Source organism: Sphingobacterium sp. SGL-16 (assembly GCF_011043515.1).
In the GTDB taxonomy this organism is placed as follows: domain Bacteria; phylum Bacteroidota; class Bacteroidia; order Sphingobacteriales; family Sphingobacteriaceae; genus Sphingobacterium; species Sphingobacterium litopenaei.
The window spans coordinates 1-57,671 of sequence record NZ_JAAKGQ010000011.1; the positions used below are offsets into that span (position 1 = coordinate 1).

Annotated in this window: 55 protein-coding genes, 4 tRNA genes and 1 pseudogene (1 of these 60 running past the window's edge); 38 read left to right on the forward strand and 22 right to left on the reverse strand. The window is 35.4% G+C overall.

Annotated elements, in window-relative coordinates; translation table 11 throughout:
* Positions 1–49 precede the first annotated feature (49 nt).
* The 3 genes from G5B32_RS17545 to G5B32_RS05775 all read left to right on the forward strand — a co-directional run bounded on the left by G5B32_RS17545 (position 50) and on the right by G5B32_RS05775 (position 1,991).
* The gene (locus G5B32_RS17545) at positions 50–889 is read left to right on the forward strand and encodes a toprim domain-containing protein (RefSeq protein ID WP_165290603.1); all 840 of its coding nucleotides are present in this window, start codon (positions 50–52) and stop codon (positions 887–889) included.
* A gap of 102 nt (positions 890–991) precedes the next feature.
* Positions 992–1,324, forward strand: a complete 333-nt coding sequence (locus tag G5B32_RS05770) for a plasmid mobilization protein (protein WP_165290604.1) — start codon at positions 992–994, stop codon at positions 1,322–1,324.
* Positions 1,314–1,991 (forward strand): relaxase/mobilization nuclease domain-containing protein, encoded by a 678-nt coding sequence (locus tag G5B32_RS05775; protein ID WP_165290605.1) that lies wholly within the window; start codon positions 1,314–1,316, stop codon positions 1,989–1,991. The genes G5B32_RS05770 and G5B32_RS05775 overlap by 11 nt, the downstream gene beginning before the upstream one ends.
* Here the strand turns inward: G5B32_RS05775 and G5B32_RS17275 are convergent.
* On the reverse strand, positions 1,984–2,733 hold the full coding sequence (locus tag G5B32_RS17275; RefSeq protein ID WP_317166092.1) for a phage integrase SAM-like domain-containing protein: 750 nt from the start codon (positions 2,731–2,733) through the stop codon (positions 1,984–1,986). The genes G5B32_RS05775 and G5B32_RS17275 overlap by 8 nt on opposite strands.
* A 3-nt stretch (positions 2,734–2,736) precedes the next feature.
* On the reverse strand, positions 2,737–2,928 hold the full coding sequence (locus G5B32_RS17280; protein ID WP_240899011.1) for a hypothetical protein: 192 nt from the start codon (positions 2,926–2,928) through the stop codon (positions 2,737–2,739).
* A gap of 458 nt (positions 2,929–3,386) precedes the next feature.
* Between G5B32_RS17280 and G5B32_RS05785 the strand changes: the two genes are divergently transcribed.
* Positions 3,387–4,628 (forward strand): site-specific integrase, encoded by a 1,242-nt coding sequence (locus tag G5B32_RS05785; RefSeq protein ID WP_165290606.1) that lies wholly within the window; start codon positions 3,387–3,389, stop codon positions 4,626–4,628.
* Between the two features lie 230 nt (positions 4,629–4,858).
* A complete protein-coding gene (locus G5B32_RS05790) occupies positions 4,859–5,950 on the forward strand; it encodes a PIN domain-containing protein (protein ID WP_165290607.1) in 1,092 nt (363 codons plus the stop codon).
* Between the two features lie 506 nt (positions 5,951–6,456).
* Here the strand turns inward: G5B32_RS05790 and G5B32_RS05795 are convergent.
* Positions 6,457–7,167 (reverse strand): hypothetical protein, encoded by a 711-nt coding sequence (locus G5B32_RS05795; RefSeq protein WP_165290608.1) that lies wholly within the window; start codon positions 7,165–7,167, stop codon positions 6,457–6,459.
* 396 nt (positions 7,168–7,563) lie between these two features.
* Between G5B32_RS05795 and G5B32_RS05800 the strand changes: the two genes are divergently transcribed.
* The 12 genes from G5B32_RS05800 to G5B32_RS05855 all read left to right on the forward strand — a co-directional run bounded on the left by G5B32_RS05800 (position 7,564) and on the right by G5B32_RS05855 (position 23,162).
* Positions 7,564–8,022: a JAB domain-containing protein gene (locus G5B32_RS05800; protein WP_165290609.1), complete on the forward strand. Its 459-nt coding sequence runs from the start codon at positions 7,564–7,566 to the stop codon at positions 8,020–8,022.
* 527 nt (positions 8,023–8,549) lie between these two features.
* Entirely contained in the window at positions 8,550–9,572 is a 1,023-nt protein-coding gene (locus G5B32_RS05805; RefSeq protein WP_165290610.1) for a ComEC/Rec2 family competence protein, read from the forward strand.
* Between the two features lie 2 nt (positions 9,573–9,574).
* Positions 9,575–10,267 carry a hypothetical protein gene (locus G5B32_RS05810; protein ID WP_165290611.1) on the forward strand — a complete coding sequence of 231 codons (693 nt, stop codon included), beginning with the start codon at positions 9,575–9,577 and terminating at the stop codon, positions 10,265–10,267.
* 177 nt (positions 10,268–10,444) lie between these two features.
* Complete coding sequence (locus G5B32_RS05815) at positions 10,445–11,002, forward strand: hypothetical protein (RefSeq protein ID WP_165290612.1); 558 nt, start codon at positions 10,445–10,447, stop codon at positions 11,000–11,002.
* Positions 11,003–11,663: 661 nt separating this feature from the next.
* Complete coding sequence (locus G5B32_RS05820; protein WP_165290613.1) at positions 11,664–14,876, forward strand: SusC/RagA family TonB-linked outer membrane protein; 3,213 nt, start codon at positions 11,664–11,666, stop codon at positions 14,874–14,876.
* Positions 14,877–14,878: 2 nt separating this feature from the next.
* Positions 14,879–16,813: a RagB/SusD family nutrient uptake outer membrane protein gene (locus G5B32_RS05825; protein ID WP_165290614.1), complete on the forward strand. Its 1,935-nt coding sequence runs from the start codon at positions 14,879–14,881 to the stop codon at positions 16,811–16,813.
* A gap of 16 nt (positions 16,814–16,829) precedes the next feature.
* Positions 16,830–18,026, forward strand: coding sequence for a DUF5000 domain-containing lipoprotein (locus tag G5B32_RS05830; protein WP_165290615.1), 1,197 nt, complete (start codon positions 16,830–16,832; stop codon positions 18,024–18,026).
* Between the two features lie 14 nt (positions 18,027–18,040).
* The gene (locus G5B32_RS05835) at positions 18,041–19,249 is read left to right on the forward strand and encodes a DUF4998 domain-containing protein (protein WP_165290616.1); all 1,209 of its coding nucleotides are present in this window, start codon (positions 18,041–18,043) and stop codon (positions 19,247–19,249) included.
* Positions 19,250–19,336: 87 nt separating this feature from the next.
* Complete coding sequence (locus G5B32_RS05840) at positions 19,337–20,545, forward strand: hypothetical protein (RefSeq protein WP_165290617.1); 1,209 nt, start codon at positions 19,337–19,339, stop codon at positions 20,543–20,545.
* 799 nt (positions 20,546–21,344) lie between these two features.
* Entirely contained in the window at positions 21,345–21,779 is a 435-nt protein-coding gene (locus G5B32_RS05845) for a DUF4345 domain-containing protein (protein ID WP_165290618.1), read from the forward strand.
* Between the two features lie 223 nt (positions 21,780–22,002).
* Positions 22,003–22,839 carry a family 16 glycosylhydrolase gene (locus tag G5B32_RS05850; RefSeq protein ID WP_165290619.1) on the forward strand — a complete coding sequence of 279 codons (837 nt, stop codon included), beginning with the start codon at positions 22,003–22,005 and terminating at the stop codon, positions 22,837–22,839.
* 86 nt (positions 22,840–22,925) lie between these two features.
* Positions 22,926–23,162, forward strand: coding sequence for a quinol oxidase subunit 4 (locus G5B32_RS05855; RefSeq protein WP_206366800.1), 237 nt, complete (start codon positions 22,926–22,928; stop codon positions 23,160–23,162).
* 59 nt (positions 23,163–23,221) lie between these two features.
* On the opposite strand, the gene G5B32_RS05860 is transcribed toward G5B32_RS05855, so the two are convergent.
* The 4 genes from G5B32_RS05860 to G5B32_RS05875 form a co-directional block, all read right to left on the reverse strand.
* The gene (locus tag G5B32_RS05860) at positions 23,222–23,632 is read right to left on the reverse strand and encodes a BrxA/BrxB family bacilliredoxin (RefSeq protein ID WP_165290620.1); all 411 of its coding nucleotides are present in this window, start codon (positions 23,630–23,632) and stop codon (positions 23,222–23,224) included.
* Positions 23,633–24,229: 597 nt separating this feature from the next.
* Complete coding sequence (locus G5B32_RS05865; protein ID WP_165290621.1) at positions 24,230–25,354, reverse strand: clostripain-related cysteine peptidase; 1,125 nt, start codon at positions 25,352–25,354, stop codon at positions 24,230–24,232.
* Positions 25,355–25,508: 154 nt separating this feature from the next.
* Positions 25,509–28,346: a collagen-like protein gene (locus G5B32_RS05870; RefSeq protein WP_165290622.1), complete on the reverse strand. Its 2,838-nt coding sequence runs from the start codon at positions 28,344–28,346 to the stop codon at positions 25,509–25,511.
* Between the two features lie 116 nt (positions 28,347–28,462).
* Positions 28,463–28,705 carry a hypothetical protein gene (locus G5B32_RS05875; protein WP_165290623.1) on the reverse strand — a complete coding sequence of 81 codons (243 nt, stop codon included), beginning with the start codon at positions 28,703–28,705 and terminating at the stop codon, positions 28,463–28,465.
* Positions 28,706–28,903: 198 nt separating this feature from the next.
* Here G5B32_RS05875 and G5B32_RS05880 point away from each other — a divergent pair, with 198 nt between their 5' ends.
* A complete protein-coding gene (locus tag G5B32_RS05880; RefSeq protein ID WP_165290624.1) occupies positions 28,904–29,518 on the forward strand; it encodes a helix-turn-helix transcriptional regulator in 615 nt (204 codons plus the stop codon).
* A gap of 580 nt (positions 29,519–30,098) precedes the next feature.
* On the opposite strand, the gene G5B32_RS05885 is transcribed toward G5B32_RS05880, so the two are convergent.
* The 3 genes from G5B32_RS05885 to upp form a co-directional block, all read right to left on the reverse strand.
* Positions 30,099–30,638, reverse strand: a complete 540-nt coding sequence (locus tag G5B32_RS05885) for an AAA family ATPase (RefSeq protein WP_165290625.1) — start codon at positions 30,636–30,638, stop codon at positions 30,099–30,101.
* A gap of 146 nt (positions 30,639–30,784) precedes the next feature.
* Entirely contained in the window at positions 30,785–31,258 is a 474-nt protein-coding gene (locus G5B32_RS05890) for a ribonuclease H-like YkuK family protein (RefSeq protein WP_165290626.1), read from the reverse strand.
* Between the two features lie 70 nt (positions 31,259–31,328).
* Positions 31,329–31,979 (reverse strand): uracil phosphoribosyltransferase, encoded by a 651-nt coding sequence (upp, locus tag G5B32_RS05895; RefSeq protein WP_165290627.1) that lies wholly within the window; start codon positions 31,977–31,979, stop codon positions 31,329–31,331.
* Positions 31,980–32,101: 122 nt separating this feature from the next.
* On the opposite strand from upp, the gene uvrB reads away from it, so the two are divergent.
* Positions 32,102–34,132, forward strand: a complete 2,031-nt coding sequence (gene uvrB / locus G5B32_RS05900) for an excinuclease ABC subunit UvrB (protein ID WP_165290628.1) — start codon at positions 32,102–32,104, stop codon at positions 34,130–34,132.
* A gap of 12 nt (positions 34,133–34,144) precedes the next feature.
* Here uvrB and G5B32_RS05905 read toward each other — a convergent pair whose 3' ends face one another.
* A complete protein-coding gene (locus G5B32_RS05905) occupies positions 34,145–34,582 on the reverse strand; it encodes a hypothetical protein (RefSeq protein WP_165290629.1) in 438 nt (145 codons plus the stop codon).
* Positions 34,583–34,738: 156 nt separating this feature from the next.
* Between G5B32_RS05905 and proB the strand changes: the two genes are divergently transcribed.
* From proB to G5B32_RS05920, 3 genes are read left to right on the forward strand one after another with little or no spacing between them, the layout of a single operon-like run.
* The gene (gene proB, locus G5B32_RS05910; protein WP_165290630.1) at positions 34,739–35,770 is read left to right on the forward strand and encodes a glutamate 5-kinase; all 1,032 of its coding nucleotides are present in this window, start codon (positions 34,739–34,741) and stop codon (positions 35,768–35,770) included.
* Between the two features lie 9 nt (positions 35,771–35,779).
* The gene (locus tag G5B32_RS05915) at positions 35,780–37,027 is read left to right on the forward strand and encodes a glutamate-5-semialdehyde dehydrogenase (protein WP_165290631.1); all 1,248 of its coding nucleotides are present in this window, start codon (positions 35,780–35,782) and stop codon (positions 37,025–37,027) included.
* Positions 37,028–37,030: 3 nt separating this feature from the next.
* The gene (locus G5B32_RS05920; protein WP_165290632.1) at positions 37,031–37,417 is read left to right on the forward strand and encodes a hypothetical protein; all 387 of its coding nucleotides are present in this window, start codon (positions 37,031–37,033) and stop codon (positions 37,415–37,417) included.
* A 23-nt stretch (positions 37,418–37,440) separates the two neighbouring features.
* On the opposite strand, the gene G5B32_RS05925 is transcribed toward G5B32_RS05920, so the two are convergent.
* The gene (locus tag G5B32_RS05925) at positions 37,441–38,577 is read right to left on the reverse strand and encodes an acyl-CoA dehydrogenase (protein ID WP_165290633.1); all 1,137 of its coding nucleotides are present in this window, start codon (positions 38,575–38,577) and stop codon (positions 37,441–37,443) included.
* Between the two features lie 247 nt (positions 38,578–38,824).
* Here G5B32_RS05925 and G5B32_RS05930 point away from each other — a divergent pair, with 247 nt between their 5' ends.
* Positions 38,825–39,460 carry a peroxiredoxin gene (locus G5B32_RS05930; protein WP_165290634.1) on the forward strand — a complete coding sequence of 212 codons (636 nt, stop codon included), beginning with the start codon at positions 38,825–38,827 and terminating at the stop codon, positions 39,458–39,460.
* A 358-nt stretch (positions 39,461–39,818) separates the two neighbouring features.
* On the opposite strand, the gene G5B32_RS05935 is transcribed toward G5B32_RS05930, so the two are convergent.
* Positions 39,819–40,919 carry a S1C family serine protease gene (locus G5B32_RS05935; protein WP_240899012.1) on the reverse strand — a complete coding sequence of 367 codons (1,101 nt, stop codon included), beginning with the start codon at positions 40,917–40,919 and terminating at the stop codon, positions 39,819–39,821.
* A gap of 11 nt (positions 40,920–40,930) precedes the next feature.
* Positions 40,931–41,521: a sigma-70 family RNA polymerase sigma factor gene (locus tag G5B32_RS05940; RefSeq protein WP_317166091.1), complete on the reverse strand. Its 591-nt coding sequence runs from the start codon at positions 41,519–41,521 to the stop codon at positions 40,931–40,933.
* A gap of 289 nt (positions 41,522–41,810) precedes the next feature.
* Between G5B32_RS05940 and G5B32_RS05945 the strand changes: the two genes are divergently transcribed.
* Entirely contained in the window at positions 41,811–45,872 is a 4,062-nt protein-coding gene (locus tag G5B32_RS05945) for a glycoside hydrolase family 2 TIM barrel-domain containing protein (RefSeq protein ID WP_165290636.1), read from the forward strand.
* A gap of 103 nt (positions 45,873–45,975) precedes the next feature.
* On the forward strand, positions 45,976–46,257 hold the full coding sequence (locus G5B32_RS05950) for a (4Fe-4S)-binding protein (RefSeq protein WP_165290637.1): 282 nt from the start codon (positions 45,976–45,978) through the stop codon (positions 46,255–46,257).
* A 58-nt stretch (positions 46,258–46,315) separates the two neighbouring features.
* Here the strand turns inward: G5B32_RS05950 and G5B32_RS05955 are convergent.
* The 8 genes from G5B32_RS05955 to G5B32_RS05990 form a co-directional block, all read right to left on the reverse strand.
* A tRNA-Asp gene (locus G5B32_RS05955) sits at positions 46,316–46,389 on the reverse strand.
* Between the two features lie 116 nt (positions 46,390–46,505).
* Positions 46,506–46,579, reverse strand: a tRNA-Asp gene (locus G5B32_RS05960).
* Positions 46,580–46,631: 52 nt separating this feature from the next.
* Positions 46,632–46,708: transfer RNA gene (locus G5B32_RS05965), tRNA-Asp, on the reverse strand.
* A 53-nt stretch (positions 46,709–46,761) separates the two neighbouring features.
* Positions 46,762–46,835: transfer RNA gene (locus G5B32_RS05970), tRNA-Asp, on the reverse strand.
* Between the two features lie 149 nt (positions 46,836–46,984).
* Positions 46,985–48,058: a peptide chain release factor 1 gene (prfA, locus tag G5B32_RS05975; protein ID WP_165290638.1), complete on the reverse strand. Its 1,074-nt coding sequence runs from the start codon at positions 48,056–48,058 to the stop codon at positions 46,985–46,987.
* 79 nt (positions 48,059–48,137) lie between these two features.
* Positions 48,138–48,467: a DMT family transporter gene (locus G5B32_RS05980; RefSeq protein ID WP_165290639.1), complete on the reverse strand. Its 330-nt coding sequence runs from the start codon at positions 48,465–48,467 to the stop codon at positions 48,138–48,140.
* 68 nt (positions 48,468–48,535) lie between these two features.
* The gene (locus G5B32_RS05985; protein ID WP_165290640.1) at positions 48,536–49,129 is read right to left on the reverse strand and encodes a Crp/Fnr family transcriptional regulator; all 594 of its coding nucleotides are present in this window, start codon (positions 49,127–49,129) and stop codon (positions 48,536–48,538) included.
* Positions 49,090–49,836: a UDP-2,3-diacylglucosamine diphosphatase gene (locus tag G5B32_RS05990; RefSeq protein WP_165290641.1), complete on the reverse strand. Its 747-nt coding sequence runs from the start codon at positions 49,834–49,836 to the stop codon at positions 49,090–49,092. Before G5B32_RS05990 ends, G5B32_RS05985 begins: the two co-directional genes overlap by 40 nt.
* Before the next feature lie 93 nt (positions 49,837–49,929).
* Between G5B32_RS05990 and G5B32_RS05995 the strand changes: the two genes are divergently transcribed.
* The 13 genes and pseudogenes from G5B32_RS05995 to G5B32_RS06050 all read left to right on the forward strand — a co-directional run.
* A complete protein-coding gene (locus G5B32_RS05995) occupies positions 49,930–52,080 on the forward strand; it encodes a prolyl oligopeptidase family serine peptidase (RefSeq protein ID WP_165290642.1) in 2,151 nt (716 codons plus the stop codon).
* A 33-nt stretch (positions 52,081–52,113) separates the two neighbouring features.
* Positions 52,114–52,686 (forward strand): Crp/Fnr family transcriptional regulator, encoded by a 573-nt coding sequence (locus G5B32_RS06000; RefSeq protein ID WP_165290643.1) that lies wholly within the window; start codon positions 52,114–52,116, stop codon positions 52,684–52,686.
* Between the two features lie 82 nt (positions 52,687–52,768).
* Entirely contained in the window at positions 52,769–53,371 is a 603-nt protein-coding gene (locus tag G5B32_RS06005) for a TetR/AcrR family transcriptional regulator (RefSeq protein ID WP_165290644.1), read from the forward strand.
* A 59-nt stretch (positions 53,372–53,430) separates the two neighbouring features.
* Entirely contained in the window at positions 53,431–53,544 is a 114-nt protein-coding gene (locus G5B32_RS17640) for an acyl-ACP thioesterase domain-containing protein (RefSeq protein WP_165290645.1), read from the forward strand.
* Positions 53,545–53,586: 42 nt separating this feature from the next.
* A complete protein-coding gene (locus G5B32_RS06015; protein WP_165290666.1) occupies positions 53,587–53,919 on the forward strand; it encodes an acyl-CoA thioesterase in 333 nt (110 codons plus the stop codon).
* Between the two features lie 4 nt (positions 53,920–53,923).
* A complete protein-coding gene (locus G5B32_RS17445) occupies positions 53,924–54,277 on the forward strand; it encodes a YbhB/YbcL family Raf kinase inhibitor-like protein (RefSeq protein WP_262886427.1) in 354 nt (117 codons plus the stop codon).
* 58 nt (positions 54,278–54,335) lie between these two features.
* Positions 54,336–54,464 (forward strand): hypothetical protein, encoded by a 129-nt coding sequence (locus G5B32_RS17450; RefSeq protein ID WP_317166093.1) that lies wholly within the window; start codon positions 54,336–54,338, stop codon positions 54,462–54,464.
* Positions 54,465–54,487: 23 nt separating this feature from the next.
* A pseudogene (locus G5B32_RS06025) lies at positions 54,488–55,231 on the forward strand (SDR family oxidoreductase).
* 302 nt (positions 55,232–55,533) lie between these two features.
* Entirely contained in the window at positions 55,534–55,767 is a 234-nt protein-coding gene (locus G5B32_RS17070; protein WP_206366801.1) for a hypothetical protein, read from the forward strand.
* 13 nt (positions 55,768–55,780) lie between these two features.
* The gene (locus G5B32_RS06035) at positions 55,781–56,254 is read left to right on the forward strand and encodes a GNAT family N-acetyltransferase (RefSeq protein WP_165290646.1); all 474 of its coding nucleotides are present in this window, start codon (positions 55,781–55,783) and stop codon (positions 56,252–56,254) included.
* Positions 56,251–56,778 carry a DinB family protein gene (locus G5B32_RS06040; protein WP_165290647.1) on the forward strand — a complete coding sequence of 176 codons (528 nt, stop codon included), beginning with the start codon at positions 56,251–56,253 and terminating at the stop codon, positions 56,776–56,778. The genes G5B32_RS06035 and G5B32_RS06040 overlap by 4 nt, the downstream gene beginning before the upstream one ends.
* A complete protein-coding gene (locus G5B32_RS06045; RefSeq protein ID WP_165290648.1) occupies positions 56,769–57,377 on the forward strand; it encodes a GNAT family N-acetyltransferase in 609 nt (202 codons plus the stop codon). The genes G5B32_RS06040 and G5B32_RS06045 overlap by 10 nt, the downstream gene beginning before the upstream one ends.
* Positions 57,378–57,527: 150 nt before the next feature.
* On the forward strand, positions 57,528–57,671 hold the start of the coding sequence (locus tag G5B32_RS06050) for a pirin family protein (protein WP_165290649.1). 567 nt of this gene lie beyond the right edge of the window; only the first 144 of its 711 coding nucleotides appear in the window; the start codon lies at positions 57,528–57,530; its stop codon lies off the right edge, out of view.

A 57,671-nucleotide genomic window follows, 5' to 3' on the forward strand; every position in this document is an offset into this window, starting at 1 on the left:
CGCTGCACCATTCTTGCCATTTTTGCTGCACACATAATTACCAAAAATTGTGTATTCTGAATTACCGATTACAGCTTGGTATAAAAATCCATTTAATGGAGGAAATGAGAAAGTACCATCATTCAAGATTGACTTACGTAAAAATTTATGGTATGCGCATAATTTAGGTATAGGTGGGAATAATATTGATTTCCTTCTTAACTATTTGAAGACTTCTGACATATCTACAGTTTTAAAATGGGCTGATGAAAGAAAAAATATTTCCTATTTTCAACAGCAATACAACTCTTATGTGCCAGATATCACAGAAGGCTCTGCAAAAGGTGAAATGCTGGTCTATCGTGAATTAGAACTGAATAGTCCAAAATTGTTGAAATATATAACATCTCGGAAAATTGATTTGAATATAGCCAAATATTTCTGTCGTGAGATATTGTACATGTATGATGGTAGGTCTAAGTTTTATTCAATAGGTTTTAAAAATGACACTGGAGGATATGAACTTCGCAACTCTATCTCAAAGAACTGTATGATCAAAAAAGATATCACAACACATACAGCTAATTCAAAAGAAGTATTGTTGTTTGAAGGTTTCTTTGATCTACTTTCCTGGTATACGATTCACTGTCCTACCAGTCAAATTACACCTATTGATTATTGTGTCTTGAACTCAACGATCAACCTTGATAAAGCAATTCCATTCATAACAAATTACTCAGCAATTAGGTGCTATTTACATTTAGACAGCACTGGACGATTAGCCCATTCTAAACTCAAAAATTGGTTTTCAGATTCAGAAAAAAACATTGTTGATGAGATGGATACTATCAAGAAAAATCATCCAGACTTTTTAGGAAAAGACTTGAATGACTTCCTGATCTATTCCTAATTATTTATTTGCAAGATGTGTTTATGTAATACGCCAACAATATTGGCTATTACATAAACTATCCCGCTGGTCTATATTTATTGAACATTAAAAACAAAGATTATGAGAATTAAAATCATGAAAGACAAACACATTTCATTAAGACTTGATGAAATTGAATATAACAGAATTATTAAGTTGGCTACTATCGCTAACATGTCCGTGTCAAACTACTTGAGAAAAGCCGCACTATCAAAGGAAATCAAACCTCGCTTCTCGGTACATGAGAAAGCCTATTTTCAGAACCTATCTGCTATAGGAAACAATATCAATCAGCTTAGCAAATACTATAATTCTAAGAATGGTATAGTAGACGATTTAACTCATCAAAGATTACTGAACACACTAGATCACTTAGATAATCTAGTTAATAAATTACTCGATCATGGTAGCTAAAATAATTCCTAATCATGCTTCGGGCTTTGCTAATATTTGCGCCTACACAATGGATCGTGAGAAGGCTAAGATTATTCATACAGAAGGTATTCGTTTAGGATCATCACAGTTTATTGCCGAACAATTAAATATGTATGCTAACTCTAATAACCGAGTAAAATATCCAGTTGGACATATTGTTCTGTCCTTTTCAAAGGAGTTGAATGGAAAACTATCCGATAACGTTCAAAAATTCATTGCGATGGACTATTTGACTAAAATGGATATAAAAAACACAGCTATAGCAATTGTTGCTCATTCAGATAAATCACATCCTCATTTGCATATTTTGTACTCGAAAAATGACTTTAATGGTCGAAAAATCAACGATTCACATAGTAAGTTGAAATCTTTAAAAGCTGTCAATGAATTAAATATCAAATATGGACTTAAAAACGAACGGATTAATTCTCCTTTTACGGACAGTAAATCCAAGTACTATATCGCCAAGAAAGAGCTAAAATATGCTATTCACAATGCTATTCATGGAAAAAGTAAAGTTGGAAATTGGAATGATTTACAGAAGTTTTTAAACCTAAAAGGTATTCATACTGAATTTAAGACCAAAGGTAATTCGAATGAAATTCAAGGTGTTTCCTTTTCGAAAGATGGTTTTCGATTCAAATGAAATCCCAAGTGTTATTTTTAATTGTACTTTTGTCAAATTCGATTATATCACTATACCTTTGTCCAGTCAAAAGAAGTAGTAGAAATATATCACGTGTTTTTTCTAATCTCGGATTATTCGACAAATCAAGATTTTTAAAAAGTTCAATCTCATTCTCATTTAAGGAAACTACCTCATTGTAAGCTTTTTTCTTAAAGTTTGTCTTCTGTGTTTTGAAAACATCTGGATGAACTAGATGATCATTATCATTACACCATTTAAGAAAGACTTTTAATGTGGATATATATTTATGTATAGTATCATTTAATAGTCCTTTCTTACTCGAATCTCTTAAATTTGGCTTTTTACTCAAAAAAATTTCAAACTTATCAAAGAAGCTGTTGTCTAGTTCTCTAAGTATTAATTTTGAACCTATTTTACTTTCAAATTCTTCCAATCCTTTAAAAACTGTTCTATACTCTTTCATAGTCCCCTCTTTTACAAACGAACTTTTATAAGAAAGAAATTTAGAAGCTAACTGAAAAATAGAAATTTCATTGTTTATAGCGTTGTCTCTGTCTATACATTCTTGAATGATGATTTTGTAATCGTTTTTGGAGAGGTATTGATTTTTTTCTTTCTTGACTCTCGCTTCTTTTAAACAAGTTGCTTCTAGATCGTTTAATTCAAGATTGAACTCTAGCGCACCGGTTGTAGATGACTTTAATCTTTCTTTGTCGAAATCCCAATTCTTTGCTAGAATTTTTTAGTTGGTTCTGTATTTAATTCTACAAGACTTATCTGGAGAGAAGAATAGATATAATGAAGTAGGACTTGGGTTAAAGAACTTGTTTGGTAAGTTCTTTTTATTGTTTCCAACTTTTGCTAATTCTTTTTTAATGATATCAGGTTTGATTTCATTGTTATAAGGCTTATCTAAATAAAAATTTATCTTCATGATTATCGGACATATTTCGGACAAATTATCTTAATAATAGTCGCTATTTACTTAACTAAGATAAGAAAAGTTTTTCTTTAAAATTTGTAAATATTTGATAATCAATTGTTGTTTTGTTAATCTGAGTTAACTTAAATTAATAGTTCGAATCCTGCCACCCCGACAACACTTACGATAAGTAAGATCGAAAACCCGCAAATCTCACGATTAAGCGGGTTTTTTTATTTTTCCGAAGCAGGATCCTGCAAAAAATATCAATAAAAATGTGAGCAATTAGGTGAGTAAATTTTAGCGTATGAAATTTACTCACCTCGCAATGCGAATGCGATAAACTGCGTCCTATATGATGCAGAGCATGGAACGAGGGTATTAAGTTTTGTCTTTTACCTAGTTCCACGATTAGCTTTCTGTATTGCGAAGAACCGTCAATAGATTTTGTCATTAAAAACAGAATATATATGGACACTAAAAATTTGAATACCTTCGGAATCCACTTTATTATCCGAAGTTCGAAAAATCAGAAAGGCAAACTAGCAACAGTTTATGCAAGGATATCGGCAAACGGTCGACGTGCGGAGATTTCTCTCAAGAGAAAAGTATCTCCGGATCAATGGAGCGATCTGAAAGGTCGAGCGAAGGGGAGGAGCGAAGAAGTCGTAAAGCTTAATACCCATATTGACCGTACGCGGACGTTGATAATTGAAGCTTATCATACTTTAGTTGAAAAAGGCAAGGTCGTTACAGTTGAAGCTATCAAAAATTCCATTGCTGGTAACGATGACTGTTTGATGAGTCTGTGTAGCCTAATGGAATACCACAATAGCGAATGTGTCGACAATTTAGCCCAAGGCACAATGAAAAATTATTACACAACGCAGCGGTATGTGAAGAGCTTCCTCAAAAGTTGCTATAACGGTGATATAACACTTTCCGAGCTCACTTATAAATTCATTATTGATTTCGAACGCTATTTGACGCGCTTTCAACCGCTTGATCATCACAAAAAACTGGCTAACAATGGTGTCATGAAGCATATGGAGCGATTGCGTAAAATGGTGAATCTTGCTGCGAGGTTTGATTGGATCGATAAAGATCCATTTTCGAAGTATAAACTTCATTTCAATAAAATAGAACGTGGGTATCTTACGCAAGAAGAACTAAGCAAAATAGAGGTCAAAGAGTTTTGTGTTGAACGTTTGCAGTCCGTTAAGGATATGTTTACATTTTGCTGTTACACGGGGCTTGCTTATGTGGATATGATAAACCTTACTGCTGCAAATGTAATCAAGGGAATTGACGGAGGGTACTGGTTGAATACACAGCGTCAAAAAACAAATACCGTGGTAAAGGTTCCACTTCTCCCTCAAGCTTTAACTCTGATCGAAAAATATCGAACGCACCCAAAAGCTTCCAATGAGAACCGGCTTTTTCCAGTAGTATCTAATCAGAAGATGAACGGTTATCTAAAGGAAATTGCTGATATCTGCGGTCTAGCAAAAAACTTGACCTTTCACTTGGCTAGGCATACATTCGCCACAACTGTAACATTAAGTAACGGTGTCCCTATAGAATCGGTTAGCAGTATGTTAGGGCATACAAGTATTAGGACTACTCAAATATATGCGAAGGTGGTCGAGGAAAAACTAAGTAAGGACATGCTTGATTTAAAGAATAAGATGCAGGTAGTAAAAATTTTATGACGTTATTTCAATACTTATACTTTGTCTATAGTTACATGTGGGAGTAAAATCAACCACCGTTTTAATTGAAAGAACACACTATCCGTAAAATTAAGTAGATCCTCAGATTTCCTGCATTTTTTCTAAAATATTATTGCAATATGTGACGAGATTTCTATATTTATTATTGACTGTAATTAGATCACTTTTTGCTTTTCAAACTCCGAGAACCTTTAAAATTAAGATAGTTTATGTTTTTAGTTCTGATAGATACAAGTGCCTATGAAGATGTACGTTTATCTTTTAAAGGAGCTGTTTTTGAATCCTTGAAAGGATTAAGTGACGATGAAAAGATAACCATTCTTGGATGTAGCGTGATCGACAAGGAGATCGATAGCCACCTTTTGGAAAGTGTCGTAGCTTCAGTAAATCGATTGAAAAAAACTTCTGGTGATTTTGATAGGGTGACTAGGGATGATCTTGGAGAGATCTCGCGGTTGCTTGTTGATGATAAGCTCTTGAAGAAAAATGTGTATGAGGAACGTAAGGGAAGAAAACAAGAATTTTTTGATAGTGTCACCTTTGAATTGATTGATTTAGCATATGCGGACGTCGAAACAATTTTTGATAACTATTTCGCGCTTATGCCACCATTTGGCGAAGGAAAAAAGAAACATGAATTTCCAGATGCTTTCATACTGAGTGCGTTTGTGAAGTCATACGAAGACAAACTAGCAAGTACTTGCGTGGTCAGTCAAGATAGTGATTGGCATAATTATTTAGAAAAGTATCCAGAAATTCGTCGATTCCATAAGATTTCTGAGTTTTCAGATTTCGTGAATAAAAACTACGATAGTGAGGTTACTAAAAGGTTAGGGTATGTTTTGGATCGGAGAATTGATGTTATTTCTAGGTATATAAAAGACAATGTTGAGGACTATCTATTTGAAGTTGACGATTGTTGGCTAGATAGTGAAGTCGAATTAACTCCTTCTAGCCTGACTGTGAATGTTCACAATTATAATGTCCTTTTTATTTCACCCACAGGTGCTGAAATAGAAGTGACTGCGCAATTTAAATTCGACCTAGATGTTTGGGCAGATGACGAAGAAAGTGCCTTCAAAGATTCTGATACGAAAGACTGGATTTATATCGGTAGAAATCAGTATAATATTAGTGTAGACAAAGAAATTTCTGTAATGATAAGTGTCAGTTTCGATTCACATCCAGATGACATGCTGCAATCATTTACGGTCGAAACCGTCAAAATTCCAAAAGACTTATATTACATATCCGGTGAAGAACACAATTTTATTTTGGTGCGTCACTGGACTGAAGATTGATTAAAAAAAGATAATAATATTGGGAATAATTACGAAAATTAGTCCGCTCTACAACGAACTAATAGAAATTGACATTCATGGTATTTGTTAAATACTGATGATATTGTCCCGCGCCGATTTTGGATTGACGGAGAAGATTAATTTAGCAATCGATAGATTTTGTCCTCAACAGCTTCGTGATTTACCCCTTTTCATAGATGATGTGTCTGTATGCACCGCTCAAAAAGTATATTTTCCATTTTTTCTTTGTTGTAAATTTCATCTTTATACAATTCAATAAAGTGTTTAGCAGCAGTGTTTTTCAGGTTGTCGAAATTAGTCATATTAAATAGTTGTTAGCGTTTTTCTAGGCAAGAGTAGGGAACTGTTAAGTTTGGTTTAGATGTAAATTTGTGGTAATTATTTGTATTTAAGAGAAATTTAGTAGTTGTTATTGGTAAACTATTTAATTCTTGACGCAAGCTCGTGCTAGGCGCCGACAATCTGCTTATTTTGTCTTTGTCACATTATTTATTTCCGCATTTGACGTAACTACCGAATCTCTTACTATTATGGATTCTTACTGAATCCTCTATTTTTATTGTGTTTTCTTCCTTCTGTAGGAACAACATTGAAAAGCAGAAAGTCGCGATTAGGATACCCGTAAGGAGATTTGCCAATTTAAATGCATTGTATGAATGCAGCAGGTTGGTTCCTTTAATGTCATTGTTAAAGCGGTTGATTGGAATGGCATATAGTAGATCTCTCACTTCTTCTGCAACGAAATTCTGCGTTTCTTTGTCTTTAAATTCGATAACATTTTTTGCCGATGGTTTTATGTAATTGAAATTACTAATATGATAATTTTTGATAGCATTGATTATAGCGAGGATATAAAGGAAGCATGTCACTACCAAAAACAGAACAGAAATTATCCTAATAAGGATATTCAGATCTGTCATTTTTTCCATTAAAAATGGCATAAATAAGCCTACCAATGAGAATACTACAGCAGTTTGCGCAATTAAGTTGGATGTTTTATTATCAATACTTTCAAGTCGCTTTTCTTCTTGATCTTCGATATTTTTTAAGAAGTTAAGATGGTGAATCGTTTTTTCTAAATCTGTTGATAGCTGATAATCAGCGTAGTTGTAATCATTTTTTGGACTTTTCTGCTCTGGTGCCGCTATTCCGATATCCCCTGTAAATTCTAAAATCCTACTTTTCAACTTTTTCATGGTTAGCCGTTAGTTCACTAATTATTGCTTCTGAAATTTTTAATCCTGTATCTGTTTCGATCCAGACCCATTGTCCATTAGGATTAATTTCTAAAAAAATATAATCGTTTGTCGGAGTCAGGATCAGGTCTATTGCCCCAAATTGTAAATCCAAATCAGCGACTAAAGCAATACATTGCTCTTGTACGGTCTTCGGCAGATCAAAAGAAGAAAATTTGAGACTTTTCCGCCTCCAATCAGTTTTAGTATCTGTATGATCTTGGGAATATTACAGGCGCAAATGAACCCTGGCGAGGAAGTAACCATACAGCAGTTTTAAAGATGTACGATATTTTAGAGAAGTCTCGTCAAGGGTTGGCGTTAATCAATTTTTTGTTCCATTTAAATTTTTATGCCATGAAAAACAGATCGATCGCCAACGAATTACGCGTATCCTACCACAGAAATGAAAAACTATCAGTAGAAGATTTCAAAACCGTCAACAACTCGAAGCTAATGGAAAAGGTATTCCGAAAAATATGGAATACGGATGAACTGGAAGTGCGGGAAAGCTTTTATGCGATATTTTTTAATAACAGGCTTGATGTTGTAGGATACCGCAAGATTGCAGATGGGGGACTGGATAGCATTATGATCGACATTAGGTTACTCATGTCCTCGGGACTGTTGTGCAATGCACTCAGGTTTGCGGTAGCTCATAACCATCCCTCGGGAACGCTGAGATCGAGCGTAGCGGATAGAGCACTGACAAGAAAGATAATTGAAGCAGGCAATATCTTGAGTATTGAGCTTCTAGACCATATCATACTAACAGCGGAAAGTTACTACTCTTTTAGGGATGAGGGAGACATATAGCTTCTCAAATTTGTAAACAGTTTTTCTTCTTATGCATTATATCACCAATCTGTCGTTTTCTGCGACAAAAATGATAGATTTATATATCTCATAGCATATTTCGTCTTAAAATATTGATTTATAAATCTATGTTTTATAAAATCATGCTTCAGAGGGAATTTCTGCCATGCGTGTCCTACTTTTTCTATTTATATCTTGAACAGAATTCTTCATCTTTGTAAATAGCGGATTGGGGCTCGGTAACCGTATCAATGTTAAATCCAATATGCGTTAACGCTTTTTTAAAATTTTCTATCATATAATTGTTTGTTCGTCTCAAATAATGTCCCTATGCCTAAAGAGATAATAACCGCTAAAAGTACCATAACAATACTCATCGGAGTGGATTTTAGTATATCTAAAAAAAGATAGATATATCTTGTGTGCAGACGTGGATTTGCGGAATAGTTTGTATATTGGTATTGCAAATATAATTGCTATGCGAAAGCCTAAAACCAAACTGCAATATTAAACCAAACAAAATAAAAATGGCTACAATTCATTTTCTAAACGTCCTAGAGGGAGACTGTAATATTATACAACATGATTCTGGAAGAACAACCGTTATAGATATAAGCAATGGCTATAATGATTACGATACAGCCGAGGAAATAGCTGTGAAAAATTCACAGATTAGGAAAGACATGTATTTAAGGACACAAGTCCCATCAGGTAAAAAAGATTATAAGCAGAAATTGACGCCTGACAACCCAATATTTTACCTTAAACAAAAGGGTATAGAAAATATTTTTAGATTTATTATCTCACATCCAGACATGGATCATCTCGATGGAATTAAAGATCTTTTTGATGAATTTAAAATAAATTGCATTTGGGATACAAACAACAAAAAAGAAATATCTGACAAAGCCAATTCAGGTGGATATAATATTGAAGACTGGAAGTTTTATAAGAGTATAAGAGACGGAAAAATTACCCCAAGCCCTCGTTTGACATACTACTCTGGAAATTCGAATCTTTATTATAATGAAGATTGCATTGAGATTTTATCCCCTACATCGTCAATACTTAATAGCTGTAATGAAAAATGTGATTGGAATGATTCCTCTTATGTTTTACTTTACACACCTCCCAAAGCAAATGGAGGACACTGGAAAATTCTTTTCGCAGGAGATAGTGAAGATTTGACATGGGATCATATTATTAAAAACCATAGCGAAAAAGTGAGCAATGTTGATATCCTTTTTGCTCCACATCACGGAAGAGATTCAGGAAGAAATTTTAGTTATTTAGATACGCTCAAACCTAGAGTTACACTACTAGGAAATGCAAGTTCTAAGCATTTAGCTTATTCAAAATACCCCGAAACAAGGATAACTAATAATCAGGCGGGGTACGTGATATTGGATATTTCTTCAGAACGTATTGAAATTTTTGTTAAAAACTTTGAGTTTGCGAAAGATTTTAAAGCAAATCCTAAACGTAATTGGAGCGCTCCTTTATATAATAAATTCCACCAAGCATATTCTATTGGAAAATTAAATGCATAAGAATGATTAATAACCCCTACTATTTAAAAGCAAGATTGTTTCCAACAGTATTAACATCAATACCAGCACTATTTCTTTACAACAAGTTTGTTGCTCCGTTGTATCATAATCAACTCGAAAGCATCTATGCCGCACTTCCGACCATCACCAATGTGATTTTTTCAAGTGCAATCATCTTTTTGCTTGTTCAAATAAATCGCTTCGTATCCAAAGAGATATTTCAAAGACTTTATTTTAAGGATGAAATTAATATGCCAACGACTAACCTATTACTAAAATCAAATACAGAGCTTGAAACAACCATAAAACAAAAAATAGAAGATAAAATAAAGAATAAGTTTGACCTTACTTTGCTTTCTGCAGTTGAAGAATTGGCAGATGAACCTAGAGCTAGAAAACTAATTGCGACAACAGTCTCACAGATTAGAAATACTCTAAGAGACAACTCTTTAATACTTCAACACAATATTGAATATGGTTTTTTCAGAAATCTAATTGGTGGTTCTTTTTTAGCATTTATAATTTCAATAATTATTCTTCTTTTATCTCAATCCAATGGCGACGTTGCAACAACTAATTTGGGCTTTATTTTATCCTCTATTTACTTTTTACCAATTATACTTAGCAAAGTTATTATTGACAACTACGGTAAATATTATGCAAAAATCCTTTATGAACAGTTTTTAACAATTTGATAATTAGCGGTGAAACTACAAAGCGCCATCATGCTTCACTTTTTTTGCGTCAGGCGTGCTGACGTTCGAACTTGGAGTTTTGTGCTTCTACTGAACTTTATTAATAAATTTAAAGTTCGTGCTTCGAAAGCTGCTCGAAATCAAAGCCCTAACCGTTGGATTCAGTAACATTAAATAATGTCCCTAGAAAGTTTAATACAAGGCCAAGTAATAATTATCGATGATCATAAACGTGGTGCCGGAGAAGTCAAGAATTTTGATAACCAGCAAAACGATGTTCATATCGATAAAGAAACCAACTTTCCAATAAATGGAAAAAGACAAAAGTTAAAAATTAGAATTCCAATAAATTCTGACAAACCGATTAAAGTCGAAAACAAAAGAAAGGAAATTGATATTCCAAGTCAATTGAACAGAGAAATAAAAAAAGCATTCGAAAATAAAAAAACAAGAGAAAACTTTATTCGTGATGTTTTGGAAACCTTGAAAAATTATGAATCCAATTTAAATTCAGAGGAAAAAGCAATTAAAGTTTTGGAAAGACTTTCAAAGCATTTTAACATGGAATGGGATGAAGAGACTATAAAGCAATACAGAGATGATGTTTTGCTTGCATATACTCAGTTTTATACTGATGAAGAAGGAAGACGTTTCTTTATCAAGCTTGATAAAGAAAAAATGACTATTGGAGAAAATAGTGGTTATGCTAAACAATTTCGAATTTATAATCCATAAGCTCCATGAAAATTTTTAGGTGTAAAGTATATTCAAATTGAAGCATCTATCTCACAAAACTAATTTTTTTAAGATTGATAATACGTATATATATTTTATCTTATTACTGCATTTTATTCGTGTTTTTCAGTAAATTTGGTCAATCACCTTTTAAAGTAAATGAGAGCAAACAGGTGAGCGGTTCTTTAGATGTGCTACTATTTTGTTGATATTTAGATATTTGTGGAAGGTAGGTTGCGTCCTGCCACCCCGACAAGAAAGCTCTAACGAAAGTTAGGGCTTTTTTTGTACTAAGGTTTACCTATTTATTTAAAATTCTATCCTAAACCAATTTCTGTATATCTCTACGAATGCATAGAAATGCTTATTAAATTTTTACTAATACTTCTTCTTCTTTAGGGGCATAATACCAGTTATGCCTTCTGGTATCTTGTATAATACAAGATATTAACATATCCTTATCAAGAATTAACATGTTTGAGGCTATTTCAAAATTCTATTTAATAATTATATAAATTTATAGCCTGATTATATAACCAATAAGAATCAAAGACTTTATTAACACGAAATGACCTAAAGAAAATCTATGCCTTATTTAATAAGTGTTAAAAAAACATTTATTATTAATTATGAAAATTTAATCAATCTATAGTTACCAATTATGAGAGACAAACTTTACTTAAAAACAAGCCTGTTTAAGCGATTGTTGTTATCCTTGATGTGTTCCTTGATGATTCTTTCATCCTATGCACAAGAAGATTTGATACGCATCGCTGGTGTGGTCACGGGGACAGATGGCCCACTATCAGGAGTTACTATTTCCTTGCAAGCAGGAAGAACATTAGGTTCTACTGATGTTAAAGGGTATTATGAATTTGAGGTTCCTCGAACCGCCACAGTGATTTTTAATCACCTCGCTTATGAAAAGACAGAGATTAAAATCACGGATTATAAACCAAACTCGACAGGAGTTTATGTCATTGACCTAGCTTTAAACGAAAAAATAGGTAATGAAATCGATGAAGCCGTCGTTGTTGGATTCGGTACACAGAAAAAAGCGTCGTTAGTGAGTTCGATTACTGTGGTTAATCCCAAGGAACTAAAGGGGCCAAGTTCCAATTTGACCACCATGCTTGCTGGACGTGTTTCAGGTATGATCGCATACCAGCGATCGGGAGAACCAGGTGCAGATAACGCACAATTCTTTATTCGTGGTTTGGGATCTTTTGGTTCAGGAAAAACTGATCCATTGATCTTAATAGATGGTATTGAGTCTACAGCAACTGATATGGCTCGTCTTCAACCCGATGATATTTCGGCATTTTCTGTATTGAAAGATGCAACTGCAGCAGCTGTATATGGTGCTCGTGGTGCAAATGGTGTTGTTTTGATTACCACTAAGACCGGTGCTCAAGGTAAAACAAAATTTATGGTTAGAACGGAAGGGAAGTTGTCTACTAATACGCAGCATATTCAGCTGACCGACAATATTACCTACATGAACTTGGCAAATGAAGCTGTCTTAACAAGACCCACTCCAAAACCTTTGCCTTATTCACAAGCTAAAATAGAGCATACGATTAGAGGAACTGACCCTTATTTGTACCCAAATAATGATTGGGTAGATATGTTGATCAAAGATTATACATTCAACCAAGGCTACAATTTAAGCGCAAGTGGTGGTGGTAATAGAGTACGCTTCTATGTGTCAGGAACATATAATGCTGATAATGGTATATTGAAAAAACATGGAACAAGTAATTTCAATAATAATATCAAATTAATTAACTATTCATTACGCTCGAATATCAATATTGATTTAACCAAAACTACAGAAGCTCGTGTAAACCTGTATGGACAATTTGATGATTATAATGGACCTATTCGCGATGGTGCAGAATACTTTAGAATGGCATTATGGTCTAATCCAGTTCAATTCCCCGCAGTTTATCCAGCAGAGTATCTTCCATATATCCAACACCCCTTATTTGGTGGATATGTGGTAATGGATGGTGTTAATACGAATGGTTCATTATTAACTAATCCATACGCAGAATTGGTTAGGGGATATAGACAATATAATCGTTCCACATTAATGCCACAATTGGAGATCAAACAAAATTTAGATTTCCTTACAAAAGGATTGAATTTCAGAACAATGGCCTATGCAAAGCGCTACTCGTATGGTCAGACTTCTCGCTCATATAACCCATTCTACTATTCGGCAAGATTAGATCCGGCTGATTATACTGTGGATTTAAGTGTAATCAATGACGGTACCACTGGATCTGTAGGACAGGTTGGCCAAGAATTTTTAGGATATGGTTCATCAGGATCGGATATCAATGCTACTTTATATTTAGAAGCTGCTGCTAACTATGCCCGCAATTTTGGTAAACATGATGTATCGGGTATGTTGATTACCTTATTCCAAGATTATAAAATTGCACGAGATAATATTACTTCACTACAATTAGGTCTTCCTCGTCGAAACAATGGTCTTTCAGGGCGTTTTACATACGGTTATGATAATCGTTATTTAGCTGAATTTAACTTCGGTTATAATGGGTCTGAACGTTTTCACGAATCAAAACGTTTTGGTTTCTTCCCTTCATTTGGTTTAGCGTATAGAATTTCGAATGAGAATTTCTTTGAATCGCTAAAGCCTGTGATTTCGGATATGAAATTAAGAGCGACATATGGTATTATTGGTAACGATGCAATAGGTTCGGATACTGATAGATTTTTCTACTTGTCAGAAGTTAATATTGGAAATGGAAACTATAGCTCTACGTTTGGTTACGATTACCAATATAGTAGGCCTGGTGTCAGTGTGAGTCGCTATGCAAACCATGACATCGCCTGGGAACAATCCCGACAAATTAACTTAGGTTTTGATATGTCATTTTTGAATGGAAGTATCAATATCGTAGCAGACGCATATAAAGATTATAAATCAAATATTCTAGAATCTAGATCATACATCGGTACAACTATAGGTCTTCAAGCAACTCCTATGGCTAATACGGGTAAAGTAGAAAAACAAGGTTTTGATATTGCGATAGATTACAGCAAAAGCTTATCTACAGGATGGTTTTTCCAATACAGAGGTAATTTAACATTTGCCCAATCTAAGATCACAAAACGGGATGAGTTGCTGTATCCAGAAAATATGTCATATCGATATCAAGTTGGGCATTCGGCAGCACAACAGTTTGGATTAATTGCAGAACGCTTGTTTATTGATGAGTATGATGTTGCTAACTCTCCAATCCAACAATTCGGTGATTATATGGCTGGGGATATCAAATACCGTGATATGAATGGGGATGAGATGATTACTTGGAATGATGCCGTGCCAATTGGTTATCCTACTTCTCCTGAATTGATTTATGGATTTGGGGGTACTACAGGGTATAAAGGTTTTGATTTCTCATTCTTCTTCCAAGGTTCGGGTAAATCTTCATTCTTTATCAATCCTGAGAATATAACGCCATTCGTCCATAATGTTAATGCTGGCGCTCAAAACGGTTTATTGACTGCGATTGCTGAAAGTCATTGGTCTGAAGAAAACAGAAATATGTATGCTTTCTTTCCTAGATTGAGTGACTATTTTGTAGCTAATAACAACCAACAATCTACTTGGTGGATGCGTAATGGCGAATTCTTGCGTCTAAAAAATATTGAATTAGGATTTAATGCGCCTTCATCTTTGTTGGATCGCTATAAGTTAGGTTCTGTTCGTTTCTATGCCAATATGATGAACGTATTTACCATTAGCAATTTTAAGTTGTGGGATGTTGAGATGGGAGGTAACGGTTTAGGTTATCCAATTCAACGTACATACAATTTTGGTATTCAAGCAAATTTTTAATTATGAAAGCGAAAAAATTAAAGAAATATATCACGTTAGCTTCTGTATCGGCTGTATTGTTGAGTACAACGAATTCTTGTAAGAATTTTTTGGATATCGTGCCTGATAATGTTGCTACAATAGAATACGCATTTAGATTACGTGTAGAAGCTGAAAAGTACCTTTTTACACTTTATAATTATATTCCCAAAGAAGGCAATGTATGGAATAATCCAGCCTTTCTAGCGGGAGACGAAATATGGATTCCTTATCAAACCAGTATTTCTCCATGGTCTTTCGAGATCGCGAGAGGTAATCAACGTGTGACTGATCCCTATGTGAACTATTGGTATGGGAACTATGATGCTAACAGAGGTTTGTATCAGGGTATAAGACACTGTAATATCTTTATTGATAATATGTCTGATCCAACTTTAGTCCCTGATATTAGTTCTTCGGAACGAGCTCGTTGGATTTCGGAAGCAAAATTTTTGAAAGCTTATTTTCATTTCTATTTGATGCGTATGTATGGGCCTATTCCAATTATGGATGATGATATTCCGGTAAGTGCGCCTAAGGAAGTGATGGATGTTCCGCGTAATTCTGTGGATGAATGTGTAGAATATATCGTTAATTTACTGGAGGAATCTTATTCCGATTTACCAGATCAAATTGTTGACCGACAAAATGAATTGGGTCGTATTACCTTGCCGATTGCTAAGGCGGTAAAAGCACAAACTCTATTGCTAGCAGCAAGTCCATTGTTCAATGGTAATCCTGATTTTTCAAGTGTGAAAAATAAAGACGGTAAATTCTTGTTTCCACAGCAGTTTGACCAAACTAAATGGGCTAGGGCAGCAGAGGCAGCGAAAGATGCTATAGAAACTGCAGAAGCTAATTTACATGCGTTATTTACTTTTACACAAGGTGGTAACTTGTCTATTTCTGATGCGACTAAATTGGAATTAACATTGAGACAGGCTGTATGTGAAAAATTCAATGAAGAACATATTTGGGCGGATCCAAATAGCCGTACGTGGGATTTACAACGTGATGCCATGCCTCCATTGAGTGCAGAAGAAAATCACAATGATAACCGTAAAATTTTCTCTCCGCCATTGAAGATTGCGAAGATGTTTTATACCAAAAATGGTGTGCCTATTAATGAAGATAAAACATTGAATTTTAGTGATGATACGGAATTGCGTACAGCTACACAAGACGATAAATATCGTATCGAACCAGATTTCACAACAGCAAGATTGCATTTTGATCGTGAACCTAGGTTTTATTCTTCATTAGCTTTCGATGGTGCGCGTTGGTTTAAATACGATACTCCAGGATATTCTGATGAAAATTCTAAAGTAGTTCGTAGTAAAAGACCAGACTATGCGGGTAGTACACACGCATTTCACTTTAATGAAACAGGCTATTTTATCAAAAAACTAATCGATTGGAATCAGGTAACTACAGCTTCGGGAGTAACGTATAAAGAATATCCTTGGCCAAAAATTCGTTTAGCAGATTTGTATTTGATGTATGCGGAAGCCTTAAACGAATCAGAAGGTCCGGGCAATGAAGATGTCTTTGTGTATTTGGATAAAATCAGAACTCGTGCCGGATTAAAAGGCGTGAAAGAGTCGTGGACAAATTTTTCTACCAACCCTAATAAGTTTACAACAAAAGAAGGGCTTAGAGAGATTATACGTCGTGAGCGTTTAATTGAGCTAGCATTTGAAGGTCAACGTTTTTGGGATTTGAGAAGATGGAAAACAGCTGCGGTATCCTTAAATGAACCTATTACAGGGTGGAATATGCAGGGAGAAAACACAGCCTCCTATTATGTGATCAGAACAGTGTATAATCAGCGATTTATCGCGCCAAGAGATTATTTCTGGCCTATTAGTGAAAATACGGTAATTCAGAACTTGAATCTTGTTCAAAACTATGGTTGGTAATAATAATTTATATATCATGAAGAAATTAATTTTAGGAATAATGATGCTGTGTAATATAGCATTGTTGACAACTTCCTGCGAAGAAGAGAATATGCTAAACCCCTTGGAATCAAATTCTACTCCTCCGGGTAAAGTAACGAATGTGCAGGTCTTGAATAAAAAGGGGTTATCAGTTTTGACTTATAGCATACCTAACGATAAAGATTTGTCGTACGTAAAAGCTGAATATGTACTTCCAAATGGTTCAATACGATCAGTTATAGCTTCTTATTATACGAATCAGCTAATTGTCGATGGATTTTCAGAGCCAGGAACGTATAAAGTTAAATTATACGCTGTTAATCGTTCAGAGGTAGCATCTGAACCTACAGAAGTGACTGTTACGCCTGAAGAATCTCCTATTTGGGATATCTATCGTTCTTTAGCAGTACAACCTTCATTTGGCGGTTTGCAATTAAGAGCTGAAAATCCAGACCGTGCTAAAATCGCAATATTGATCATGGAAAAAAATGAATACGGTGAGTGGGTGGCTGATCCAAATAGTGTGTATACTTCTACGGACAAAATCTTGGCGACTATGCGTGGTATGGATACAATCTCTCGTGACTTTGCTTTCGTGGTGCGTGATCGTTGGTTGAATTACACAGACACATTGTATACACAAATCAAACCTTTGTACGAAACGGCTATTCCTAAATCTGGTTATCGTGGTTTTAGATTGCCAGGTGATGCGCCAAATCATACTTCCACATCACATGCAGGTATGTGGGATGGTGATATTATGAACTGGCCTCGTATTTATATGACTCAAGCAGCTATTTCTGGACCACATTTCACGACAATTGATTTGGGTGTCTTATCGAAGCTCAGCCGTATAGTGATTTGGGATTATCCAGAATACTATAATGGACGTACTTATTATTACAAAGGAAACTTAAAAGAGTTTGAAGTTTGGGGTTCTGATAATCCTCCGGCTGATGGATCGTGGAATAACTGGCATTTATTAGGGTCTTATAACGCGACTAAGCCTTCGGGATTACCATTCGGTCAACAATCGGATGAAGATTACCAAACTGCTGTAAACGGCTTCAATTGGGAATTTGATATCACAGCGCCAAAAGTTAGATATATCCGTATCAGAAGTACAAAGAATTGGGATGGATCTTCTTATATGGCAATTGGAGAGATTCAAGTATATGGTGACCCTAGATAATTAAATACTAAGTTATGAATAAGATGAATAATCATAGAATATTTACATGTGTAGCCGTGTTATTGTTTGTAATAGCTGCTGCTTCGTGTAAAAAAATGGACGATTATAAGAAATATATCGAAGATAAACCTGTAATTAATTATACAGGAAAAGTAGATTCTGTCCGTGTATTTTCTGGTAAAAATAGAGTCTTAATAAAAGGCTTATTGGTGTCTGATCCAAAAATCAAAGAGGCGAGAATCTATTGGGATGGCCGTAGAGATTCGCTTGTAGTTCCTATTTCCAGAACTTCAGGAGTAGATACCTTAAAAGCTGCTATTGCCAATCTAGAGGATCGTGTCTATAATTTTGAAATTGTAACATATGATGATCTGGGCAATAAGTCAGTCAAAGTATATGCCTTTGGAAGATCATACGGTGAAAATTATCAACTTTCGTTAACCAATCGTCCTATCGCAACGAACAGTTTGAATACAAGAACCAATACTTTTGACGTTACTTTCGGTAATGTGGATCGTACATTGGGAATATTTGCTACAGAGTTGAAATACATTGATTTATCAGGGCAAGAGCAAGTTAAGAGAATTAAAATTGACGAAAATGCGTTGAGCTTATCGAATGTGAAAGTAGGCGAACTGATGTCTTATCGTAGTTTATATCTACCGGATACATTATGTTTGGACACGTTCTACACGGATTATACACATTTTAACCCTGCCTTGAAGTTTGAGTTGAAGAATGGAACTTTTCCTTTTGCTCGTGAAGCTTGGGACGGAAGTAGATGGGGGAATCCTGCAGATTGGACTGTAAATGCAGCAACACGTAATGCAGGAAATAATACCTACGGAGGTTATGAACTGCGTTCAGGAAATGGAGCCTTATCTCTTGAAGGGGGCTGGGGACTTCCTGCTGTAGTAAATGGAAAAATCTATCAAAGTATTGAGTTGCCTGAAGGTAATTATAAGATAACAGTCGAAAAGTATGAAAAAGGTGCTGCAGGAGTGGTGAATCTCGTGGTGTCAGAAGGAACAGAAATTCCAGATGAGGCTAACCTAGCTACACAAGCTATAGCATATTCCAGCTTTGCTGCCGGAACCTTGAGTAAAGAGATGAATTTTACCATTACCAAAGGCGGGACTTATCTAATCGGTTTCTTAGGAAATATGCCAAATACGGGTTCTTATTTCAAAGTATTGGGTAATATCCGCCTAGAAACGCGTTAATTAAAAAAACCAAATTATATCTTAATCAATCAGAATGGCTTTGCCTTTCTGATTGATTAAGTTTTTTATCACCTATACATTCTAAAAATGAATAGATTTTTACTTCTAATATCTTTAGTTTTTTCCTTTGCATGTGGCAAAACTAATAATCCTCAACCTGCGCCTGATGAAGGTAATGAACCGCCTGCTCCAACCATAGAATTACCCAAATTGGCTAGTACAACATTGCTAAGTGTAAGCACGACGAAAGCTACTCTAAAGTCTAAAGTCGAAAATACAGGTGGGGCATCTATTACAGAACGGGGTATTTGCTGGGCTATACACAATAATCCTACGGTAAATGATTCTAAAGCAAGTCCAAATAGTGTTTCGGGAAGCGGAGAATTTGAAGTAGAACTAACGGCTCTGGAAGGTGGTAAGACATATTATGCGAAATCTTTTGCTTCAAATAGTAAGGGAAGAGCATACGGTCCTGTTTTTGAATTTAAAACAGATAGTTACGAAGATGCTAAAATGGCTGTAACATCAGTATTGTTCTACAAATTAAATAGCATGGAAGCATCCTCTAAAATCGAATCAACCGGAGGTGCTAATGTGTCAGAAGCAGGGGTGTGTATTTCTCATAATCAAAATCCGACGATAAACGATACTAAAGTTATTGCATCCAAAATTGAGAATGAAAGTTTCAAAGTTGATGTTGAAAACTTGGAATTAGGTAAAAGTTATTTTATTCGTTCGTATGTCACTACAGTTAAAGGCACATTTTATGGTAGCCAAGGTAGTTTTCAAACGTATAATAAAGGAAAGATTACGGTGAACTATCACAATCAGTCTAATATTCCTGCCGATGTATTTGCACGTCTTAAAGCTATGGCAGACCATGGTGTCCGCTTACTGGAAGAACATACGAGTATTGTAAAAACAGTAACTATAGAATATAATACGGGAGTAGCGACTGCTGATGCAAGTCTTTCGGGTTGGATGAGATGGGGAAGCAATGTTTCTTATCAGAAAGCAGGAACTTTTTTACATGAATTTGCACATACAATCGGTGCAGGAACTTCTTCTTATTGGACAAATACCTTAATAAAAAATGGAATCTATACGGGTGCCAATGCAAATCTTGCGTTGAGAAAAGCGACCAATGATCCAAGTGCGCAGTTAAAAGGAGATAATCAACATTTTTGGCCCTATGGTATTAATGGAGCGCACGAAGATACAGGGCGAGATTCAGATTATGTTATTACCTGTTTGATTATAGAGGGTTTTAAGCGTGATGGAGTGCCAATTAATTAATTTGTAGATTATCATAATTATATCATTAAGTCCTTAGCCAATGGTTAAGGGCTTGTTTTTTTCCAATCTTTATCATTATACCAGCATTACGCATTGTAGAATTTTCTTAAATTTAGATATGAAATCAATGCGGAATTACAGCTTCAACAACTGCGTCAGCATATTGAAAAAATATCCCCAATAGCTGATGAGGAGTGGGATGATTTTAGTTCGGAATGGTGCTGTGTTAGATTCCCAAAGAAAACAATTATTACACTTCATGGACAGGTAGAATCGTACCTGTATTTTGTGTTAGAACGTGTACAGAGAATCTATCATGTTTCTCCAGATGGGCGTGAAGCTAATATTATTTTCTCGTATCCATTCTCATTCTCGGGCATGGTTGATTCTGCGATGACACAGACCGCTTCGTCTTATTTTTTTGAAACGCTGAGCGAGAGCTTATTTTTGCGCATTCCAGTAGCTAAATTTGTACATTTTACGAAAAGTATGCTAATGTATCTAAGTTTGTACAGCTTGCATTATCTCATAACATTAAAGGTCTATTGCATAGACTTGTGGAAATTCAAAGTCTGAAATCCGAGGACAAATTTAAATTATTTATGCAAAGAAGCCCTCACATGCTTCATATTATACCTCATCGCTATTTGGCAAACTATCTTGGTATTGACCCGACGAATTTTAGCAAACTCATCAATAAAGTTCTGATTTAACATCTTTGCTTACTTTCCTTGCCAATGTTTTCAAATCTTGGTATTCACCAAGATTTCTGAGGAGAAGCCATTCTATTTTTGCTAGTATGAAGAAGGAAAGTAAAATATTAAATTATTTAGGACATGCAACAGTTGCTTTGTCCTTATTAAGTTTGGCTTATGTAGCTTTAATGGCTTGGGTTAATCCTTATCAGGTAATGCTTTTGGTGGGAGAAAAATTATCTAACACCGATTCAATGAGCTCGATACGAGGTGTGTATGGAGGAGTGGGGCTATTTTTAGTTGGTGTTTTGGCTTGGTTTTGGAAAAATAATCCTAAAACAAGTTTGCAATTGTTGGGATTGTTTTGGTCTTTATATGCTTTATCAAGAATAGTCACATGGATGGTAGAAGGACCTTTAGGAGATTTTGGAAAACAATGGCTAATGATAGAATTTTTTTTAGGAATGTTAAGTCTATTGTTGTCGGCTGTTATAACGCAAAAAGAGCCGAAAAAGTCAAATAACTTAGCTCATCAATAAAGTATTCTTGATTACTTAATGTTGGATTTTATCGGATTGTGATTTAAAATAAAGTTCTTCTTTTTATATAGAAGAACTTTATTCTTTTCTAATAGGATTATTACAATTTATATGATAACAATTTTAAGAAATTGTCCTATTTTAAACATGAAATAGGGGTATGGTTACTTCGTAGTAAGCTTACGTACTCCTACTAACTTAAACCTTTACTAACAGTTATATTATGCGTATTTATTATTATTATTTTATTGCTTTGCTATTTGGTTTCCATACTTCGCAGGCACAACAACAATCTAAAGATTCTTATAAATTAGTTTGGTCCGAAGAATTTAACAAAGATGGAAAGGTAGATGAATCCACATGGAATTATGAAAGAGGTTTCGTGCGTAATCATGAAGATCAATGGTATCAAAAAGATAATGCTTATTGCAAAGATGGTTATTTGATTATTGAAGTTCGTAAAGAAGAAAAGCCTAATCCGACTTATGAAGAAGGAAGTGCCTCTTGGAGCAAAGCAAAAAAAATGATTAAATATACTTCTTCTTCTTTAAATACTTCAGGGAAGAAACAATGGCTGTACGGAAGATTCGAGATGCGTGCAAAAATAGCAGTGGGCTCTGGATTATGGCCTGCATTTTGGACATTGGGGGTGGATAAGGAATGGCCATCTAATGGTGAAATTGATATTATGGAATATTATCGCGGAAATATATTGGCAAATATCGCAAATGGAACTACCAAAAGATGGTCTGCAGAGTGGCATAACGGTATTAAATCTGTAGAATCTTTAGGTGGAAAAAAATGGGCGGATGAATTTCATGTATGGAGAATGGATTGGGATGAAAAAGAAATTGCTCTGTATGTAGATGATGTCTTAATGAATAAAGTTGCTATGGAAAAATTGGTGAATAAAGATGGTACGGGATTCAATCCTTTCAAGCAGCCGCATTATATCTTAGTTAATTTTGCATTAGGAGGAGATAATGGCGGAACTATTGATGAATCCTTATTGCCTGCTCAGTATTTAATCGACTATATTCGCGTGTATCAAAAGAACTAATTTATACATATCTCTACGCCTAAATTAAACCCCTTTACTAAAATTTGGTCTGTTTATTGTAAGTAAGCACCAAAGAAAGGGAATATATGAAGAGATTTATTACATATGCTTTAGCAGCAATAATTGCATTATCCGTAACATCGTGTTATACAAATGGCCGACATCCGCATGGTCATTTGCCGCCTGGTCAGGCCAAAAAGATTTATGGTGACAAGTCTGCTAAAAGACATGCTCCAGGGCAAAAGAAGAAAAAAAATAAGAAGAGCAAAAAACCAAAACATCATAAACACGATGTCTATTATGTTCCAGGATATAGGTATTAAAAACAAGAAATCCTTTCTAAAATAGAAAGGATTTCTTGTTTTTTTAGAAAACTAAAAAATTAACAATATTCATCAAAAGCTGCAATCAAATTATCTGCAATCATTTGAGCTGGACGACCTTCGATCATGTGTCTTTCGATCATATGAACTAATTTTCCATCTTTGAATAAAGCCATAGCTGGTGAAGATGGAGGGTAAGGCAACATATATTGACGTGCTTTGTCTACAGCATCTTTTTCCATACCTGCAAAAACAGTAACCAATTTGCTTGGTTTTTTACCATTTTCAACAGCGAAGCGAGCTGCAGGACGAGCGTTAGCAGCAGCACAGCCACATACGGAGTTTACCACTACAAATACAGTTCCTTCTGAAGGAATCGCTGCATCAACTTCTTCTACTGTTTTTAATTCTTGAAAGCCTGCATCAACTAACTCTTGACGCATAGGAGCTACTAAATATTCTGGATACATTATTTTTAAATTAAATAGTTAAGAACAATAATTATATCACCAATCCTATTAGATTTTTGATATGTGCAAATATACTTGGAATTAAAAGTTTATGCAAGAAGCAATCCTCAACCTAATGTCAGAATTAAAGGATAAAGATGAATTTGTTGATTTCGATCTTTTCAAATGCTTTGTGTATGGAATACAGTAATAAAAGATTCTTTCGAGTATTTAGAAAGTTCGTGATTAGAGGTGTAGAGCCTCTAAATATTTGCTAGTGTATGTAAAAGAACAAAAGGATATTGAGCTTCAATATCCTTTTTGTATTTAAGTAGATGTATATTGCTTATTTATATAATCGAATGCGTATTTGAATATTCTCTTTGGTGTCAAAAATTAAAGAATCCTGCATCGAACGTACAGAAAAACTACTAGTATTTTCTTTAATACTATTCTTTACAAGATTTATTTTATCAAGAATATCTTGAATAGGATGTGTTGTGTTAAGTTTTTTCATAAGTATGATAATAGATTGGCTATCTATATTACTATATACAAATATACCACCTAACCCCGATTATCTTAAATACCTAATTGTGTGTATTTTTTTATTATGAGTTATAATAATTTATTGAAACCACTAGCTAAATACCATTTTAACGATCGGTAATAATCATGCACTATTTCTTCATTTTCTATATTCGGAATATAGCAAGTGAGCCCACTACACTTATTAATTATATATCCATTAAACTTAGCTGTATTAGCTTTATAAATAACCGCTTGATTTATTGCTGATTTTAAAGATGCAACATGTTGATTGTTATAGTTGGTTTCAATAAAATCCAAAAAATCAAATGCAATAAGTGGGTTGCTGTAGCGGTCAAAATCCATTCGTTGTATTTCGTCCCGATTAAAATCTTCGTAAAGTGGACTTTGAGTTGTTAAAACTTGTTTTGTGATGTTAGAGATGGTTTCTAATTTGGAAGCGTCTATGACAGAAATAGTTGCAGACTGAAAGTTGCCTGAAAGTGCATTGTAATGTTCATAGTATTTTTGTGCAACCTTTGTATACGCTTGTGCTCCTTCCTCAAATAGATTGTTGACAATTTTGTCATACGGCATTCCATTGGATACCACTTCTCCGGGAGAAGCAATGAAGTATTTTGCTTTATCTTTTATTTCATAGAGTACTTCTAGACTTGCCATGGAACAGGCATCAAACATGATAAAATCAAAATGATTCGTTGGTAAGGCATTGTTTAATTCTTTAATATCCATTTCGTCTCCACCGTCATTGCCAAATGATTTTAATTTTATGGGACCAACATTTGCTGTTACCCAGCCGGTAGCATGAGACCATAGTATTAATCCGTACGATTTGGCTTCATAATTTTCCTTTACTTCTGTGATTACTTGACGAAGTATTGTAGGATCAGATGAATTGTGACTCGCATAATCTTTTATTTTTCTTTTGCCTTCCTTTTTTGAGATATGGTATAAGGCAGCATTAGTGCCTGGAAATTTCGCATAGACCAATAAATTACCGTTTACATCCCCGATATTTTCTTCAATCTGATCAATATTATTATATGCTTCGGTTGAAAGATTGTTGTTCGCTGCAATATACACGAGTATTGTTCGAAATGGTATTACTTTATCTGGAGATGAGGGATTAGGTTTACAGCCTATAAGTAATGCTATTAATATAATTTGGGAATAAAATCTGTGAAACAACTTCATGGTGATATGCTTAGTTGAGTAATGTTACAATAAAGATGAATATTGGTGTAAATATGTAATACAATTTACAAATTATTACCCATCTTATAAAACAAAATTCAATAAAAAAGGGTGGCAGATGCCACCCTTTTATTTCTAAACTAATCTTTATTTATTAGTTGTTTGGATTTACTTTGATTTTGATTTCTTTTACAACATCAGCACCAGTAGTGTTCCATTTATTAGCAACAGTTACTTTATATACTAAATAAATAGGTTGTTGTAAATTTGCTCCAGAGTTAGTCCATCTCAAATTCTGTCCAACAACTGAACCTGTAGCTCCACTTGGTGCACTTATTGTAGAGCCTGAAGCATTTTCGTAGCGCTCAAATGTTACACTAGTTAAATTGTAATTATTAAATGCTCCCGAGATTCCTGTAATTCCGTAGCTGCTAATCAAACTAGTATTTTTAGTGTTACCAGTCATACCGTTGTAGTTGTAAATAACAGTACCGTTGAAATCTGATAAGCTTACTAATCTTCTAACATCAACTTCAGAGATATTAGTACCAGAGTTTTCTTTATCAACAAACTCTTTGTAAGGAGTTTTTAATGTAATCGCATTTACTGGGTTTTTGAATTGTACAAAGAATTCTTGACTATCATATGCAACACCATTCAAATATCTATGTGCAATCACTTTAACAGGTGTTCCGTTTACTCTAGCTCTAGCAGTAGATTGGGTGTAATCTAATTTAATGTTGTCAGATCCGTCGATTGAAATACCTGCAATTGTTGGAAGAATTTCAAATCCAAATGTAACATTAGGGATTGTAGCACCACTTACAGGGCCAGAAATATTCCATGCATCCCAAAGATTTGCTTCTAAGTTCCAATTGTTAGCTGAAATTAATTTACCATTTACTATAATGTTGTTAGCACTCCAGAAAGCAGGTTCTTTTTCTAGGCTAGCAATATTATTTAATCCAACTTTTACAGTTACAGTTACATTAACAACAGGATCTGCTGAAATTGAGCTTGTATATTTACCTGTAATTGTGTAAGTGCCTGGTAATACATTGCTTGCGATATTAATTTTTCTTGCAAAACCTTGTGTGCCATTATTCATAGAAGCAACATCCCAAGTGATACCTGCATGATCTGAAGATACAGACGAGAAGCTATATACAGCATGGAAGTCTTGTGCAGTTTTACCAACATTATTGTATGCAGCATCTAAAGTTTTAGGAATAACAAATGCAATAGTTGGAGTACCAGCTGCGCTTGTCATTTTGTAATCAATATTACCTACTACATCTACAGGTGTAACTGGAGTAGACACAATGTCAACTCTAACAATACGGCTTGCGATTAAGTCCGCAGCAGCATTTCCATTTCCTGCAAATAAATCTACTTTTACGTATGCTTTATTGTTAACTGCGGCGATGTTGTAAGTATTTGGTGTAGAGATTTTTACTGATAATTTACCAGTTGCAGGATCTAATTCTAACCAATCACCTACGTCAGTATGGTTGTCAGCTGTAGGTAGCGAATAACGTAAATTGTATTGGCTTGGCGAAAATCCATTGTCATCAAACGAAACAGTTTTTTTGCTTGTTTGAGCTGCATAATAGAATGGTTTTAAAATATCATCTAATACAACAGTTTTGAAATTTGGATTATTGTCAAGGTTTGTACTTGCATTATCTTTGTAATTCAAAGTAATGTCTGCATTATTTCTGTTTTGAGCAGTAGTTTTTGAATGAGGTAATGCTAACAATGTAGCTGTATTATCATCTGTGTAAGCTCCACCTGCATAAGTCGGGTTAACGCCTGCACTTAAGGTAATTTTATTGTTACTATCTTTAGCAAATTTTTCAATTGTTACCTCGTTTTGTGCAATGATTTCTTCTTTTGCAAGAGTATATCCAGAAGTAACATATTGTTGAGATGCATTCGCTTTAGTGTTTTTAACTCTAAAGGCAACTTGTAAATTTTCACCAGTTGATAAAGCAGTAATTGGATTACTTGCAGTTTTTGGTAAAAATCTCGCAGTTACATTAGAGAAACCTTGTTCAGAGAATTGAACGAAATCAAAATTAGTATTTACCGATGAGGCATTACCTGATCTGAAAATAACGTCTTGTGATGTAACCGATACTAAACCTCCTTGCTCATAAAAAGATGGATTAACTCCGTAAGGATTTAAGTCGTAAGTAAGCTCACCCCAACCTTGTAGTTTAGTAGTTTTAGTAGCTAAATTGTTAACAATTCTAGGGAAGAAAACAACTGGAATGTTAGCATTTGTATATTTAGGTTGTAATGTTAAACTAGTGATAGCAACTTGTTCTTTTGCTAAGAATAAAGAGCTTGATACGCCTTTCGCATCAGTAAATACAACATTATATCCGCCATCTGTTTCTTCCATAGCGATATCGCCAGCGTAAGCCTGAACTGTTGTTGCTTCGCCATTAAGAGCCCAGTATTTTTTTCCATCAGTTCCACCTACGATCGTTACAACAGTGCCGTCAACGCCATCTTTACCGTCTTGTCCATTATCGCCTTTAGGTCCTTGAGCTTTAACCCCTGTATCAACAGCTGCTGCACCATTGTTGGAAATCCAGAAGTTTCCATTTTGTCCAATTGTTACAATAGGAGAACTTCCATTTGCTCCAGCTGATCCAGGTGCTCCAGGTGTTCCAGCAGGACCCTGTGGGCCAGTAGCTCCAGTATCTCCTTTAGCTCCGTTTACGATATCATACGTAGTAGATTGGCCAGTTGGCGATTTAAATACAATTCTAAAACCTCCGGTGATTGCAGTTACTGATTCAACTACATTGTTAGCGGCTAAAGATTGTAATTGTGTTTTAAGAGCAGCAATGTCATTTTTGTTTTGCTCAATGCTTTGTTCAAGTCGTGTGATGTCGTCATCATACTTCTTACAGCCTTCAAATACCACCGAGCTACTAATAGCTACAGCTAAGGCTAGTTTGGATAGATTTCTAATTTTCATATTCGCTTTTTGAGATTAGTTCGAATTATTTTAATTAATGTTTTTATTAGATGTTCTCAATTAATTTTTTGTAAAAATACAACATAATATTGCATCGGCAAATTTTTTTTTAAAATTTATTTACCGTATGTTTTTAATTCAAATATTAGTTGGTGTTTTTCCCCATCAATATCACTTATTTCTATTTCATAAGAGGTTTTAATGTCCTTTTTGTGGATGATAATGTGTTCTTTAGCGTAATTTTTGTCTTTAAATGTTATGTTTTTAAGTAATGCTAGGTTAATAATATCTTGTTTAGTAATGTCATCTGTACTATCTGATTTGATAATATTCTGAGCAGTTAATGGCTGGCTTTTCATTCCATAGATTAATATTTAACTAGTTTTCAAAGGTGTTCAATTGAATTTTAGATGTAAAACTACAATATTAAATTGTTTTATACAATTATTTTATTGTTTTTGATGTAAAATTTTAATTTATAAACTTTTGGTCTTATTTTTGTTTCCAATGAAATACAAGAATCATTATTGTATAAACACCATACCTTATAAATAAAAATGTCGAACTGGGAACGTCTTGAGAAAGTCATACAATATTTAGGATTTAACGTAAATTCATTTGCAAAGGAAATTGGTTTAAATCGTGCCGAAAGATTATATCAGATCAAAAGAGGTAACTACGCCATCAGTAAAAATTTGGCAAGTACTATAGCATCACGTTTTCCAGATATCAATGAAGCTTGGTTAATAACGGGTGAGGGCAATATGTTGAAGGATGGAGATAGTTATTGTAAAATTCCTTTATATAATATTAGTTTGGAGAATTTTAAGACAGATCTATCTCAGATGACTCCTGCTCACGAATTAGAAATTCCAATTTTATCTGGCAGTGATTTTGCGATTGTCAACGAAGGAGAGGCTATGTCTCCTGAGATAGAACATGCCAGTGTTGTATTTGTTAAAGAAGTAGATAAATCTGCAGTTATATATGGAGATATTTACCTTATCATTTCTGAACACATTAATTTAATCCGCTTTGTGCGAGGATTAGATGATAAAAGATGGAAATTAGTGGCTAAAAATTCAACAGATTATGATGATATCTATATTGATCAAAGTGCAGTAAAGGCTGTATATAAGGTCAAGGGTGTACTGTCTATGGTTACAATGTAAAATTGTAAATAAAAATATTTTATGAAAGCTCATCACAATTGATGGGCTTTTTTCATATGTCATTCTTTACTGTTAAATAGGTTAAATTTAAAATTCTTCATGCTCATAAGTGTGCTTTGGTCCATTATTATACAACAAATGTCCAATATAAAACAGCACTAATAATGAAGAAATAAAGGAATACTTAACAAATAAAAATATCAAGAATGAAGAAGCCGAGATATATAATAAAAATAGAAAGGCTTTTTTGCTGTCGTGCATTTTGAAAATAGCCACAAGAGCTAAAATATAAATAAAGCAGCAAAGGATAATAAAGTCGTGTCGACTTCCAGACCGTTGAATAAAGTAATCATTTTCTTTTTAACTAATGAATGAATAATTTTTAAGCTAAACATTCATGAGGGCAATAGATTGTGATTTGCAAAATCAAAGAGTCGGAATCGGATTTCCGTGCGGATTGGTGTTTGTAAATGCGCAAAGAATTGTGCTCATTAGAACGTAATTGCAGAGTTGAATTTTATTTGTTCTTGCAACTATTCAAAGGTAATACTCGTATATTAAGTTAATGTTAAGTTTTAACTTATTTATTTAAAAAATCTTTGCAAGCCTGTAACCCATTGTTCAGTCTTTGTTCACCTATTCCAGAAACTAATACATAATTTGCATTTAGGGCGTTAAGTTCCTTTTTCCAAATTTCTAAGAATTGCTCCCGTTGATCGGGAAAATCCCGCAAAGGATCATCTTCCCAAGGCAAATCGATATCCATTAATAGATAAAGATCATATTTTCTTGTTTTTATTTCATTAACAACTATATCAGGTGTATATTGAAATAAATGATCGCACCATATTTTTACAGTCAGGATCGTAGTGTCGCAAACCAGGAGATTACTAGCAACGCGAGCGGCAATAGCTTCTTCCAAGGCACGTTGTCCGTGAAACATATTTACTTCATCTTCTACCGTATATTGTTTATTTAGATTTTCACAATAATATCGTGCATATTCGGGTACGCAAAAGGTGTTTAATTCCTGAGCCAAAAAATTAGCCATAGTGGATTTTCCTGTGGATTCAGGTCCCACTACTGCGATTTTTATTATCCCCTGTGTTGAAGTTGACATGTCTGCAATATTACGGAAAAATTAAGAAGTAAAGATGTGTTTGATGGTAGAATAACTGGAAAAATTAGAGGAGAAAAGTTCTACTATTCAATTAAAATGCTTAATTGAACAACCTTGAAAGATACAATTTTAAACCCTAAATTACTTTATTGTACTATCCTGTTGGCACAGTTTGTACTTGCAAAAGATTCGGGTTTAGCTTTGAATATGAAACCCATTCCCAAAATATAGCCCATAGCTTCTTTTAAGGCAACATTGGATTCAAAATGTGGATTTGTATTAATGTCCGCATGTACTTCGAGATCAACTTGGTATCTGTCTAGGAGAGGACAGAGCTGATATGCGGCTTCAATGGATTTTTGGACTTCAAGTAGCATCCTTTCTTTAATGCTCATCTTGCGCGTAATTCGTTCTTTTTGGATAAACATAAATCCGCCTTTATGTTCTCTTAAAAAGACAATAACAGTAGCCATCTCTACGATGTTGCGTTTGACTTGCGAATCAGTGCCGATGTACACCTTTAGTTTGTTTCCTACTTGTCTTTCTCTAATAATAGCTTTTTCAACAGCATCGTTGATAGATGAGCGAAGGTATTCGCCATTGTATTTTTGCCATCCCATAATTTGTTAAGTTTTTTATTAAAATTAAAAGTTGAATGTTCATTGTATATTAAAGTATTATTATTTCTAATTAATGTGAATCCTTGCTTCCGTAGGCTAAATCTCCCGCGTCTCCCAATCCAGGAACAATATAAGACTTGCTGGTAAGTTCCTTGTCCATGTCGCCAATCCATAGATGTGCTTCTGGAATAAAAGCACGTACATGTTGAACGCCTTCTTCTGATGCAATCACCGAAGCAATATGTAATTCCTTAATATTGTATTGACTTAAAAGTTCCTTACAACACAATACTAAACTTCTTCCTGTGGCAAGCATTGGATCTGCTATAATGACTATCTTGTCATCAAGATCTGGTGTGTTTTCATATTTTTTGTGAATCTCAAATTCCCCACTTTTCTTCGTATGACGGAATGCAGCGATGAAACCTGAATCGGCTTGGTCGAAAACATTTAATAACCCTTGATGAAATGGAAGTCCAGCTCGGATAATGGTGACTAGCACGGGCTGCTCATCTAAAGTATACATTTCTGAGATGCCTAATGGCGTTTCGATTTCTTCTGGAGAATAGGTCAAGGTTTTGCTGATCTCGTAGGCAATGATTTCACCTAATCTTTCGAGATTTCTACGAAAACGCATTCGATCTTGTTGTATAGTGATATCGCGGAGCTCGGCGATATAGTGATTGGCTATACTATTTTTTTTTGTTAGAATCGTAATCATAGCATTCTAGTTTAGAACCAATTTAACAAAAAAAAATCAGATATGTTTACATTACGTCACAATATACGTGTAATGTTAGGAGTTGGGTTATAGAAATAGTATTTTTACGTTAGAGGCATTTTATGAGATTTGAGCTTACATCTGAATATCAACCTACGGGAGATCAACCTGCAGCTATCAAAGAATTGGTTGCGGGAGTACAACAAGGGGACACTTATCAAACATTATTGGGGGTAACGGGGTCTGGAAAGACCTTTACAGTGGCTAATGTCATCCAACAAACCCAAAAACCTACATTGATTCTTAGTCATAATAAAACGTTGGCTGCTCAACTGTATGGTGAGTTTAAACAATTCTTTCCGAATAATTCGGTGAATTATTTTGTTTCTTACTATGATTACTATCAACCTGAAGCTTTTATCGCGACGACCAACACGTATATAGAGAAGGATTTAGCTATTAATGAAGAAATAGAAAAACTCCGTTTGGCTACAACTTCCGCCTTAATGTCAGGCAGGAGAGATGTAATTGTGGTTTCTTCGGTATCGTGTATTTATGGTATGGGAAATCCAGAAGATTTTTCGCGTTCGATCTTTCGGTTCGGAGTTGGTACGACAATTTCTCGTAACGCTTTTTTACATCGATTGGTTGAAATTTTATATTCACGTACTACTGCAGATTTCAAAAGAGGTACTTTTCGCGTAAAGGGCGATACGGTGGATATTTATCCAGCTTATTTGGATAATGCCTATCGTGTGTCTTTTTTTGGTGATGAAATAGATGAATTATCTGAAATAGATCCTGTATCGGGTAAAACGATTATAAAGCACGAAACCTTATCATTATTCCCAGCCAATCTTTTTGTAACCCCAAAAGATAAATTCACAAATTCTATTTGGTCGATTCAAGAGGAATTGGTGGCGCGCAAAACACAATTGGAGGATGAAGGAAAAATGCTCGAAGCCAAACGTTTGGAAGAGCGCGTGAATTACGATTTGGAAATGATGCGAGAGTTGGGTTATTGTTCGGGTATTGAGAATTACTCCAGATTTTTCGATGGTCGTCAGCCAGGTATGCGTCCTTTCTGTTTATTAGATTATTTTCCAGATGATTATTTGCTTGTTATTGATGAGAGTCATGTGACTTTACCACAATTAAGAGCGATGTATGGTGGAGACCGATCACGTAAGATTTCCTTAGTAGAACATGGTTTTCGTTTGCCAGCTGCATTGGACAATCGTCCATTAAATTTCCCAGAATTTGAATCTTTAACAAATCAGACTATATACGTATCTGCAACACCGGGTGATTACGAATTGCAAAAGACAGAAGGTGTCTTTGTAGAGCAGGTAATTCGCCCTACAGGTTTGTTGGATCCGATTATCGAAGTGCGACCAGCCATTAATCAGGTCGATGATTTCTTGGAGGAAGTTGATAAAGCCATCAAAGATGGGGGACGTGTATTAGCAACCACGTTGACAAAACGTATGGCTGAAGAATTGACGAAATACATGTCCAGGTTGAATATCAAGGTACGATACATTCACTCCGAAGTGAAAACGCTCGAACGTGTTGAAATCTTAAGAGGATTGCGATTAGGAGAGTTTGATGTTTTAGTAGGAGTGAATTTGTTGCGTGAGGGATTAGACTTGCCAGAAGTGACTTTAGTAGCTATTTTGGATGCTGACAAAGAAGGATTTTTGCGTTCGGAACGTTCATTAATACAAACCATAGGTCGTGCTGCTCGTAACGACAAAGGCCGTGTGATCATGTATGCTGATAAAATGACCGATAGTATGCAAATTACAATTGATGAAACAAATCGTCGTCGTGAAAAGCAAATTGCATATAATCTTGAACATGGAATTATCCCACGTACTGTAGGAAAGTCGCGTGAAGAAATATTAGAACAGACTTCAGTAGCCGATTATAAGCCCGGTGAAGTCAAAGCTTATGTTGAGCCAGATGCTTCTTCAGTAGTAGCTGCAGATCCATTGATGGAATACATGGGTGAAAAAGAATTTAAAAAAGCTATCGAAACAGTGCGTAGACGTATGGAAAAAGCCGCTAAGGATATGGATTTCTTAGAAGCAGCAAAATTACGTGACGAAATGTTTGCGATGGAGGCACAATACAAAGAAAGATTTGATTAATCCAAATCTTTCTTATTTTCTTTCTTGATATAATTTAGTTTTATTAAGACTCAACGTCCAGCAGAAATTTTCTTTTGTCAAATAAAAATTCCCATTGGTAAATAATGTATCATTGCTTTGATCCAAAATAATACTGTGATCTTCCTCTGCAACAAATATCTCCGCTTTTTTCTGTAGAGAATCAATGAGTATAAATGCTGAAGTTTGATAAGAATTAGCTGCATTTAGAACATCTAATGAAATGCCGTCTTCGAAAGGACGAATGCAATCATTCTTCAATTGTGACCAAGTATATCCTGCAGAAGTAAGACAACCGTTTTTATCTTTTTCTCCTCCTATATTACTTACTGAATCTACTGTGCTAATAGTAGAAGAAGATGTGGTTCTATTGGATTGACATCCCCAAAAAAGTAATATTGTAAATAAACCTAGTAGTGTGTTAAATTTCATGTGATTCTATAGTTAATAGTGGAGATTAATAATCAAAAAATATTCCGTAGTTATAACAAACGGCTTTATAAAAATGTTTTTTGTTTTATTTGTAATAAACAATTATTAAGTTTATGCAATTTATAATTTTAGAGTTGTCTATTTGAAAAAGTGTTAATGAAGAAGGGTGTTTTAGTCATCAAATTTGGTTCCGCATCGGTAACATCGGATGGTGAAATTGATGAGCGTATTATATTAGAAATTGCAAGACAAGTATCCGCCTTACAAGCGCAGTACAATATTGTGATTGTATCATCGGGTGCAGTTGCTGCGGGTAAAAAATATATCCCCAAATACAAGGGGACCTTGGAGCAGCGTAAAGCAGCTGCGGCTATTGGTAACCCACTATTAGTGCGAAAATACTCGACCTATTTCAAACCCTTCAAAATTGCTTTGGCACAAAGCCTTTGTGAGCGCCATCATTTCTCCAACAGAGAACAATTTTTGCAGTTAAAAAGTACATACGAGACTTTATGGAAAAACAATGTTATTCCTATTGCCAATGAGAATGATGTAGTAAGTAACAAAGAACTTAAATTTTCAGATAATGATGAGTTGGCAACTTTGATAGCTGCTGGTTTTGGAGCGGATAAATTGCTATTGTGTACGTCGGTACCTGGTGTTTTGGACAATGAAGGAAATGTAATTACTGAAATTGATAATATTGATAAAAGTGTATTATCCCTTGCACGCAAGGATAAATCTGCTGTAGGTTTAGGAGGAATGACCTCTAAGCTCAATTTCGCACGACTTGCTACCCAAATGGGTATTGAAGTGGTTATCTTCAGCATGCATGGCGTGGATAATATTATCAAAGCAGTCAGTGGAAAAACTGGAACACTTTGTAGAGCACAAGGTAAAAAGGTAAGTTCTAAACAAAAGTGGATGGCAAGTGGCAGCCTAATTAAAGGCTTGGTAACAATTGATAAAGGAGCGTTAACAGCCTTGCGTTACCGTAAAAGTTTACTCGCTGTCGGCGTGGTAGATATTATTGAGCATTTTGAAATAGGAGAGGTGTTTCATATTGCGGATGAAGAAGGGACTATTCAAGCTGTTGCGAAGTCCAAAATAGACTCATTGACAATGAAAACAAGTAGTAAAGCGAAGAATGTAGAAATAGCACATGCGGACGATATCGTGCTTATATAATAAAGAAACATGGCAAGTATTCAGACACAATTAGAAGCAGCTCAGAAAGCGAAAAAGGTAATAAACGCGTTGACTGTAGCGGAAAAGCAAGCAATTTTAATTGGGATTTCGGAAACCTTATTGGAGAATATTGAAAGTATCATAGTAGAGAATAAAAAGGATCTTGATCGTATGGATCCTGCTGATTCCAAATACGATAGATTGTTGCTGACAAAAGAGCGTATCATAGGTTTGTCCAATAGTGTTTTGGACGTGGCTAATTTACCTGATCCTACAGGTATTACCTTAGTTTCGAAGGTGTTACCGAATGGCTTACAGATCGAAAAAAAATCAGTAGCATTAGGTGTAGTGGGAGTGATTTATGAAGCACGTCCGAATGTGACCATTGATGTAGCTGCATTGTGTATTCAATCGGGGAACGTATGTTTGTTGCGAGGTGGTTCTGACGCGATATATACAAATACCTGTTTAGTGAGTTTAATTCAAAATGTGTTAGCATCACAAGGCTTGGATGTTAATTTAGTGCAATTGCTACCAACGGATCGTGGATTGGTGTACGATTTATTGACCGCTACGCAATATGTGGATATCATTATTCCAAGAGGCTCACAATCTTTGATTGATTTTGTTCGTGAGAATGCCAAAGTTCCGGTTATCGAAACTGGAGCAGGAGTATGTCATACCTATGTGGATAAAACTGCTGATTTGGATAAAGCCGTGGCTATTGTCGTAAATGCTAAAACTTCAAGACCATCTGTGTGCAATGCTTTGGATACGATTTTGGTAGATAAAGAAGTTGCGGAAGCCTTTGTGCAAAAATTAGTCACTCCACTTATTCCTTTTGACGTGGAAATTTTTGCTTCCGAAGAATTGTATCCCGCATTTGAGCAGTTGAATTATCCTTATTTAGTGAAAGCAAGTCAAGAAGATTTTGGTCGAGAGTTTTTAGATTTTAAATGTTCGATCAAAACGGTGGATGGACTAGCGGAGGCATTAGATCATATTGATATATATTCTTCCAAACATTCGGAATGTATTGTTTCTCAGGATGAACAAAATATTAATATCTTCTTACAAGCTGTGGATGCCGCGGCGGTGTATGCCAATGCCTCAACTCGATTTACCGATGGTGGAGAATTTGGTTTGGGTGCCGAAATCGGTATTTCTACACAAAAATTGCATGCTCGTGGACCTTTCGCCTTAGAAAAGTTAGTCACCGAAAAATGGTATATTCGTGGTGACGGACAAATTCGGTAATAAATGGGGATACGATTTGAAAAAGACACTATCCTGAATTGGATAAATGAGATGGGAAAATTCCTGCGTTTGCTGGTAAGCAAATGGGAAGGAGAATTGGTGGAATTGGAACCCGAAGCTATCTCAAATGGGTATAAAGAATTCTTTAAAAGAGAGCGTGAAGAACTATTAAAAATGGATGAAAATGAACTTATCATTTTCGTCGCATCTTTAGAGCCTGAACAAATTCGTCCATTAGCACAATTGCTGATGTATGATGGATTGCTAAATTCAGATAAGGTTATTTTGCAAAAAGCAAAAGTTCTTTTTGAATACCATATGAAATCTTCGGGAAGTTTTTCTTTAGAAGATTACGACCTGCTAGGTCAGATTGATAAAGCATTAAAATAGAAAAAGTCGGTAAGCGACTTTTTCTATTTTAATATTTCTCGCGCAATTACTAATCGTTGAATTTCCGATGTGCCTTCATAGATTTGAGTGATTTTCGCATCGCGCATTAGGCGTTCCACGTGATATTCTTTCACAAAACCATAGCCACCGTGAATTTGTACAGCTTCAACGGTATGTTTCATCGCGACTTCTGAAGCATGTAATTTGGCCATTGCAGCTTCTTTTCCATACGGTACACCTTGATCTTTCGTCCAGGCAGCTTTGTAGGTTAACAATCTAGCGGCCTCGATTTCCACTTCCATATCGGCTAATTTGAATTGTATGGCTTGATGATTAGAAATCGGTTTACCGAAAGTTTTTCTTTCTTTGGAATATGCCAATGCCAAATCATAAGCTCCAGCCGCGATGCCTAAAGCCTGTGCTGCAATCCCAATACGACCGCCATCCAACGTCTTCATCGCAAATTTAAATCCAAACCCATCGTCACCAATGCGATTTTCTTTAGGCACTCTGACATCAGAGAACATCAGTGAATGCGTGTCCGAACTACGAATACCTAATTTATTTTCTTTTGGTCCAATTGTAAAACCAGGCATTCCTTTTTCAACAATCAGCACATTAATTCCTTTGTGTCGTAGTTCAGTATTTGTTTGTGCAATAACAAGGTATATATCTGCGTTACCACCATTGGTAATCCAGTTTTTTGTTCCATTCAAAAGATAATGATCGCCTTTGTCTTCCGCTTGCGTATGCTGTGAAGAAGCATCAGACCCTGCTTCGGGTTCTGACAATGCAAAAGCGCCAAGTTTTTCTCCCTTTGCTAGGGGTACTAAAAATTTCTGTTTTTGTTCTTCTGTACCATACTCATTCAACCCCCAAAGCACAAGAGAATTATGCGCGGAAACAATCACTGCCGCAGAGGCATCGATTTTAGCCAATTCTTCCAACACCAATACATAGGCAAGAGTATCCATTCCTGCACCGCCATATTGTTCAGGAGTCATAATACCCATGAAACCTAATTCTCCCATTTGCTTGACAAATTCGTAAGGAAATTTTGCTTCTTCATCACGATCGATTACACCTGCTTTGAGCTCTTGGGCGAATTCACGTGCAGCGTCGCGAATCATGATATGTTCTTCAGATAGTTCAAAATTCATTTTAGTAAAGTTTATATGGTTGTAAACCAAATATAAAAAATTTTATTATGCTAGCATAATATTTTTATTGTTTAATTTTTAAGAATTTTAAAAGAATGTCAAAGGGAGGATAATTGTAAACCAAATTGTCAGTTATATGTTATATACCAGTGAAAATAAAGAATTTTATTAAAAAATATTTGGAAGAATATCAAAGTCTACTATATTTGTAGAGTTAATAGATTTTTGAATTTAAAACAAAGGGAATATGAGTTTAAGATTAGGAGATGATGCGCCAAATTTCACAGCGCAAACCACAATTGGAGAGATTGATTTTTATGATTACACAGCAGGCAGTTGGGTAGTATTATATTCGCACCCTTCAGATTTTACACCAGTATGTACCACTGAATTGGGTAGAACTGCACAATTGAAATCAGAATTCGAAAAACGTAATGTAAAAGTTTTGGCTTTAAGTGTTGATCCTGTAGAAGAGCATTTAGAGTGGGTAAAAGATATTAACGAGACTCAAAATACAACTGTTGATTTCCCAATCATTGCCGATAAAGATCGTAAAGTAGCAGAATTGTATGATATGATTCATCCGAATGCTTCGGCAACAGCGACAGTTCGTTCGGTATTCGTAATTGGTCCAGATCGTAAAATCAAATTGACATTGACTTATCCAGCTTCAACAGGTCGTAATTTCAATGAGATATTGCGTGTGATTGATTCGTTGCAATTGACTGCAGATTATTCTGTGGCTACACCAGCAGATTGGAAGCACGGGGAAGATGTAATTGTAGTTCCTGCAATTAAGACAGAAGACATCCCAGCTAAATTTCCAAAAGGATTTAAAGAAATTAAACCTTATTTGCGGGTAACACCTCAGCCTAATCTATAATCTTCGCTACTAGCACAAACAACATATATAACAAGAAAGCCAACTCTATCAGTTGGCTTTTTCATTGTATGAGTTTTTTCGTTTTCTCAGTATATAAGAAACTAACACCGCACATATGACTATTATCAATAAGTGAACAGCCAGCTGTTCGAAGTCAAAACTATAGTGCTCATTACTTGAGAAATACAAGAAAGTTTGTGTTGCTAATAATAGAGACAAGAATATGAATAAATATATCCAAAAAGTTTTCATGTTAGTTCTAAGATATTAAATATCTAATATTCAAACAAATAAAATTTAGTAAAAAAGGACACATTGCTGTGTCCTTTTAATATATAATGGATTTTAGACTAATTTCTTAATAAACTTTTACGATGTAAATGTAGTCTTGTAACTTTTTAATTTGTTCGGTACGACTTAATTTGTTCAACGCATTTTTATTATTCAAAACGATATTTCCTTTTAGGGACTCACCAGGAATGCGGTTCAATGTTTCAATCAATTCTTTCGATTTGATTGCAAAGGCTGCACCGTCAATTCCTTTTTGTTTACCCGAAATAATACCTACAACATTGCCTTGAGCATCTAATACAGGACCTCCACTATTACCTGGGTTAACAGGAATTGAAATTTGATAAGCGATGGTATCACCTGCATAACCTGTATTCGAACTCAAATAACCTTGTCCGTATACGGCTTCATCACGAGGGAAACCAATAGTGTAAATATCTTCACCTACGTCTGTAAGTTGTTTTTTGAATGTATAAGGTATAGCTTTGGTGTTTTTGAAGCTAGAGTCCGAGATACGCAAAATCGCTAAATCTTTTTCAGCATCCGTGTGAATAATTTCTGCGCGGTAAGCTTTTCCTTTGTTGTTTTGCAATTGGATGGAATCTGCGCCATTCACTACGTGATAGTTTGTCACGACATAACCATCTTTGGTCAATAAGAAACCAGTCGCACCAAAGTGTGAAGGAGTCTCTTTTTGAGGTTTTTCGTTTTTGTTGATGTTTTGTAACACTTTGTTTTGAGCTGTTACATTACGTTTTACAGAATTCATTTCACGACGCAAAGCACTATAATCTGAAGTCGCTTTTTTCACATCTGTGAAATAACCTGTAAACCAAAGCGTGCTGAAAACAGAAATAACAGCAACAGCAGCAGCGATACCTGTATTGATTTGTAATTTGCTCCAGAAGGAAATTACTTTAGTACCGAAATCTTTTTCTTCTTCTGTTTTGAAAGAATCTACTTTTTCAGCACCTTCTCCTAAAGCAGCTTTAAATAAATTTCTGCTTTCATTGTCTTTGAAGGTTTTTAAGAAAGTCTTATGTTCTTCGAAAATTTGAGCATATTCAGGATTAGACTTGCAAAAATCTTCGAAGGCTTGAAAGTCTATTGGTTCAAGTTCACCTCTCAAATATTGGTCTGCCCACTCTATGAAATTATGCCTTTGCATCTGCATGTTTGTTACTCCTTGATTTTAATCGTAAAAAATATCTTTTTGAGACGTTGTAAGCATTTATACTTTTGAGTCTTTGCATTATCACTGTTGGTATATCCAAACTTCTCGGTGATGTCTTGCATCGACAAGTTTTTGATATAAAAATCTTTCAGTAACGTCTTGCAAGGTTCTCCTAACTGATTCATGGCTTCATTCATTTGATCGAACTTATTTTCGACCTCTTGATGTTGCTGAATATCTTCTTCTACATGTAATATATCTTCAAAATCGGATATATCGGATGTATTGCTAGTATGACCTTTTCTCGATAATTGTTTTAACCACAATCGACGAGATACAGCATATAAAAAAGTACTGAGCTTACTATTCAACTCAAACTTGTGTTGAGTAATCTTGTCGTATAATACCATCACGGCTTCTTGAAAAATATCTTTAGCCTCTTCATCCGTTCCGTTGTTGTTGACTATCATATGAGCGATAGAAGGGTAGAATGATTTATAAATTCTATTGATGAATCTATTATCTCCCTGCGCGATGCCTTCGATGATTTCAGCGTCCGAAACGTCAGTTGGTAATATGTTCTTAATCTTACTCACTTATTAATACCCTAAAATCCAAATAGTAACCCTTTAAAAATTAAATTTAAGATATGAAAAATATTTGGTTCAAACGTAGGAGATTTTTTAATGAAAAACCAAGAAACTTAATAAAATAACGATAAAATGAAATTAACTTATTGTTATACAACTGATTTGTTTTCACATGAAACGGAATGATTTTAAGATTAAATACACAAAATGAAAATTCCGCAAACGTGTGTGTTTAGGTAGGATGTTGTATTTGCTTTTGGATATGATATTTTTGTTATTTACAACATCTAAATAAATGAATTATAAATCGCTAACATCTCTATTTTTAGCTGTTATTTGTTCGCTGACTAATGCAAACAGTCAAGAACAAATAGGCACTAATTTGCCGTTTACCCAAAGTTTAAGTGGTTTTGCTTTTACTAGTACTGCCCAGCCTACAGGTGATGAATGGCAATCTCCGCAAGCCCTTTCCTTGAATAAAGAATTGCCAAAAGCTTACTTTTTTTCTTTCGCTAACACGAATGAGGCTCTGAAAGTATTGCCAGAACATAGTTCTTATTTCAAAAATCTAAATGGTACTTGGAAATTCAGTTGGGTGAAACATCCAGATGAACGTCCTAAGAATTTCTATGAGAATTCTTTTGATGTATCCAAATGGGATGATGTGCCTGTACCTATGAGCTGGAATATTTTAGGAATTCAAAAAGATGGATCACTGAAATATGGTGTTCCTATCTATGTGAATCAACAAGTAATCTTCCAACACAGTGTAAGAGTTGGAGATTGGCAAGGTGGGGTAATGCGAGAACCACGAAAAGATTGGACAACATATCATCATCGCAATGAGGTAGGTTCTTACAAACGGTCGTTTGAGGTTCCTGCTGATTGGAAAGGAAAAGAAGTTTATATCAATTTTGATGGGGTTGATTCATTCTTTTATTTATGGATCAATGGAAAATATGTTGGTTTCTCGAAAAACTCCAGAAACTTAGCTTCATTTAATATTACACCTTATTTGAATGAAAAAGGGGCTAATACTGTTTCTGTAGAAGTTTACCGTAGTTCAGATGCTTCTTTCTTAGAGGCACAAGATATGTTCCGTCTTCCAGGAATTTTCCGTACAGTATCCTTGACCGCTAAACCTAAAATTCAATTTAGAGATTTGGTGGCTATTTCTGATGTGGTGAATAATTACAAAGATGGTGTGTTGAACATTTCGGCTGATATCAAAAATGCTTTTGATAAAGTGTATAAAGGTTTCCACATCACTTACAAGTTATATGCCAATGCTCTTTATTCGGATAATGTAGAAAATCTTGTTGCTACAGTGGACGATACAAACGGAAGCGAAGCAAAGCTGAGCGCTAAAACATCAGTTTTTACCACAAAACAGTTGAAAATTGAGAATGTACGTTTATGGTCTGCAGAAAGACCTTACCGTTATACTTTAGTAGCGGAACTTAAAGATAAAAAAGGTAAAGTTTTAGAAACAGTTTCTACGTATGTGGGTTTCCGTAAAGTTGAAATTAAAGATACCAGAGCACAAGATGATGAGTTTGGATTAGCTGGTCGCTACTATTATATTAACGGCAAGACTGTGAAGTTGAAGGGTGTGAATCGTCATGAAAGTAATCCCGAGACAGGAAAGGTTATTTCGCGTGAGCAGATGGAAGATGAAATCAAATTGATGAAGCGTGCTAATATCAACCATGTGCGTAATTCACACTATCCAGATGATCCTTACTGGTATTTCTTATGTGACAAATATGGTATCTATTTGGAAGATGAAGCCAATATAGAAAGTCACGAGTATTATTATGGTGACGCATCGTTATCTCATCCTATTGAATGGAAAGATGCACACGTAGCACGTTGTGTAGAAATGGTACAGGCGCGTATAAATCATCCTTCAGTTGTGATTTGGTCATTGGGTAATGAGGCTGGTCCAGGTAATAACTTTGTAGAAGCTTATAAAGCTATTAAAAAAATTGATACATCACGTCCTGTTCAGTATGAGCGTAATAATGCTATTGTAGATATGGGATCGAACCAATATCCTTCTATTAGCTGGGTGAAAGGTGCTGTGACAGGCAAATTTAATTTGAAATATCCTTTCCATATTTCGGAGTATGCGCACTCTATGGGTAACGCAGCCGGTAACTTAATTGATTACTGGGAGGCTATGGAATCTACTAACTTCTTTATGGGAGGTGCTATTTGGGATTGGATCGATCAATCTATGTTTTATTATGATAAGAATACAGGAGAGCGTTTCCTTGCTTATGGTGGTGATTTTGGTGACACACCAAACGATGGTACCTTTGTGAATAATGGTTTGCTCTTTGCTGACCGTACAGAAAAACCTCAATATTGGGAAGTGAAAAAAGTTTACCAAAATGTTGGTGTAAAAGCTTTGGATATTCAAAAAGGCGAAATCGAAATCTTCAACAAAAATTATTTTGTGTCATTGGAAGATTATGATATTCAATGGGCACTATACGAAGATGGTGTAGAAATCGAAAGAAGTTCTGCGTTTATCGGCCCTAAGAATATTATTAGTCCTCGTCAAAAACAAATTGTACGTGTCCCTCTTTCTTTTGATAAATTAAAAGAGCAGTCTGAATATTTTGTGAAGATCCAATTCTTGCAAAAAGAAGCTCAAATATGGGCGCCAAAAGGCTACGTGCAAATGGAGGAACAGTTGTTAGTGAAGAATGCTTCAAACAAACCTTTAATTTCTTCAGTAGCAAAAGGAAATCCATTAAAGGTTTCTGATAATGCAAATTTAAAAGCTGTAGAAGGTGATGGCTTTAAAGCGATATTTGATCTTCAAAAAGGAACAATTCATAGCTTAGTATACAATGGTAATACAATTATCCGTGAAGGCGAAGGTCCACAATTGGACGCTTACCGTGCGGCATTGGATAATGACAATTGGGCTTACCAACAATGGGTCGCTAAAGGTTTACATAATTTAAAACATAAAGCTTTATCAAATTCGATTTTCCAAAGAGCGGATGGTGCATTGGTATTATCTTTCGTGGTAGAATCACAAGCGCCTAACGCAGCAACTATTGTTGGAGGAAATTCAGGTACATATAAAATTATTGAGCATTCGGACAGAGCTTTTGGTGTTTCGGATTTCAAATTTACTACTAATCAGATTTGGACAGTTTATCAAGATGGTTCTATTGAGTTAGAATCTATTATTTCATCAAATGATGCAAGTTTTGTATTGCCTAGATTGGGCTATGCATTGCAGCTTCCTGAAACATTAAGCAATTACAATTATTATGGTCGTGGCCCAATAAATAACTATGCTGACCGTAAAACTGCTCAAAATATTGAGTTCCACAAAAGCACGGTTAAAGATCAGTTTGTGAATTGGTCTAACCCGCAAAGTATGAGTAATAACGAAGAGGTACGTTGGGCTTCATTAACAAATACAAGTGGGCAAGGTGTTATTTTTGTTGCAAAAGATCAATTGTCTACCTCTGCTTTACCTTGGTCAGAATTAGCAGTTACTTTAGCAACCCATCCACATGAATTACCTAAAAGTTCGGGTACACATTTACATTTGGATGCTGCGGTAACTGGATTAGGGGGTAACAGTTGTGGGCAAGGTCCTCCATTGGATCCAGATCGTGTAAAGGCGGATACTCATTCAATTGGTTTCATTATTCGTCCAGTGAATAACAATTTTACAGCACAAGCAAATGTGGCTGTGGCTGGTGAAATGCCTTTGACTGTTACACGTTCGAATGCAGGTGAGGTTACTATTGCAAGTGACAATAAAGATGCTAAAATCCTTTATCAAGTTGGAAAAGGAAAGCCTCAATTGTATACTTCTTCTTTCCGATTAAGAGAAGGAGGAGAGGTTTCGGCTTGGTATCAAGCAAATACCAAGATTAGAACTTCGGTAGTTTTCCCAAAAATAGAAACAGTACCTTTAAGTGTAGTATTTGCTTCAAGTGAGGAAACAGGAGAAGGAGCGAAATATTTGGTAGATGGCAATGTAAATAGTATCTGGCATACAATGTATTCGGTTACTGTTGCTCAATATCCGCACTGGGTAGACTTCGATATGGGGGAAGAAAAGCAAATCAAAGGATTTACATACTTACCTAGACAGGATGGACCGAATGGTCGTATCAAAGATTATAAGATTCAAGTAAGTTTAGATGGCAAAACTTGGTCAGAAACTATAGTAGATGGTAGTTTCTCTCGTGAGCCAAGCTTACAAACTGTTCGTTTCAAAAGTGCCGTAAAAGGACGTTATTTGAGATTTACAGCATTGAGTTCTCAAAATGGTGCTGACTTTGCTTCAGGAGCAGAATTTGGCATTATAGCGGATTAGTAGTTTAGTTTCACTTCTTATATTGGAAGAGCAAAGATGTTATGTCTTTGCTCTTTTTGTTTGTAATTAAATTTTATTAACTTATACTTATTAATAAGGTATTATGGAAAAGATTATTAAATATCCACATCCACATGGTGAAATCACTGTGTTGTGGAAGCCTGAATTATGTATTCATGCTGGTGTATGTGTAAAAATGCTTCCTCAAGTATATAAACCCAAAGAAAGACCTTGGTGCAACCCCGAAAATGCTTCAGTAGAAGAATTGATTAATCAGATTAAAAAATGTCCATCAGGAGCGCTAGGCTATGAATTAAAGAGACCTGATAATCAAATGGAGATTCAGCTTAGAGATTATTTTGATAGAATAGCTATTAGAGTCTAATAAATATTCTACAAATCAAAAAAAAGGTTATCCAAATAAATGAATAACCTTTTAAGAGCGGTCTGGACGGGACTCGAACCCGCGACCCCATGCGTGACAGGCATGTATTCTAACCAGCTGAACTACCAGACCGTTTTTGGTTTTAAATCTTGACTCAGACATGCGACTCTCCCGACAATCGGGATGTTCAACCAGCTGAATTACCAGACCTAAGATTTTTAGTTGTTGTTTTATAAAAAGAATTTTAGCGGTCTGGACGGGACTCGAACCCGCGACCCCATGCGTGACAGGCATGTATTCTAACCAGCTGAACTACCAGACCTAAAATCTTTTTTTTAATGCTTTAAAGAACGATTGAAAGATAAGAAATAATTTGGCGGTCTGGACGGGACTCGAACCCGCGACCCCATGCGTGACAGGCATGTATTCTAACCAGCTGAACTACCAGACCTAAATTATTTTCAATATTTTTCAGAACGATGAAAGAAGTCTTTCTTTCTCTTGCGGTCTGGACGGGACTCGAACCCGCGACCCCATGCGTGACAGGCATGTATTCTAACCAGCTGAACTACCAGACCTTTTTGTTTAAATCTTACACTCACACAACCTACTTTTTTAATTGTTAGGATACTCTCCCTTGTAAGCTTTCAGACTCAAACCCTTCATCTGAGAAGGTGTGCAAATATAGGGCTGTTTTGCGTAAAAACAAACTTTTTTTGAAAAAAAATTACTCTACAGCACCCTCTTTCATCTTCTCTGCATTCTCTGCAAATTGCAATGCATCGATAATCTCCTGAATATCACCATCCATAATTGCTGGAAGGTTATACATCGTCAAACCAATTCTATGTTCAGTTACGCGACCTTGTGGATAATTATAAGTACGAATTTTTGCAGAACGGTCTCCAGTGGACACTAAAGTCTTACGTTTTGCCGCGATGTCACCATTCTTTTTGTTCAATTCTATTTCGTAAAGTTTGTTACGAAGCATTTCCATTGCCAATTCACGGTTGGCTAATTGAGAACGTTCCACCTGACAAACGACAACAATACCAGAAGGCTTATGCGTCAATTGAACTTTGGTTTCAACTTTATTTACGTTCTGACCACCGGCACCACCTGAACGTGATGTCTGCATCTCAATATCGCCAGGATTTAATTCTACATCGACATCCTCAGCTTCTGGCAATACCGCTACTGAAGCTGCAGAAGTATGTACACGACCTTGTGTTTCGGTATCTGGTACACGTTGTACACGGTGTACGCCCGATTCATACTTCAATTGACCGTAAACATCTTCACCAATTACTTTTAGGATTACCTCTTTATAACCTCCTGAAGTACCTTCCGTAACATCCATTACTTCGTTACGCCATCCTTTTTTCTCAAAATAACGTGTGTACATACGGTACAAATCTCCTGCAAAAATCGCTGCTTCATCACCACCCGTACCTCCACGAATCTCAATAATAGCATTTTTAGCATCTTCAGGATCTTTAGGAATTAACATAAGACGGATTTCTTCTTCTTTTTCCTCTTTTTGAGCATAAAGTAGATCTTGTTCCTCTTTTGCCATTTCCCTTAATTCTTGATCCTTTTCATTCACAAGAATATCTTTGTTAGCTTCCATATTGCTAACGATGTTTTTATAGATATGGTATTGTTCAACGATTTTGCCCAAGTCTTTGTACTCCTTGTTCAATTTTGCAAATCGTTTCATATCAGAGATGGTTTCTGGCTTGCTTAATTCAGCTTCCACTTCTTCCCATCTTTCCTTAATAGCTTGTAATTTTTCTAACATAATTCTAAATCCTACAGGTAAATTTTGCCTTTTGGAGACGCAAAATTACTGAAAATTTATGTTAAAACCGTAGTATTTGTTAATGACTTGACACCGCTTTTAGACCAACTATAGAAGCGATAAGCGTAAAAATGAAGAATATGCGCCAAAAGTCAGCGGGTTCTTTGAAAAAAAAGATGCCCATTAATACTGTTCCGACAGCGCCTATGCCTGTCCATACCGCATATGCTGTGCCTAAAGGTAAAGTTTGAGTCGCTTTAATCAGTAATCCCATACTTGCAAATAGGGAGATAACAAATCCTAAATACCAAAGATACATTGTCGTGCCACTTGCTTCTTTGGCTTTACCAAGACAAGTTGTAAATCCAACTTCAAATAAACCTCCTAAAATCAAAAATATCCAGTTCATATTCTTTATATTGTTTGATACAAAGGTCTGGATTTTAGAAAGAATTAATTTTTACAAATGCTAAAAAGTTATCTAATCTCTGCCCGGATTCTAGACAAAGTGACTTGTGAAACACCAAGATAGCTAGCAATATATCCTAGTTTGATACGCTGTAAAAGTTTGGGGGCTTTTCCTAATAAATCAGCATAGCGCTCTGCCGCAGATTTGAAAAGACTTTGCATCAGACGGGATTCAATTTTCAATGTTTCCAATTCGGCAAGTTTTCTTCCCCAGTTCGCAATAGGAAGAGAGGTGCTGTATAAAGATTGCAATTCAGCTATAGAAATGCGATAGACGATACAATCTTCAAGCGTGTCTACAATTTCATAAGTTGGGAGATTGTGAATATAACTGTTGAGGGGTAAAATGATATCTCCAGGGAAACAAAAATCGAGTACAACTTCTTTTTCTTCTTTTGGATAAAAAATCCGACAAATGCCTTCTTCTAAAAAATAGATATATTTGATGACTTGTTGCTGTTGGATAAGGATTTCATTTTTGGATAGCGTCACTTTTTCCGCTAATCCTATTATTTTTTCCATTTCATCATCTTGCAATGGAAATATATCAAGCAATCCTCTCTTTAATTCCATTTCTGCAAACTTAATTTTTCCCCATCCCATACTGCGTAGGTACGATGATTTATCCATTCTCCTAAATTTACCACATGAGTAGCTCCATTCAATATAATATCGTATGGGACATGACGGTGACCATAAATCATATGATCATAATGTTGGGCTTGTAAAATTTCTTTACTGTATTGAATCAGCCATTCTTTATCTTCACCCAAGTAGGTTTCGGGCGAATTGCTGGATACGCGGCTGTGTTTTGACCAACGTGTGGCAATACCAATACCTAAATTCGGATGCAGTCGGGCAAATAACCATTGGCAGAAGGAACTTCTAAAAAATTTCTTTAAAAATTTATATTTAGCATCACCAGGTCCAAGACCATCACCATGATGAATATAGAAAGATTTCCCGTTGAGATTCAGAATCAACTCATTATCAACGATTCGGGCGTTTAGCTCTTTTTTCAAATAGCCAAACATCCACATATCGTGGTTACCTTTGAAAAAAGTAAGTTTAATGCCTAAATCTGCCAGTTCAGCAAGCTTTCCCAAAAAGCGAATATAACCTTTGGGTACAACTGTAGCATATTCAAACCAAAAATCAAATATATCACCCACAAGATAAAGTTCTGCAGCATCCGCTTTGATAGAATCTAACCATTGAACTATAACTTTCTCACGTTCTTCTGATTTTTCTAATGGGTAAGCCCCCAAATGGAAGTCCGAAGCAAAATATATCTTGTTTCTTGTTTGCATACGCGGTAAAAATACCAAAATCACTATTGCAAACAAACTGTATTGTTGTAAATGCTTAATAATTAGTAGATTTGATAATAAAACTAACCAGTTATGAAAACAAAATTAATTTTTGTAATGTTGTCGATAGCTATAGTTAGCTGTCAGTCACAAAATAAAATTGAAGCAGTGAAAGATATTACGCTTAAACCATACCCGCAAACAGAGAAGATAGAGCATAAGGATACGTACTTTGGTGTAGAAGTAGAAGATCCTTACCGTTGGTTGGAAGATGATTTATCTGATAAAACAAAGGCTTGGGTTACCGCGCAAAACGAAGTTACTCAGGATTATTTAGGGCAGATTCCTTTTCGTGATGCTATAAAGTCACGATTGGAGACCATTTGGAACTATGAAAAATATTCAGCCCCAACTACAGAGGGGGAGTATATCTATTGGTACAAAAATGATGGATTGCAAAACCAAGGTGTATTATATCGTAAAAAAGGAGAAAATGGAAAAGAAGAGGTTTTCTTGGATTTGGATAAACTTTCAGAAGATGGTACTACTTCCGTAGGCGGAATTTCTTTTAGCAAAGATGGTTCTCTGGTGGCTTATCAATTATCCGAAGGTGGCTCAGATTGGAGAAAAGTAGTAGTTTTAAATACGGAAGACAAGGCTGTGGTAGGAGATACCTTAATTGATGTGAAGTTTTCGGGACTGGCTTGGCGAGGGAACGAAGGTTTTTATTACAGTTCTTATGACAAGCCAAAGGCTGGTTCTGCTTTATCTGCTATGACAGATGTACATAAGTTATATTTTCATAAGTTGAACACACCACAAGCCTCAGACGAACTAGTATTTGGGGGAGAAAATTTAAAACGTCGCTATATTGGAGCTGGATTGACAGAAGATGAAAGGTTCTTGATTGTGAACGCAGCCAATACCACATCGGGTAATGAGATGTGGATAAAAGATTTGAGTAATCCGGAATCCAATTTTGTTTCGATGGTAAATAATATGGATAAGAACCATTATATTATCGATAATGACGGGAGCAAGTTATTTATTTATACCGAGCTGAATGCTCCGAATGGTCGTATCGTAACCGCAGATTTTGCAAATCCAACTCCCGAAAATTGGAAAGACTTAATTCCAGAAACCGAAAATGTATTAAGCCCATCATCAGGTGGTGGAAAAATCTTTGCTTCCTATTTGAAAGATGCGACTTCTTTAGTCAAACAGTTTGATCGCAAAGGAAAGCTTGAGCGTGAAATCGAATTACCTGGGGTAGGTACAGCATCAGGTTTTGGTGCGAAGTTGGGCGATAAGGAGTTGTATTATTCGTTTACTTCCTACATACATCCAAGTACAATTTATAAATATGATATTGCTACGGGCAAGTCTGAAGTTTATAAAGCCTCTGGTGCGAAATTCGATCCTTCGCAATATGAGTCAAAACAAATTTTTTATACTTCCAAAGATGGGACGAAGATACCGATGATTATTACACACAAAAAAGGTGTAAAATTAGATGGTACTAATCCAACCTTGTTGTATGGGTATGGTGGCTTTAACATTAGTTTGACGCCATCATTTAGTTTGGCTCATGTGATCCTATTAGAACAAGGTGGTGTATATGCTGTGGCTAATCTGCGTGGAGGAGGAGAATATGGTGAGAACTGGCATTTAGCAGGTACAAAATTGAAAAAGCAGAATGTCTTTGATGACTTTATTGCGGCAGCAGAATACCTTATTAAAGAAAATTATACTTCTTCAGAAAAATTAGCGATTGCTGGAGGTTCAAATGGTGGGCTTTTGGTTGGTGCTTGTATGACGCAAAGACCAGAATTGTTCAAAGTTGCTTTTCCTGCAGTTGGTGTGTTGGATATGTTGCGTTATCACAAATTTACAGCAGGAGCGGGATGGGCATTTGATTTTGGTACCGCAGATGAAAGTAAAGAAATGTTTGATTATTTATACAAATATTCACCCTATCATGCGTTGAAACCAAAAACAAACTACCCTGCAACGATGGTTACTACAGCAGATCATGATGATCGAGTGGTGCCTGCGCATTCCTTCAAATTTGCTGCTCGTCTGCAAGAATATCATACGGGAAGTAATCCTGTGTTGATTCGTATTGATACCAAAGCTGGTCATGGCGCAGGCAAATCTACAGCCATGCAGATTGAAGAAAATGCCGATCGTTGGGCTTTTATGTTCCAAAATATGGGGATTGGCTATACCGAAATTAAATATTAATTTAGTAAGGACGACAAAGGGTCGTCCTTTTTTATGGTCGAAAAATTAATACAACATATTCATAGCATTGTATCTCTGACTGATGAGGAAATGGTAATCGTTCGAGAATTGGTCAAAGAAAAGGAAATTCCTCGTAAGAAATTCCTGCATCAGGCAGGAGAGTTAGCTTCTTATGCTGCTTTTGTGGTGGAAGGATGTTTACGTTCGTACACAGTTGATCGAGATGGTTTCGAGCATATTCTGCAGTTTGCACCTGAAAATTGGTGGATTTCGGATATGTATTCAATGGTAAAAAATAAGCCAAGCGAATTGAATATTGATGCTTTACTGGATAGTAAGGTGTTGTTATTAAGTCGATCTTGTCAACTTTCTATTTTTGATCGAATACCTAAACTGGAACGTTATTTCCGCATTTTGAGTGAAAATGCGTTAGCGGCAAGCAATCAACGTACTATCAATTACCTGAGCTTGACAGCTAAAATGCGTTATGAAAAATTCTGTGAATTATATCCCTCATTAATCCATACTATTCCACAGAAATCCATTGCTTCTTACATTGGTATTACACCGGAATTTCTAAGTAAACTGCGTGCGGAGCGGAGTTAATTAAATTAGAAAAATCTATAGTTTGAGAAAATATATAAATTATCATACCGATTGGTATTTTATTTTTATATTTACTTTTAGTATGAGCAAAGAGTTATCAAAAGCAGAGCGCACAAAGCAATTCATTATTGAACAAACAGCACCTATTTTCAATGCGAAAGGTTATGCTGGTACGTCGCTTACGGATTTGACTCATGCAACTGGACTGACCAAGGGGAGTATTTATGGTAATTTTGAAAATAAAGACGAAGTAGCTCTTGCCGCCTTTGACTACAATTTTAATCGTGTCACGAATTATATAAAAGAGCGAATATTAAAAACTGAAAATTCAATAGAACGACTTTTGGTATATCCGAAGGTATATAGGGATTTTTTGATTATTCCGTTTTTACAACCGGGTTGTCCCATTTTGAATACGTCTACCGAAGCAGATGATACACACCCAAAATTAAGGGAACGCGCTACTAATGCACTTTCCTTTTGGAAAACATCTATTGAAAACCAAATTAAAAGAGGTATAAAACGAGAAGAAATTAAACAAGACACCGACCCGACTGAATTTGCGGTTATTTTAATATCGCTAATTGAAGGAGCCATAATGCAAGCTAAGGTGACTGGAAAATCAACAGAATTACGAATTGCCATGAATTTTTTGACACAACTTATTAATAATCTAAAAACATAATTTTTTTTATTCAAAAATATACCATTCGGTATATTTTTATAAAATTTAAATACATAACAATGAATACATTAAGAAAGATTGTAGAAAGTAAAATTCGGATCCAATATCAGGATTGTGATCCTTTCAATCACCTGAATAACTCCAAATATATTGATTGCATTGTCGCTGCATGAACAGAGCAGTTACTAGATAATTATAATTTCAATACGGCAGACATACTCCAAAAACATGGTGTCGGCTGGGTGGCTGCGCAAACACAGATTTCATACATATGTCCAGCAATATGGCTTGAAAATGTGATTGTAGAAACAAGACTTATTGCTTTTTCGGAGTTCAGCTTATTAGTAGAAGGGATTATGTGGAACGATAGTAAATCACAAATTAAAGCGATTATGTGGGGGAAATTGGTACACTTCAATATTAAAACCCAACGCAGTCACAAACATTCGCCAGAATTCATGAATCTATTTGAACAGATACATTATCCAATAGAGAACGCTAAAAACTTTAATGATCGCGTAAAAATATTAAAACAACTAAGCCAATAATTTTATGAAACGATTACTGTTAATTTCAATAATGTTTGCTACTGTCTTGGTCAACGCGCAAACATTCACGCTGAAAAGTAATGAACTCGGTGGACAAGCCACCCACAAACAAGCGTTAAACAGTATGGGCTGCAATGGACAAAACATTTCGCCACAACTGTATTGGGAAAATCAACCTGGAGGAACTAAAAGTCTTGCAGTAACAATTCATGATGCAGATGCACCCACGGGAAGTGGGTGGTGGCACTGGCTGATTTTTGATATTCCGGCGAACATTACTGAATTAAAATCAAATGCTGGCAACACAGCTTTGAGACTTGCACCAATCGGATCGATACAAAGTATGACCGATTTTTAAAACACAAGGTTATGGAGGACCATGCCCTCCCGAAGGAAATAAGCCTCATAAATATACTATTACAATTTATGCTTTGAAAACCGAAAAGCTGGGATTAGATGCAATGGCAAATCCTGCTTTAGTTGGTTTTATGTTAGAGCAAAATTTTATTGAAAAGGCTTCATTAGTTTTTTTTTACAAACGATAGTTGACAAAGTAGAGATGGAAAATATGAAAACAATACTTATTACTGGAGGAAGTCGAGGCATCGGAGCGGCTACAGCAATATTGGCTGCAAAAAAAGGTTATGCTGTAGTCGTGAATTACTGTAAAAATAAATCGGAAGCAGAGAGAGTTGTTTCGCAAATAAAAAAAGATGGAGGAGTCGCAGTAGCTCTTCCGGCAGATATTACCAAAGAAAAGTAGGTATTAAATATGTTCAGAGAAACAAAGAAAGCATTTGGTAATATAAATGTATTGATAAATAACGCCGGTATACTCAAACCTCAAATGCGATTTGAAAAAATGAGTATGGAGCGGATTGTTAATGTTTTCAAAACCAATGTTTTTGCCTAGTTTCTTTGTGCGCAGGAGGCTATTAAGCAAATGGCATTTAGCCGTGGCGGTAATGGTGGTGTAATTGTCAATGTATCTTCTTTGGCTTCGAAATTGGGAGCGCCAGACGAATATATTGATTATGCTTCTAGCAAAGGTGCACTAGACACTTTTACTATCGGATTATCCAAAGAGGTTGCTACAGAAGGTATTCGGGTGAACGCCGTACGTCCAGCATTTATTTATACAGATATTCATAAAACTGGTGGAGAACCTGACAGAATTGAAAGAATTAAAAATTCTATTCCATTAAGAAGAGGTGGATTGGCGAAGGAAGTGGCTGAAGCGATATTATGGCTTGCTTCCGATGAATCGTCGTATTGCACAGGAACGTTTATTGACGTTTCAGGAGGGAGATAATTTGAAAAAGTGGTCTCATGAAAACAAAATATTTAGAGAGCGTCCGCAAACAATTTGCGTAATACAAGATGCTCGGTGAAAAAACATTCGCCCAAGTACCAGATGAAAAATTGTTTTAGGAGTACAACGATGATATCGCTCATTTTACCGATGAGTTTTTAAATCCAAAAGATGAAGAAAAATGATAACATAAGAAACAGCAAAAGAATTTGCAGAGCAAGGTTGAATGCATGGAATAGCCACGACATCAATAGCATACTTGAACATTACGACAACAATGTAGAGTTTCTCCTTTAATTTCCTTGTTTAACTTCAATAAGGATGGCGTAATCCAAAATAAAGCGGATTTGAAAACCTATTTTGAAATAGGTCTAAATGCTTATCCAGATTTGCATTTTCAACTTCATCATTGCTTTGTGGGGGTAGATTCTTTTGTAATTTATTACACATCTGCAAAAGGAAGACTTGCTGCAGAAGTTTTTGAACTCAATGAAAATAACAAAGCAAAACGAGTGCTTTGCAATTATACAACCTAAAAGAACCTTCGTTATGAAAATCATTTATTACAAGAAAGAACATCAATATGATTTTGAAAGGCTTAATAAAGCATGGTTGAGTAAGTATTTTGATATTGAACCGCTTGATATTCAGTTTCTATCGAATCCTGAAGAGTTTATTCTTAAAGATGGTGGAACTATTTTATTTGCAGAATATCAAGGATATATTATTGGTACAGTTGCTTTAGTTGTTGTAAAGCAAAATGTTTATGAATTGGCAAAAATGACTGTTGATGAAGCGTATCACGGTTTAGGGGCAGGGAAATTTTTGTGTACATCAGCCATTAAAGAAGCAAAAAAGCGAAATGCAGAAAAAGTGATTTTGTATACCAATTCAAGATTGGAAACAGCAATCAATATCTATCGCAAGTTTGGTTTTAAAAATACTCCTCTTGATGGGCAAAAATTTAAAAGAGCCAATATAAAAATGGAATTAATTCTCAACACATTAAATAGCACGCTATGACATTTACCTTATCAAAATCCTTAGAAATACTTGAAAGGACACCTAGGGTGCTTTCAAATCTACTTTCTGGTTTGTCTGAAGAATGGATAAACGGAAATGAAGGTCAAAATACTTGGTCTGCCAAGCAAGCGGTTGCCCATTTAATAGTCTGCGAAGAAACGAATTGGTTACCCAGAGTAAAGATTATATTGTTCGATAATACAAATAAAACATTGGAACCAATTAGCATGACTTCGCATTTTGATGTGGCAGTGCACCATACGTTGGATTCCTTGCTTCATGATTTTGAAACCCTCAGAAAAAATGGAATAGAAGCGCTAAAAAGTTATCATCTCAATGATTTAGATTTTATAAAATCAGCCTTCCACCCAGAAATCCAAGAAGTCAATCTTAAACAGCTTATATCGACCTGGGCTATCCACGATTTGACTCATATTAACCAGATTTCAAGGGTTTTGGCAAAACAATATAAAAATGAGGTTGGCCCATTTAAAAAATATCTTAAATTGTTGCAATGCATTTAGCATTTGAAAAGGATATTGTTTTAGAAAGTTCAAACTTGCTTCTGAAACCCATTACTTTGTCAGATATTGACAATCTATTATATATTGCTACTTCTGATAAAACATTAATTCAATATTCACCAAAGCAGATTTATACAAAAGCCTTATTGACTACATATATAGAAAATGCTTTGGATATGAGGAGAAATCACAAAAGGTATGCATTTAGTATCTTTTCGAAATCTGATAATTGCTATGTTGGCAGCACCTCTTATTTAAATATTGTGAATGCGGATGATAGACTTCAAATTGGAGCTACATGGATTGATAAAAAATTTCAGGGAACAGGTTTAAATAGCGAATGTAAATACCTTTTGCTGCAATATGCTTTTGAAACACTTCAAGCGCATCGCGTAGAATTTTCAGTGGATGAGCGCAACATACGATCCAGAAAAGCTGTAGAAAAAATCGGTGGTAAATTGGAAGGGATTTTGAGAGAGCATACTTTGATGTATGACGGATTTAGAAGGAAAACATGTTGTTACAGTATTATTAAAAGCGAATGGGAAGCTGTAAAAAGCAGACTAGAAATATTGATTGGAACCAATAGTAAATGCTAAAATAAAGATTCGGTGCCATAAAGGATTGAATTTTATCTATTGAATCATTATTTAGATCTGAAAGCTAGAAAGAATATTTATTAATCTAGGTTAAGAATTCTACCGCGATTAGGAGATAACTTTGTTGTATAAATCATTAAGGAGGATAAAATGAGAACAATAATTCATAAAGCAGATAGCAGAGGATATGCAGATCATGGCTGGTTAAAAAGCTACCATACGTTTAGTTTTGCAGGTTATCATAACCCATCACGTATGCATTTTGGTGCATTGCGCGTGTTGAACGATGACTTT

What these genes read in the sequence shown, in the direction of transcription:
- G5B32_RS05770 (WP_165290604.1), top strand. Translation starts at nt 992, where the DNA reads ATGAGAATTAAAATCATGAAAGACAAACACATTTCATTAAGACTTGAT.
- G5B32_RS05775 (WP_165290605.1), top strand. Translation starts at nt 1,314, where the DNA reads ATGGTAGCTAAAATAATTCCTAATCATGCTTCGGGCTTTGCTAATATT.
- G5B32_RS17280 (WP_240899011.1), bottom strand. Translation starts at nt 2,928, where the DNA reads ATGAAGATAAATTTTTATTTAGATAAGCCTTATAACAATGAAATCAAA.
- G5B32_RS05785 (WP_165290606.1), top strand. Translation starts at nt 3,387, where the DNA reads ATGGACACTAAAAATTTGAATACCTTCGGAATCCACTTTATTATCCGA.
- G5B32_RS05790 (WP_165290607.1), top strand. Translation starts at nt 4,859, where the DNA reads ATGTTTTTAGTTCTGATAGATACAAGTGCCTATGAAGATGTACGTTTA.
- G5B32_RS05795 (WP_165290608.1), bottom strand. Translation starts at nt 7,167, where the DNA reads ATGAAAAAGTTGAAAAGTAGGATTTTAGAATTTACAGGGGATATCGGA.
- G5B32_RS05800 (WP_165290609.1), top strand. Translation starts at nt 7,564, where the DNA reads ATGAAAAACAGATCGATCGCCAACGAATTACGCGTATCCTACCACAGA.
- G5B32_RS05805 (WP_165290610.1), top strand. Translation starts at nt 8,550, where the DNA reads ATGGCTACAATTCATTTTCTAAACGTCCTAGAGGGAGACTGTAATATT.
- G5B32_RS05810 (WP_165290611.1), top strand. Translation starts at nt 9,575, where the DNA reads ATGATTAATAACCCCTACTATTTAAAAGCAAGATTGTTTCCAACAGTA.
- G5B32_RS05815 (WP_165290612.1), top strand. Translation starts at nt 10,445, where the DNA reads ATGTCCCTAGAAAGTTTAATACAAGGCCAAGTAATAATTATCGATGAT.
- G5B32_RS05820 (WP_165290613.1), top strand. Translation starts at nt 11,664, where the DNA reads ATGAGAGACAAACTTTACTTAAAAACAAGCCTGTTTAAGCGATTGTTG.
- G5B32_RS05825 (WP_165290614.1), top strand. Translation starts at nt 14,879, where the DNA reads ATGAAAGCGAAAAAATTAAAGAAATATATCACGTTAGCTTCTGTATCG.
- G5B32_RS05830 (WP_165290615.1), top strand. Translation starts at nt 16,830, where the DNA reads ATGAAGAAATTAATTTTAGGAATAATGATGCTGTGTAATATAGCATTG.
- G5B32_RS05835 (WP_165290616.1), top strand. Translation starts at nt 18,041, where the DNA reads ATGAATAAGATGAATAATCATAGAATATTTACATGTGTAGCCGTGTTA.
- G5B32_RS05840 (WP_165290617.1), top strand. Translation starts at nt 19,337, where the DNA reads ATGAATAGATTTTTACTTCTAATATCTTTAGTTTTTTCCTTTGCATGT.
- G5B32_RS05845 (WP_165290618.1), top strand. Translation starts at nt 21,345, where the DNA reads ATGAAGAAGGAAAGTAAAATATTAAATTATTTAGGACATGCAACAGTT.
- G5B32_RS05850 (WP_165290619.1), top strand. Translation starts at nt 22,003, where the DNA reads ATGCGTATTTATTATTATTATTTTATTGCTTTGCTATTTGGTTTCCAT.
- G5B32_RS05855 (WP_206366800.1), top strand. Translation starts at nt 22,926, where the DNA reads ATGAAGAGATTTATTACATATGCTTTAGCAGCAATAATTGCATTATCC.
- G5B32_RS05860 (WP_165290620.1), bottom strand. Translation starts at nt 23,632, where the DNA reads ATGTATCCAGAATATTTAGTAGCTCCTATGCGTCAAGAGTTAGTTGAT.
- G5B32_RS05865 (WP_165290621.1), bottom strand. Translation starts at nt 25,354, where the DNA reads ATGAAGTTGTTTCACAGATTTTATTCCCAAATTATATTAATAGCATTA.
- G5B32_RS05870 (WP_165290622.1), bottom strand. Translation starts at nt 28,346, where the DNA reads ATGAAAATTAGAAATCTATCCAAACTAGCCTTAGCTGTAGCTATTAGT.
- G5B32_RS05875 (WP_165290623.1), bottom strand. Translation starts at nt 28,705, where the DNA reads ATGAAAAGCCAGCCATTAACTGCTCAGAATATTATCAAATCAGATAGT.
- G5B32_RS05880 (WP_165290624.1), top strand. Translation starts at nt 28,904, where the DNA reads ATGTCGAACTGGGAACGTCTTGAGAAAGTCATACAATATTTAGGATTT.
- G5B32_RS05885 (WP_165290625.1), bottom strand. Translation starts at nt 30,638, where the DNA reads ATGTCAACTTCAACACAGGGGATAATAAAAATCGCAGTAGTGGGACCT.
- G5B32_RS05890 (WP_165290626.1), bottom strand. Translation starts at nt 31,258, where the DNA reads ATGGGATGGCAAAAATACAATGGCGAATACCTTCGCTCATCTATCAAC.
- upp (WP_165290627.1), bottom strand. Translation starts at nt 31,979, where the DNA reads ATGATTACGATTCTAACAAAAAAAAATAGTATAGCCAATCACTATATC.
- uvrB (WP_165290628.1), top strand. Translation starts at nt 32,102, where the DNA reads ATGAGATTTGAGCTTACATCTGAATATCAACCTACGGGAGATCAACCT.
- G5B32_RS05905 (WP_165290629.1), bottom strand. Translation starts at nt 34,582, where the DNA reads ATGAAATTTAACACACTACTAGGTTTATTTACAATATTACTTTTTTGG.
- proB (WP_165290630.1), top strand. Translation starts at nt 34,739, where the DNA reads ATGAAGAAGGGTGTTTTAGTCATCAAATTTGGTTCCGCATCGGTAACA.
- G5B32_RS05915 (WP_165290631.1), top strand. Translation starts at nt 35,780, where the DNA reads ATGGCAAGTATTCAGACACAATTAGAAGCAGCTCAGAAAGCGAAAAAG.
- G5B32_RS05920 (WP_165290632.1), top strand. Translation starts at nt 37,031, where the DNA reads ATGGGGATACGATTTGAAAAAGACACTATCCTGAATTGGATAAATGAG.
- G5B32_RS05925 (WP_165290633.1), bottom strand. Translation starts at nt 38,577, where the DNA reads ATGAATTTTGAACTATCTGAAGAACATATCATGATTCGCGACGCTGCA.
- G5B32_RS05930 (WP_165290634.1), top strand. Translation starts at nt 38,825, where the DNA reads ATGAGTTTAAGATTAGGAGATGATGCGCCAAATTTCACAGCGCAAACC.
- G5B32_RS05935 (WP_240899012.1), bottom strand. Translation starts at nt 40,919, where the DNA reads ATGCAAAGGCATAATTTCATAGAGTGGGCAGACCAATATTTGAGAGGT.
- G5B32_RS05945 (WP_165290636.1), top strand. Translation starts at nt 41,811, where the DNA reads ATGAATTATAAATCGCTAACATCTCTATTTTTAGCTGTTATTTGTTCG.
- G5B32_RS05950 (WP_165290637.1), top strand. Translation starts at nt 45,976, where the DNA reads ATGGAAAAGATTATTAAATATCCACATCCACATGGTGAAATCACTGTG.
- prfA (WP_165290638.1), bottom strand. Translation starts at nt 48,058, where the DNA reads ATGTTAGAAAAATTACAAGCTATTAAGGAAAGATGGGAAGAAGTGGAA.
- G5B32_RS05980 (WP_165290639.1), bottom strand. Translation starts at nt 48,467, where the DNA reads ATGAACTGGATATTTTTGATTTTAGGAGGTTTATTTGAAGTTGGATTT.
- G5B32_RS05985 (WP_165290640.1), bottom strand. Translation starts at nt 49,129, where the DNA reads ATGGGATGGGGAAAAATTAAGTTTGCAGAAATGGAATTAAAGAGAGGA.
- G5B32_RS05990 (WP_165290641.1), bottom strand. Translation starts at nt 49,836, where the DNA reads ATGCAAACAAGAAACAAGATATATTTTGCTTCGGACTTCCATTTGGGG.
- G5B32_RS05995 (WP_165290642.1), top strand. Translation starts at nt 49,930, where the DNA reads ATGAAAACAAAATTAATTTTTGTAATGTTGTCGATAGCTATAGTTAGC.
- G5B32_RS06000 (WP_165290643.1), top strand. Translation starts at nt 52,114, where the DNA reads ATGGTCGAAAAATTAATACAACATATTCATAGCATTGTATCTCTGACT.
- G5B32_RS06005 (WP_165290644.1), top strand. Translation starts at nt 52,769, where the DNA reads ATGAGCAAAGAGTTATCAAAAGCAGAGCGCACAAAGCAATTCATTATT.
- G5B32_RS17640 (WP_165290645.1), top strand. Translation starts at nt 53,431, where the DNA reads ATGAATACATTAAGAAAGATTGTAGAAAGTAAAATTCGGATCCAATAT.
- G5B32_RS17445 (WP_262886427.1), top strand. Translation starts at nt 53,924, where the DNA reads ATGAAACGATTACTGTTAATTTCAATAATGTTTGCTACTGTCTTGGTC.
- G5B32_RS06035 (WP_165290646.1), top strand. Translation starts at nt 55,781, where the DNA reads ATGAAAATCATTTATTACAAGAAAGAACATCAATATGATTTTGAAAGG.
- G5B32_RS06040 (WP_165290647.1), top strand. Translation starts at nt 56,251, where the DNA reads ATGACATTTACCTTATCAAAATCCTTAGAAATACTTGAAAGGACACCT.
- G5B32_RS06045 (WP_165290648.1), top strand. Translation starts at nt 56,769, where the DNA reads ATGCATTTAGCATTTGAAAAGGATATTGTTTTAGAAAGTTCAAACTTG.